At 73.7% G+C, this 56,320-nt stretch carries 49 protein-coding genes, 1 tRNA gene and 1 riboswitch (2 of these 51 only partly in view); of the genes, 29 read left to right on the forward strand and 21 right to left on the reverse strand.

The genetic code is table 11. From position 1 onward, the window contains the following. Positions 1 to 826 carry the 3' portion of a sensor histidine kinase gene (locus ABT160_RS12615; protein ID WP_351646770.1) on the forward strand. It extends 476 nt beyond the left edge of the window, so the window shows 826 of its 1,302 coding nt (coding positions 477–1,302); its start codon lies off the left edge, out of view; it ends in the stop codon at positions 824 to 826. Positions 827 to 860: 34 nt separating this feature from the next. Here the strand turns inward: ABT160_RS12615 and ABT160_RS12620 are convergent, their stop codons facing one another. Together ABT160_RS12620 and ABT160_RS12625 are read right to left on the reverse strand one after the other, a co-directional pair. Beyond that, a complete protein-coding gene (locus ABT160_RS12620) occupies positions 861 to 1,352 on the reverse strand; it encodes an SUKH-3 domain-containing protein (protein WP_351646772.1) in 492 nt (163 codons plus the stop codon). Positions 1,353 to 1,362: 10 nt separating this feature from the next. Beyond that, positions 1,363 to 1,887, reverse strand: coding sequence for a YwqJ-related putative deaminase (locus ABT160_RS12625; RefSeq protein WP_351646773.1), 525 nt, complete (start codon positions 1,885 to 1,887; stop codon positions 1,363 to 1,365). Between the two features lie 273 nt (positions 1,888 to 2,160). On the opposite strand from ABT160_RS12625, the gene ABT160_RS12630 reads away from it, so the two are divergent. The 3 genes from ABT160_RS12630 to ABT160_RS12640 all read left to right on the forward strand — a co-directional run bounded on the left by ABT160_RS12630 (position 2,161) and on the right by ABT160_RS12640 (position 6,371). Continuing rightward, on the forward strand, positions 2,161 to 3,138 hold the full coding sequence (locus tag ABT160_RS12630; protein ID WP_351646775.1) for an SMI1/KNR4 family protein: 978 nt from the start codon (positions 2,161 to 2,163) through the stop codon (positions 3,136 to 3,138). Between the two features lie 7 nt (positions 3,139 to 3,145). Continuing rightward, positions 3,146 to 5,251, forward strand: coding sequence for an SUKH-4 family immunity protein (locus ABT160_RS12635; protein WP_351646777.1), 2,106 nt, complete (start codon positions 3,146 to 3,148; stop codon positions 5,249 to 5,251). 259 nt (positions 5,252 to 5,510) lie between these two features. Further along, positions 5,511 to 6,371, forward strand: coding sequence for a coiled-coil domain-containing protein (locus ABT160_RS12640; protein WP_351646778.1), 861 nt, complete (start codon positions 5,511 to 5,513; stop codon positions 6,369 to 6,371). Between the two features lie 131 nt (positions 6,372 to 6,502). On the opposite strand, the gene ABT160_RS12645 is transcribed toward ABT160_RS12640, so the two are convergent. Beyond that, on the reverse strand, positions 6,503 to 7,969 hold the full coding sequence (locus ABT160_RS12645) for an MFS transporter (protein ID WP_351646780.1): 1,467 nt from the start codon (positions 7,967 to 7,969) through the stop codon (positions 6,503 to 6,505). Between the two features lie 369 nt (positions 7,970 to 8,338). Between ABT160_RS12645 and ABT160_RS12650 the strand changes: the two genes are divergently transcribed. Further along, on the forward strand, positions 8,339 to 9,127 hold the full coding sequence (locus tag ABT160_RS12650) for an ABC transporter ATP-binding protein (RefSeq protein WP_351646782.1): 789 nt from the start codon (positions 8,339 to 8,341) through the stop codon (positions 9,125 to 9,127). Then, positions 9,124 to 11,694, forward strand: coding sequence for an ABC transporter permease (locus tag ABT160_RS12655; protein ID WP_351646784.1), 2,571 nt, complete (start codon positions 9,124 to 9,126; stop codon positions 11,692 to 11,694). The genes ABT160_RS12650 and ABT160_RS12655 overlap by 4 nt, the downstream gene beginning before the upstream one ends. Positions 11,695 to 11,802: 108 nt before the next feature. Here the strand turns inward: ABT160_RS12655 and mfd are convergent, their stop codons facing one another. Together mfd and ABT160_RS12665 are read right to left on the reverse strand one after the other, a co-directional pair. Next, positions 11,803 to 15,333, reverse strand: coding sequence for a transcription-repair coupling factor (gene mfd / locus ABT160_RS12660; RefSeq protein ID WP_351646785.1), 3,531 nt, complete (start codon positions 15,331 to 15,333; stop codon positions 11,803 to 11,805). Between the two features lie 309 nt (positions 15,334 to 15,642). Next, positions 15,643 to 15,828 (reverse strand): antitoxin, encoded by a 186-nt coding sequence (locus ABT160_RS12665; protein ID WP_351646787.1) that lies wholly within the window; start codon positions 15,826 to 15,828, stop codon positions 15,643 to 15,645. A 176-nt stretch (positions 15,829 to 16,004) separates the two neighbouring features. Here ABT160_RS12665 and ABT160_RS12670 point away from each other — a divergent pair, with 176 nt between their 5' ends. After that, positions 16,005 to 16,754 (forward strand): GNAT family N-acetyltransferase, encoded by a 750-nt coding sequence (locus ABT160_RS12670; RefSeq protein ID WP_351646789.1) that lies wholly within the window; start codon positions 16,005 to 16,007, stop codon positions 16,752 to 16,754. Between the two features lie 147 nt (positions 16,755 to 16,901). On the opposite strand, the gene ABT160_RS12675 is transcribed toward ABT160_RS12670, so the two are convergent. Further along, positions 16,902 to 17,708: a DUF4190 domain-containing protein gene (locus tag ABT160_RS12675; RefSeq protein WP_351646791.1), complete on the reverse strand. Its 807-nt coding sequence runs from the start codon at positions 17,706 to 17,708 to the stop codon at positions 16,902 to 16,904. Positions 17,709 to 17,941: 233 nt separating this feature from the next. Here ABT160_RS12675 and ABT160_RS12680 point away from each other — a divergent pair, with 233 nt between their 5' ends. From ABT160_RS12680 to ABT160_RS12690, 3 genes are all read left to right on the forward strand, one after another. Next, on the forward strand, positions 17,942 to 19,996 hold the full coding sequence (locus ABT160_RS12680) for an N-6 DNA methylase (protein WP_351646793.1): 2,055 nt from the start codon (positions 17,942 to 17,944) through the stop codon (positions 19,994 to 19,996). A gap of 115 nt (positions 19,997 to 20,111) precedes the next feature. Beyond that, positions 20,112 to 20,747 carry a hypothetical protein gene (locus ABT160_RS12685; RefSeq protein WP_351646795.1) on the forward strand — a complete coding sequence of 212 codons (636 nt, stop codon included), beginning with the start codon at positions 20,112 to 20,114 and terminating at the stop codon, positions 20,745 to 20,747. After that, the gene (locus ABT160_RS12690; protein ID WP_351646796.1) at positions 20,744 to 22,252 is read left to right on the forward strand and encodes a serine/threonine-protein kinase; all 1,509 of its coding nucleotides are present in this window, start codon (positions 20,744 to 20,746) and stop codon (positions 22,250 to 22,252) included. Before ABT160_RS12685 ends, ABT160_RS12690 begins: the two co-directional genes overlap by 4 nt. Before the next feature lie 12 nt (positions 22,253 to 22,264). On the opposite strand, the gene ABT160_RS12695 is transcribed toward ABT160_RS12690, so the two are convergent. Both ABT160_RS12695 and ABT160_RS12700 read right to left on the reverse strand, forming a co-directional pair. Further along, entirely contained in the window at positions 22,265 to 23,011 is a 747-nt protein-coding gene (locus ABT160_RS12695; RefSeq protein WP_351646798.1) for a class I SAM-dependent methyltransferase, read from the reverse strand. Positions 23,012 to 23,021: 10 nt separating this feature from the next. Next, positions 23,022 to 25,481: a YfhO family protein gene (locus ABT160_RS12700; protein WP_351646799.1), complete on the reverse strand. Its 2,460-nt coding sequence runs from the start codon at positions 25,479 to 25,481 to the stop codon at positions 23,022 to 23,024. 125 nt (positions 25,482 to 25,606) lie between these two features. On the opposite strand from ABT160_RS12700, the gene ABT160_RS12705 reads away from it, so the two are divergent. The 4 genes from ABT160_RS12705 (at position 25,607) to ABT160_RS12720 (ending at position 28,685) form a co-directional block, all read left to right on the forward strand. After that, the gene (locus tag ABT160_RS12705; protein WP_351646801.1) at positions 25,607 to 26,560 is read left to right on the forward strand and encodes a glycosyltransferase family 2 protein; all 954 of its coding nucleotides are present in this window, start codon (positions 25,607 to 25,609) and stop codon (positions 26,558 to 26,560) included. After that, positions 26,557 to 26,973 carry a GtrA family protein gene (locus ABT160_RS12710; RefSeq protein ID WP_351646803.1) on the forward strand — a complete coding sequence of 139 codons (417 nt, stop codon included), beginning with the start codon at positions 26,557 to 26,559 and terminating at the stop codon, positions 26,971 to 26,973. Before ABT160_RS12705 ends, ABT160_RS12710 begins: the two co-directional genes overlap by 4 nt. Before the next feature lie 81 nt (positions 26,974 to 27,054). Further along, the gene (locus ABT160_RS12715; RefSeq protein ID WP_351646805.1) at positions 27,055 to 27,693 is read left to right on the forward strand and encodes a SurA N-terminal domain-containing protein; all 639 of its coding nucleotides are present in this window, start codon (positions 27,055 to 27,057) and stop codon (positions 27,691 to 27,693) included. A 23-nt stretch (positions 27,694 to 27,716) separates the two neighbouring features. Next, positions 27,717 to 28,685, forward strand: coding sequence for a nucleoside triphosphate pyrophosphohydrolase (locus tag ABT160_RS12720; protein ID WP_351646807.1), 969 nt, complete (start codon positions 27,717 to 27,719; stop codon positions 28,683 to 28,685). 9 nt (positions 28,686 to 28,694) lie between these two features. Here ABT160_RS12720 and ABT160_RS12725 read toward each other — a convergent pair whose 3' ends face one another. Next, positions 28,695 to 29,297: a Uma2 family endonuclease gene (locus ABT160_RS12725; RefSeq protein ID WP_351646809.1), complete on the reverse strand. Its 603-nt coding sequence runs from the start codon at positions 29,295 to 29,297 to the stop codon at positions 28,695 to 28,697. Between the two features lie 107 nt (positions 29,298 to 29,404). Between ABT160_RS12725 and ABT160_RS12730 the strand changes: the two genes are divergently transcribed. From ABT160_RS12730 to ABT160_RS12770, 9 genes are all read left to right on the forward strand, one after another. Beyond that, positions 29,405 to 30,700 (forward strand): cytochrome P450 family protein, encoded by a 1,296-nt coding sequence (locus ABT160_RS12730; RefSeq protein ID WP_351646810.1) that lies wholly within the window; start codon positions 29,405 to 29,407, stop codon positions 30,698 to 30,700. A gap of 246 nt (positions 30,701 to 30,946) precedes the next feature. After that, complete coding sequence (locus tag ABT160_RS12735; protein ID WP_351646812.1) at positions 30,947 to 31,852, forward strand: LysM peptidoglycan-binding domain-containing protein; 906 nt, start codon at positions 30,947 to 30,949, stop codon at positions 31,850 to 31,852. Positions 31,853 to 32,123: 271 nt separating this feature from the next. After that, positions 32,124 to 32,288, forward strand: a riboswitch (cyclic di-AMP (ydaO/yuaA leader). A 3-nt stretch (positions 32,289 to 32,291) separates the two neighbouring features. Further along, entirely contained in the window at positions 32,292 to 32,978 is a 687-nt protein-coding gene (locus ABT160_RS12740; RefSeq protein ID WP_351646814.1) for a transglycosylase family protein, read from the forward strand. A 420-nt stretch (positions 32,979 to 33,398) separates the two neighbouring features. Then, entirely contained in the window at positions 33,399 to 34,679 is a 1,281-nt protein-coding gene (gene eno, locus ABT160_RS12745) for a phosphopyruvate hydratase (protein WP_351646816.1), read from the forward strand. Positions 34,680 to 34,763: 84 nt separating this feature from the next. Then, the gene (locus ABT160_RS12750) at positions 34,764 to 35,240 is read left to right on the forward strand and encodes an FtsB family cell division protein (RefSeq protein WP_351646818.1); all 477 of its coding nucleotides are present in this window, start codon (positions 34,764 to 34,766) and stop codon (positions 35,238 to 35,240) included. A gap of 29 nt (positions 35,241 to 35,269) precedes the next feature. Beyond that, positions 35,270 to 35,806 (forward strand): DUF501 domain-containing protein, encoded by a 537-nt coding sequence (locus ABT160_RS12755; RefSeq protein ID WP_351646819.1) that lies wholly within the window; start codon positions 35,270 to 35,272, stop codon positions 35,804 to 35,806. Next, positions 35,803 to 36,720 (forward strand): Ppx/GppA phosphatase family protein, encoded by a 918-nt coding sequence (locus ABT160_RS12760; protein WP_351646821.1) that lies wholly within the window; start codon positions 35,803 to 35,805, stop codon positions 36,718 to 36,720. The genes ABT160_RS12755 and ABT160_RS12760 overlap by 4 nt, the downstream gene beginning before the upstream one ends. Before the next feature lie 369 nt (positions 36,721 to 37,089). Beyond that, positions 37,090 to 38,481, forward strand: coding sequence for an NAD(P)/FAD-dependent oxidoreductase (locus ABT160_RS12765; protein WP_351646823.1), 1,392 nt, complete (start codon positions 37,090 to 37,092; stop codon positions 38,479 to 38,481). Between the two features lie 226 nt (positions 38,482 to 38,707). After that, entirely contained in the window at positions 38,708 to 40,012 is a 1,305-nt protein-coding gene (locus tag ABT160_RS12770) for a class I SAM-dependent methyltransferase (RefSeq protein WP_351646825.1), read from the forward strand. Positions 40,013 to 40,070: 58 nt separating this feature from the next. Here ABT160_RS12770 and ABT160_RS12775 read toward each other — a convergent pair whose 3' ends face one another. Together ABT160_RS12775 and ABT160_RS12780 are read right to left on the reverse strand one after the other, a co-directional pair. Next, positions 40,071 to 42,596, reverse strand: a complete 2,526-nt coding sequence (locus tag ABT160_RS12775; RefSeq protein WP_351646827.1) for an ABC transporter permease — start codon at positions 42,594 to 42,596, stop codon at positions 40,071 to 40,073. A 63-nt stretch (positions 42,597 to 42,659) separates the two neighbouring features. After that, positions 42,660 to 43,430: an ABC transporter ATP-binding protein gene (locus ABT160_RS12780; RefSeq protein WP_351646829.1), complete on the reverse strand. Its 771-nt coding sequence runs from the start codon at positions 43,428 to 43,430 to the stop codon at positions 42,660 to 42,662. Positions 43,431 to 43,847: 417 nt separating this feature from the next. Here ABT160_RS12780 and ABT160_RS12785 point away from each other — a divergent pair. Both ABT160_RS12785 and ABT160_RS12790 read left to right on the forward strand, forming a co-directional pair. Beyond that, positions 43,848 to 43,930 (forward strand) — tRNA-Leu (locus tag ABT160_RS12785). Positions 43,931 to 44,052: 122 nt separating this feature from the next. Beyond that, positions 44,053 to 44,937 (forward strand): Bax inhibitor-1/YccA family protein, encoded by an 885-nt coding sequence (locus ABT160_RS12790; RefSeq protein ID WP_351646831.1) that lies wholly within the window; start codon positions 44,053 to 44,055, stop codon positions 44,935 to 44,937. Between the two features lie 167 nt (positions 44,938 to 45,104). On the opposite strand, the gene ABT160_RS12795 is transcribed toward ABT160_RS12790, so the two are convergent. Next, positions 45,105 to 45,335, reverse strand: coding sequence for a DUF4287 domain-containing protein (locus ABT160_RS12795; protein WP_351646833.1), 231 nt, complete (start codon positions 45,333 to 45,335; stop codon positions 45,105 to 45,107). A 97-nt stretch (positions 45,336 to 45,432) separates the two neighbouring features. On the opposite strand from ABT160_RS12795, the gene ABT160_RS12800 reads away from it, so the two are divergent. Continuing rightward, the gene (locus ABT160_RS12800) at positions 45,433 to 45,753 is read left to right on the forward strand and encodes a hypothetical protein (protein WP_351646835.1); all 321 of its coding nucleotides are present in this window, start codon (positions 45,433 to 45,435) and stop codon (positions 45,751 to 45,753) included. On the opposite strand, the gene ABT160_RS12805 is transcribed toward ABT160_RS12800, so the two are convergent. From ABT160_RS12805 to ABT160_RS12815, 3 genes are all read right to left on the reverse strand, one after another. Next, positions 45,737 to 46,552, reverse strand: a complete 816-nt coding sequence (locus ABT160_RS12805; protein ID WP_502984216.1) for a hypothetical protein — start codon at positions 46,550 to 46,552, stop codon at positions 45,737 to 45,739. The genes ABT160_RS12800 and ABT160_RS12805 overlap by 17 nt on opposite strands. Positions 46,553 to 46,784: 232 nt before the next feature. Continuing rightward, on the reverse strand, positions 46,785 to 48,005 hold the full coding sequence (locus tag ABT160_RS12810; RefSeq protein WP_351646838.1) for an acetyl-CoA C-acetyltransferase: 1,221 nt from the start codon (positions 48,003 to 48,005) through the stop codon (positions 46,785 to 46,787). Between the two features lie 192 nt (positions 48,006 to 48,197). Continuing rightward, a complete protein-coding gene (locus tag ABT160_RS12815) occupies positions 48,198 to 49,196 on the reverse strand; it encodes an SGNH/GDSL hydrolase family protein (RefSeq protein ID WP_351646840.1) in 999 nt (332 codons plus the stop codon). A 104-nt stretch (positions 49,197 to 49,300) separates the two neighbouring features. Here ABT160_RS12815 and ABT160_RS12820 point away from each other — a divergent pair, with 104 nt between their 5' ends. Continuing rightward, a complete protein-coding gene (locus tag ABT160_RS12820; RefSeq protein ID WP_351646841.1) occupies positions 49,301 to 50,689 on the forward strand; it encodes a cystathionine beta-synthase in 1,389 nt (462 codons plus the stop codon). 245 nt (positions 50,690 to 50,934) lie between these two features. On the opposite strand, the gene ABT160_RS12825 is transcribed toward ABT160_RS12820, so the two are convergent. Beyond that, entirely contained in the window at positions 50,935 to 51,357 is a 423-nt protein-coding gene (locus tag ABT160_RS12825; RefSeq protein WP_351646843.1) for a hypothetical protein, read from the reverse strand. 147 nt (positions 51,358 to 51,504) lie between these two features. Between ABT160_RS12825 and ABT160_RS12830 the strand changes: the two genes are divergently transcribed. After that, complete coding sequence (locus ABT160_RS12830; protein ID WP_351646845.1) at positions 51,505 to 52,344, forward strand: MurR/RpiR family transcriptional regulator; 840 nt, start codon at positions 51,505 to 51,507, stop codon at positions 52,342 to 52,344. 183 nt (positions 52,345 to 52,527) lie between these two features. On the opposite strand, the gene ABT160_RS12835 is transcribed toward ABT160_RS12830, so the two are convergent. From ABT160_RS12835 to ABT160_RS12855, 5 genes are all read right to left on the reverse strand, one after another. After that, entirely contained in the window at positions 52,528 to 52,902 is a 375-nt protein-coding gene (locus ABT160_RS12835; protein ID WP_351646847.1) for a hypothetical protein, read from the reverse strand. Positions 52,903 to 53,030: 128 nt separating this feature from the next. Further along, complete coding sequence (locus tag ABT160_RS12840) at positions 53,031 to 53,423, reverse strand: roadblock/LC7 domain-containing protein (RefSeq protein WP_351646849.1); 393 nt, start codon at positions 53,421 to 53,423, stop codon at positions 53,031 to 53,033. 50 nt (positions 53,424 to 53,473) lie between these two features. Continuing rightward, the gene (locus ABT160_RS12845) at positions 53,474 to 54,190 is read right to left on the reverse strand and encodes a transcriptional regulator (protein WP_351646851.1); all 717 of its coding nucleotides are present in this window, start codon (positions 54,188 to 54,190) and stop codon (positions 53,474 to 53,476) included. Then, complete coding sequence (locus ABT160_RS12850; RefSeq protein WP_351646852.1) at positions 54,187 to 54,594, reverse strand: roadblock/LC7 domain-containing protein; 408 nt, start codon at positions 54,592 to 54,594, stop codon at positions 54,187 to 54,189. Before ABT160_RS12850 ends, ABT160_RS12845 begins: the two co-directional genes overlap by 4 nt. Positions 54,595 to 54,875: 281 nt before the next feature. After that, positions 54,876 to 56,216, reverse strand: a complete 1,341-nt coding sequence (locus tag ABT160_RS12855) for a type III PLP-dependent enzyme domain-containing protein (protein ID WP_351646854.1) — start codon at positions 56,214 to 56,216, stop codon at positions 54,876 to 54,878. 103 nt (positions 56,217 to 56,319) lie between these two features. Between ABT160_RS12855 and hutU the strand changes: the two genes are divergently transcribed. Next, a protein-coding gene (gene hutU / locus ABT160_RS12860; RefSeq protein ID WP_351646856.1) for a urocanate hydratase crosses the window boundary here: on the forward strand, position 56,320 shows a 1-nt sliver of it. 1,673 nt of this gene lie beyond the right edge of the window; just 1 of its 1,674 coding nucleotides falls inside the window; only part of the start codon is in view: it crosses the right edge, with 1 base visible at position 56,320; its stop codon lies off the right edge, out of view.

Below are 56,320 nucleotides of genomic sequence, written 5' to 3' on the forward strand. Positions count from 1 at the left end.
GCTGAACGCCCCGCCGGTGCTGTTCGGCCTGTACATAGGGGCGCGGCGGCGGCTGATGGAGAGCTTGCGGGAGCGTGCGGACAGCCTGGAGCAGGAGTTGTCGCTGCTGGCCGACCGTGCGGAGCAGCAGGCGCAGATGGCGCGTACGGAGGAGCGGACGCGGATCGCGCGGGAGATGCACGACGTGGTGGCGCACCGGGTGAGCCTGATGGTGGTGCACGCGGCGGCGTTGCAGGCGGTGGCGCCGAAGGATCCGCAGAAGGCGGTGCGGAACGCGGCGCTGGTGGGGGACATGGGCCGGCAGGCGTTGACGGAGTTGCGGGAGATGCTGGGGGTGCTGCGGGCGGAGGAGTCGGCTCCGGTGGCGGCGGTGCCGTTGGCCGCGGTGGGTGCGGCGGTGTCGGCGGCGTCGGCCGCGGAGGACGGGCCGTGCCTGGGGGAGCTGGGCCAGCTGGTGGAGCAGTCGCGGCAGGCGGGGATGGTGGTGGAGCTGTCGGTGAGCGGTGAGGTGCGTGCGTACGCGCCGGAGGTCGAGCAGACGGCGTTCCGGGTGGTGCAGGAGGCGTTGACGAACGTCCACAAGCACGCGGCGGGGGCGAAGGTGCTGGTGCGGCTGGCGCACCGGGGGGACGAGGTGGCGATGCAGGTGGAGAACGGTCCTTCGGACGCGGCGGTGGCGGACGCGGGGCTGCCGAGCGGGGGGAACGGTCTGGTGGGGATGCGGGAGCGGGTGTCGGCGCTGGGCGGGGTGTTCGTGTCGGGTCCGACGGAGGCCGGGGGCTTCCGGGTGTCGGCGATCCTTCCGGCGGAGCCGGCGGCGGTCTGAGTCTCCGCCGCCGGGGTCCTGCCGGGGCCCTGGTTCAGGGGGTGGCGAGGCGGACCGGCTGGGTGCCGGTGACGAGGGTGGCGAGGGCGGCGTCGATGTGGGGGCCGAGGTACCAGTCGCCGGTGTGGTCGACGCTGTAGACGCGGCCTTCGAGGTCGATGGCGAGGACGGCCCGCTGGTCGCCCTCCTCGCCGAGGGGGGCGACTTCGGTGCCGAGGGCGCGGCCGAGGTCGGCGAGGGTGCGGGCGAGGTGAAGGCCGGCGAGCGGGTCGAGGCGCACGGGGGCCGGGGCTATCTGGCGGCCGGGTCCGGGTGCGGTGACGGTGAGGCCGCCGAATTCGGCCCAGGCTTCGACGGCGGCCGGGAAGACGGTGTGGCGGTGCCCGGCGGGGGAGGCGTGGCCGCGCAGGGTGTCGGCCCAGTGCTCGGCCTGCTTGATGTCCCAGCGTCCGGGCTGCCAGCCGGCGTCGCGCAGGGCGGCGTCGACGGCGACCGGGAAGCGGGTGGTGCTGTGGGGGTCGGGCATGGGTGGTCGGTCAGCCGTTCTGGGTGGGGTCTACGGGGCGTACGCCGAAGTGGGCGAGCATCGCGGCGCAGGAGCGGCACGGGGCGGCGTAGGCGCCGTGCAGGGGGTCGCCGTCCTCGCGGATGTGCCGTGCGGTGAGGCGCGCGTGCTTGAGGGCGCGCCGGGCTTCGGAGGCGGTGAGCGGTCTGCGGCGGGCGCGTTTGGAGCGGGTCTCGTCGGCCGCGGTCAGGTGGCGCGACAGGAGGATGGCTTCGGGGCAGCGTCCGGTGAAGCGTTCGCGCTGGCCGCTGGTAAGGGTGTCGAGGAAGTCCTGGACGAGCGGGTGCAGGGCGGGCGGCTGTTCGGCCCGGCCCGCGGTGCAGGTGAGGGTGTCGAAGCCGCGTACGGAGAGGGCGGCGGCGACGGCGGGCAGGATGCCGTCGCGGCGCTGTCGCAGTAAGGGGGCGTGGTGCGGGCCGGTGCTGCTCCAGTTCAGGCGTGGGTCGCCGGTGGTGGTGGTGCCCGCCGTGGTGCTTGCGGTGTGCGCCGTGTGCATGCGTGTTGTCGTCCCCTCGCTCGCACTCCCCCGAGTGCGTCCGCCGCACTCCCCCGAGTGCGGGCAACAGCCTGCCAAACGGGGCGGTCCCGGCGGAAGCTGGGGCCTGTGATCTCGGCGTGGCGTCGGCGGTGGGTGACGCGGGGGTGACGGTGGGTCATGGCTCCGGGGGTCGCGGGGGCGGGTGGAGCGGGCCTGCTGGGGGTGTTGCCCCACGGCATAGGCTGTGGGGCACATCTAGCCGGTCGCAGGACGCAGCAGGGGGCATCCGCCATGACGACACAAGCCGCGCCGCCCAACGCGGCCTATGCCGGGCAGGTCGTCCACTTCCCGGACCCGGTCCGGGCGGCCCGTCATCCTCGCGGGGTGCGGGTGGACGACGAGGGCTATCCGGACTTCTCGCCGTACGCGCGGGCGGCGGCGGAGATCGCTGAGCCGCCGGAGGGCTTCGGCGTCGACGAGTTGAGGCTGACGGACTACGTGTCGGCGAACGCGGCGCTGCACGCGGAGGGCCACGAGCTGTGGGACACGGTGCCGTCGGTGGCGACGCCGCACGGCTGGACGTGGCACCACGTGGCGCGTTCGCGCCGTCTGGAGCTGGTCCCGGTGGAGGTGAAGGCGTTGTTGCGCCATCACGGCGGGGTGGCGACGGCGGCGGTGGACCACGCGAAGCGGGGGACGCGGCCGTTGCAGGAGACGCGTCCGGCGCACTTCGGGCTGCCGAAGTCGGGCACGGCGGTGTCGGAGCAGCAACTGCTGGGCGTGGAGGAGGACCTGGGCTACCGGCTGCCGGGGGCGTACCGCTCGTTCCTGAAGGCGGGCGGCGGGTGCGCTCCGGTGGGGGCGGCGCTGGACGCGGAGCTGGGCCTGCTGGTGGACCAGCCGTTCTTCACGGTGCGGGACGAGGCGGCGGTGAACGACCTGGTGTACGTGAACAAGTGCCTGCGGGACCACCTGACGAAGGACTACCTGGGCGTGGCGTTCGTGCAGGGCGGCCTGCTGGCGGTGAAGGTGCGGGGCGCGGGGGCGGGTTCGGTGTGGTTCTGCGCCTACGACGACGCGCGGGACCCGGGGGACGCGGCGGGCTGGTCGCCGCAGGAGCGGGTGGAGCGGCTGTTGTTGCCGTGCGGTGCGGACTTCGACGACTTCCTGCTGCGTCTCGCGGGTGGTCCGCCGGAGCTGGAGACCGTGGCGAACCTGATGGTGGACGGCGGCTTCGCGCGCGCGGTGCCGGTCATGGACGAGGGGTGAGCGCGCGATGGTGACGTTCGCGCAGGCGCAGGAGCGCGCCGAGGAATGGGTCAACGGCGATGTGCCGCAGTACCAGCACCGCGAGGTGCGGGTGCGGGAGTTCGAGCTGGGGTTCGTGGTGTGGGCGGAGGACCGTGAGGACGGTCCGACGTCGGACGGCGGGCGGCAGCGGCTGGTGATCGCCCGGGACAGCGGGGAGGCCACGTTGTGGCCGGCGCTGCCGGTGGGCGAGGTGATCCGGCGGTACGAGGAGGAGTACGGGATGCCCGACGAGGCTCCGGAGCCGGCGGCGGCGCCGCGGCGGATCGATCTGAACCAGACGTCGTTCCTGTTGAGTCCGCCGGAGTGGCTGCAGGACGCGGCGGACCGGATGGGGATCCCGGACGGTCCGGCGGGCGGGTCCGGGGGCCGCGACGACGCCCCGGGTGCCGGTGCCGGTGCGCCGTCGGCTCCGGTGCCGTCGGGTGCGACGAGCGGCGGCGGTACGGGTTCGCACGTGGGCGGGCAGGCGTGGCCGGGCGCCGCGGCTGCCGCCGCCCCGGAGCCGCCGGCCGGCCCGGGCTCCGGCTCCGCGTCGTGGCCGAGTGCGCAGGGCGCGCAGGCCGCGCAGCCCGCCTGGAACGACACGTCGGCCGGTGCCGGTGACGAGGGCTCGGTGGGCCTGCCCGCGACCGTGTTCGCGCCGCCGCTGTCGGGGGCCGACGATGACGACGAGCCGGAGCCCGCGGTGGGGGCGGACGCGCCGACCGCGCTGATGTCGGGCGGCAGCCAGCTGCCGAAGACCGCGCTGGCCCCGGCGCTGCGGCCGGAGGAGCCGGAGCCGTCCGGTCCCGCCGCGCCCGCCTCGCCGCCGCCGGGCGCCCCGGGCGCGGCGGGTGGTTACGTGCCGACGCAGCTGGTGTCGCAGCTGGGCCCGGACGGCCCGCAGGTGCCGGGCGCCCCGAGTGCTCCCGGTGCTCCTGGTGCTCCCGCTGGTCCGGGGACGCCCGCGGGCGGTGTGCACCACGCGGCGACGATGCTGGCGCAGCCCGGTCCGGCCGGGCCGGGGGCCGTGCAGCCCCCGGTGGCGCCGGGTCCGGTGCCGATGGCGCCCGCCGGGGCCCCGCCCGCGTACGGCTATCCGCAGCAGCCCCCCGCCGGGGTGCCGACCGTGGGGCCCGGCTACCAGGCGGTGCTGCGCTACCGGGCGCCGGACGGGTCCGAGGCGCAGATCATCCGGCGCTCGGCGCCGGGCACCCCGCACCCGGAGTGGCAGATCCTGCACGAGCTGCGGGCGATGAACGTGCCGCCGCAGCAGGTGCTTGAGCTGCACACCGAGCTGGAGTCGTGCGAGCTGCCGGGCGGCTACTGCGCCCGGATGATCCGGGAGACCTGGCCGCAGGCACGGATCACCAGCATCGCCCCGTACGGGCGCGACCACGCGAGCCGCCAGCAGGGCATGGCGCAGCTGGTGGCGCATCACGGCGAGCTGCACCAGGTGGCGGACGGCCCGGCGCGGCCGGCGCCGGTGCGCGCGCCGCTGCCGCAGGTGCAGCCGGTGCCCCCGGTGCCGCCGGAGGCGATCGCGCAGGAGCTCGCGGACACGTTCGGGCCCGGCGTGATGCGCTTCGACCAGCGCGCGGTGTCGCGCCAGGGCGTGCCGGAGGTGGTGGCGCGGACCCTGGTGTGGGCGGGGCTGCCCGCGGACTTCGGCCCGTTCTTCTGGGCGCAGCCGCCGCACCCGGTGGTGCCGACGCTGGCGGAGCTGGCGGCGCAGCGGCAGGTGCAGCCGTCGTCGGACGCGGGCGCGTACCTGGTGGTCGGTTCGGACTTCGGCCGGGCGATCTGCGTGCAGTACGGCACGGCGCACATCGTGGCGGTGCCGGTGGAGGGCGGCCCGGGCGGGCAGCCGGTGGCGCCGCAGTTCGTGAACAGCGGGCTGCCGGAGTTCACCCGGTGCCTGGCGATGCTGGGCCGGATGTGGCGGCTGCGGTTCGGTCTCAACCCGGAGCAGGCGGGCCGCTGGACGGTGGACTTCCAGGCGCAGCTGGCGATGCTGGACCCGGCGGCGCTGGCGTCCCCGGAGAGCTGGTGGTCGGTGCTGCTGGAGCAGATGTGGGACGGGCTGCTGTAGCGGTCCGCCGGTGCGTACGGGCGGGGTGCCCGGTCCCGTCAGGGGCCGGGCACCCCGCTTTCGCGTGGGTGCGGGGACGTTCGAGGGGTCCCGGGGGGTTCTGCGGGGGGTCTTCGGGGGAGGGGTTCTCCGGGGTGGGTACGACGCGCGGGGGCACGGGGGACACTCTCATTCCGACTTCTGTCGCCAAATGACGCATTCTTGACCGGAGTGGGTGTTCGGTGTGATCAAACAGGACGCACCGGAAAGGGGTGCCGGCATGGGGTTCGAGGTCGTACGCGGCCGTGGGTACCGGATCGAAGCGGTCGACCGCTTCCTGACCGGGCTGTCCGCGGAGCGTGACGCGGCGTGGGAGCGGGCGGCGCGGCTGACCGTGCTCGCCAAGGAGATGGAGGCGGAGGCCGAGCGGCTGCGCGCCGTCGTCGAGGCGCTGCCGCCGCAGCGGTACGAGGAGCTGGGCGGGCGCGCCCCGCGGCTGCTCGCGCTGGTGGAGGAGGAGGCCGACGCGGTGCACGCCACCGGGACGGCCGAGGCACAGGGCATCGCCGAGGCCGCCCAGGCGCTGTCCCGGCGGCTCGCGCGCGAGGCCCGCGAGGCCTCCGACGAACTGCTGGGGGACGCGGAGGCCTTCTCGCGCCAGCGCCTGCAGACGGCGCAGGCCACGGCGGAGGACGAGCGGCTCGCCGCCCGGCGCGACGCGGAGGACCTGCGGGGCGAGGCGCAGACCTCGCTGGAGGACGTGCGCCAGCGCACCGCGGCCGTGCTGTCCCAGCAGGAGAAGGACCAGGCGGCGCGCTGGGAGGCGGTGGGCCGCGAACTGGCCGAGCGGGAGGCGGACCTGGACGCCCGCCACGCGGAGCTGCTGGCCTACGCCGAGCACGCGCTCGGGGAGGCCGAGCGGGACCTGGCGCGGGCCGACGAGGCCGCCCGGCACGGCCAGGAGGACGCGGACGCGCAGGCGGAGGAGCTGGTGGCGCAGGCCCGTCTGGTGGAGGACCGGGTGGGGCGGGAGACGGAGCGGGTGCTGCGGGAGCACGACGAGGCGCGCGAGGAGATGCACGCGCACATGTCCCACATCCGTACCAGCCTGGCGGCGCTGACGGGGCGCGACCAGGGGTGAGTGTGGCCCGCACCGCGTTGTGGGCAATCGTTCCGCAGGGCGGAACGGGTGGGCACAACGCGTGACGAGCCGCCCGGCTCCGGAGGGCCCGAAGGCCCGCACCCGGAGCCGGGGCACGCACCCCCGGCCGGTCAGTCCGCCAGCACCGGGAATCGTCTCGGGGCCACGAACAGCAGCACCAGCAGCGCCAGCACCCCCGCGCACCCCGCCCCCGTGTACACGTACCGCACCGCGTCCGCCACCGCCCTGCGCACCGCTTCGGTGGGCGCCGCGCCCGCCAGGTCGGGCACCGACCCGAGCCGTGAGGTGAGCACCCCGTTGGCCACGGCCCCGAACACCGCCGCGCCCACGCTCTGGCCCACCTGGCGGCAGAAGAGCACCGACGCCGTCGTGGTGCCCCGCTCCGCCCACCCCACCGTGGACTGCACGCCCACGATCAGCGGCAGCTGGAACAGGCCGAGGGCCGCGCCGAGCAGCAGCATCAGCAGCGCGGGCTGCCAGGCGGCGCCGGGGTAGGGCAGCAGCGGGAAGGCCAGCAGGACCAGGGTGGCGGCGCTGATGCCGATGACCGCGGTCCAGCGGAAGCCGATGCGTCCGTACACCCGGTTGGACAGGGCCGCGCTGACCGGCCAGCTCAGGGTCATCACCGAGAGCACGAAGCCGGCCGCGATCGGGCCGAGGCCCAGGACGGACTGCGCGTACGTCGGCAGGAACACCGTCGGGGCGACCATCAGCAGCCCCAGCGCGCCCAGGGCCAGGTTGACCGCGGCGATCGTGCGGCGCTTCCACACCCAGCCGGGGATGACCGGCTCCGCGGCCCGGCGCTCCACGTGGAAGGTGAGGGCGGCGCCCGCCAGAGCGGTGCCGAACAGGGCGAGCGAGGGCGCGGAGGTCCAGGCCCAGGCGACCCCGCCCTGCACCAGGGCGGTCAGCAGGGCGGTGCCGGTGACGAAGACGGCCAGCGCGCCCGGCCAGTCCACCCGGGCCGGCGGGCCCTCCCGCCGTACCGGCTCGGTGAGGTTGCGCCAGACCAGCCACAGCGCGAGCAGGCCCACCGGCAGGTTCACCAGGAAGATCCAGCGCCAGTCGGCGTACCCGGCGAGGACGCCGCCCAGGGCCGGGCCCGCGACCGCGGAGACCGCCCACACCGTGGACAGCTTCGACTGGATCTTCGGGCGCTCCTTGAGCGGGTACAGGTCGGCGGCGATGGTCTGCACGGTGCCCTGCAGCGCGCCGCCGCCCAGGCCCTGCACGACGCGGAACGCGATGAGTGAGGGCATGTTCCAGGCGGCCGCGCACAGCAGCGAGCCGAGCAGGAACAGCAGGATCCCGGCGATCAGGACGGGCTTGCGCCCGAAGGTGTCGGAGAGCTTGCCGTACACCGGCAGGGTCACGGTCACGGCGAGCAGGTAGCCGGAGAACAGCCAGGAGAACACGGCGAGTCCGCCGAGGTCGCCGACGATCTGGGGGACGGCGGTGGACACCACCGTGCCGTCGAGCGCGGCGAGCGCCATGCCGAGCATCAGGGCCGCGACCACCGCGCCGCGCCCGCGCGGGGCGGTCGCCGGTGTCGCGGCCCCGGTTATCGCCTCGGTCACCGGGATCCCTTCATCGTGCACCTAAAAGCGTCGCCACACTGTCTCACCCACGACCCGTGCGACGACAGGGTCCACCCGGGGGTGGACGCCCCCTAGGGGCTTCTCCTTACGTACGTCCGCCCCGCGTTCGTCCCGCCGGAGGACGAGCCGATCACGGTCCCTTCCCTACGTTGGTCCCACGGCACCGGGAGCGGCCGCGCCGGCACGGGGGTGGGGGTAACCACAGGGTCGATGCTGCGCCGGGCACCAGTGCGTGCGCCCGTCGCCTCCCCGCAGACTCGAGGGGCATCCCGGACCGATCCCGCAGACCGGCGCGTCCGCGCCCGGTGCCCGCGTGCGCCACCGCATGACCGACATAGGAGAGATCACGTGACATCGGCTGTGACCATCCCCAGGCACGGGGGTACTGGAGGGCGTACGGCCGTCGCCGCGCGGGCCCGCCAGGTCGTCAAGGCGTACGGCTCCGGGGAGACCCGGGTCGTCGCACTGGACCACGTCGACGTGGACATCGCCCGCGGGGGTTTCACCGCGATCATGGGCCCCTCGGGGTCCGGCAAGTCGACCCTGATGCACTGCCTGGCCGGTCTGGACACGGTGACCAGCGGTCAGATCTTCCTGGACGAGACCGAGATCACCGCGCTGAAGGACAAGAAGCTCACCCGGCTGCGGCGCGACCGGGTCGGGTTCGTCTTCCAGGCGTTCAACCTGCTGCCCACGCTGAGCGCCCTGGAGAACATCACGCTGCCGCTGGACATCGCGGGCCGCCGGGCCGATCCGGCGTGGCTGGAGCGGGTGGTGGAGACGGTCGGCCTGTCCGGGCGCCTCAAGCACCGCCCGAGCGAGCTCTCCGGCGGGCAGCAGCAGCGCGTCGCGGTGGCCCGGGCGCTGGCGTCCCGGCCGGAGATCATCTTCGGTGACGAGCCGACCGGCAACCTGGACTCGCGCTCGGGCGCGGAGGTCCTGGGCTTCCTGCGCGGCTCGGTGGACGAGCTCGGCCAGACCATCGTCATCGTCACCCACGACCCGGTCGCCGCCTCCTACGCGGACCGCGTGGTCTTCCTGGCGGACGGGCGGATCGTCGACGAGATGCGGCGCCCCACCGCCGACGCGGTGCTGGACCGGATGAAGGACTTCGACGCGCGCGGGCGGACGTCATGAGCGTCCTGAAGACCTCCCTGCGCAACTTCTTCGCGCACAAGGGCCGGATGGCGCTCTCGGCCGTCGCGGTGCTCCTCTCGGTGGCGTTCGTCTCGGGCACGCTGGTCTTCACCGACACCATGAACGCCACCTTCGACCGGCTCTTCGCGGCCACCGCCGCCGACGTCTCCGTCAAGCCCAAGGGGGCCACCGACGACGAGAACCCGGGCACCGGGCGCCCCGAGACGCTGCCCGCCGCGCTCCTGGCGCGGGTGGCGAAGGCGCCCGGCGTGAAGTCCGTCGAGGGCTCCGTCGTCTCCTCCGCCGTCACCGTCGTCAACGCGAAGAACGAGAACGTCGGCCCGACCAGCGGGGCGCCCACCATCGCGGGCAACTGGACGCCGGGCGAGCTGCGTTCGATGGAGATCACCTCCGGCCACGCGCCGCGCGGCCCCACCGAGGTGATGGTCGACTCCGACACCGCCGACAAGCACGGACTGGAGCTCGGCGACACCCTGCGCACCATCGCCGTCACCGGCGACCACACCGCGACGATCACCGGCATCGCGTCGTTCAAGGTCACCAACCCGGGCGCGGCCGTCGTCTACTTCGACACTCCCACCGCCCAGCGCCAACTGCTGGGCGCCACCGGCCTGTTCACCTCCGTGTCGGTCACCGCCGCGGACGGGGTCGGCGACGAGCGGCTCAAGCGCGACGTGGCCGCCGCCGTCCCGGGGCCGTACCTGTTCCAGACCCAGGCGGAGGCCGCCGACGCGGGCCGCGCCGACGTCGGCTCCTTCCTCGACGTGCTCAAGTACGCCATGCTCGGCTTCGCCGGGATCGCCGTCCTCGTCGGGATCTTCCTGATCGTCAACACCTTCTCCATGCTGGTCGCCCAGCGCACCCGGGAGATCGGCCTGATGCGGGCCATCGGCTCCAGCCGCCGCCAGGTCAACCGCTCGGTGCTGATCGAGGCGCTGCTGCTCGGCGTGACCGGCTCGGTCCTGGGTGTCGGGGCGGGCGTCGGCCTGGCCGTCGGGCTGATGAAGGCCATGTCCGCGCTCGGCATGCAGCTGTCCACCGACGACCTGACCGTGCGCTGGACGACGCCCGCCGTCGGCCTGCTGCTCGGCGTCGTCGTCACCGTCCTGGCCGCCTACGTCCCGGCCCGGCGCGCCGGGAAGGTCTCCCCGATGGCGGCCCTGCGCGACGCGGGCACCCCCGCCGACGGACGCGCCTCGCTGGTACGGGGCGCGGTGGGCCTGCTCCTGACGCTCGCCGGGGCCGCCGCGCTGCTGACCGCGACCCGGGCCGACTCCGCCGGGTCGGGCTCGGTGTTCCTCGGGGCGGGCGTGGTCCTGACGCTGATCGGCTTCGTGGTCGTCGGACCGCTGCTGGCCGGCGGCGTGGTGCGGGTGCTCGGCGCGCTGGTGCTGCGGGTGTTCGGCCCGGTCGGGCGGATGGCCGAGCGCAACGCGCTGCGCAACCCGCGCCGCACCGGGGCGACCGGCGCGGCCCTGATGATCGGCCTGGCGCTGGTGGCGTGTCTGTCGGTGGTCGGCTCCTCGATGGTGGCCTCGGCCACCGGCGAGCTGGACCGTTCGGTGGGCGCGGACTTCATCGTGCAGTCGGCCAACGGCCAGCCGGTCGTGCCGCAGGCCCAGGCGGCCCTGGAGAAGGCGCCGGGCCTCGCGCACGTCACGCGGTACCGGGCCGTCCCGGCGACGCTCACCGCCCCCGACGGCAGCCGCGCGGCCGACGAGGTGGTGGCCGCCGACCCGACGTACGCGCAGGACCTGCGGCGCACGACGGTGGCGGGCGAGCTGGCGGCCGCGTACGGCGAGGACGCCATGTCGGTCGGCCAGAAGTACGCGGACGAGCACGGCGTGAAGGTCGGCTCCGTCCTGACCGTCGCCTTCAAGGGCGGCGCCACCGCGAAGCTGACCGTGAAGGCGATCACCTCCGACGACGGCAACGTCGACAAGGGCGTGAAGTACACGAGCACCGCGACGGCGTCCCGCTACCTGTCCGCGGACCGGCTGCCCAAGAGCCTGATCGTGTTCGCCACGGCGCGCGAGGGGCAGCAGGAGCAGGCGTACGCGGCGCTGAAGGACGCGCTCGCGCCCTACCCGCAGTACAAGGTGCAGAACCAGGCCGACTTCAAGCAGGACCTGAAGGACCAGGTCGGCCAGCTGCTGAACATCGTCTACGGGCTGCTCGCCCTGGCGATCGTGGTCGCCGTCCTCGGCGTGGTCAACACCCTGGCCCTGTCGGTGGTCGAGCGCACCCGGGAGATCGGGCTGCTGCGCGCCATCGGCCTCTCGCGCCGCCAGCTGCGGCGGATGATCCGGCTGGAGTCGGTGGTGATCGCCCTGTTCGGCGCGCTGCTCGGGCTCGGCCTGGGCATGGGCTGGGGCACGGCGGCGCAGAAGCTGCTCGCGATGGAGGGCCTGGGCATCCTGGAGATCCCCTGGACGACGATCCTCACGGTGTTCGTGGGCTCGGCGTTCGTGGGCCTGGTCGCCGCGCTGGTCCCGGCGTTCCGCGCGGGCCGGATGAACGTGCTCGGGGCGATCGCGACCGAGTGACACGGACGGCTCCCGATAGGATGACGGCTCGGCCCCGGTGGCAACCTCCATGCCCACCGGGGCCGTTCCGCGCGCCGTGCGGCGCCGCGTGCGGGTGCGTGCGTGCCGCTACGACAGGATCGTGGTCAGGAACTCGCCGGTCCACGCGAGCAGTTCGCGGCCCACCACCGGCTTCCCGCCGATCTTCCCGGCCGTCGGGCGCGGCACCAGGATCTGGTGCGCCGCCGGCTTGATCACCGCGCGCGGGTGCAGCCGCTTGAGGCGCAGCTCCTGCGACTCGCGCAACTCCACCGGCGCGAAGCGGATGTTGGGGCCCTGGAGCACGATCTCGCCCACTCCGCAGGCGCGCGCCAGCATCCGCAGCCCCGCCACCAGGAGCAGGTTCTCCACCGGCTCCGGCAGCTTGCCGTAGCGGTCGGTGAGCTCCTCGCGCACCGCCTTGACGTCCTCCTCGGAGGTGGCCGCCGCGATGGCCCGGTAGGCCTGCAGGCGCAGCCGCTCGCCGGGTGCGTAGTCGTGCGGGACGTGTGCGTCGACGGGCAGCTCGATCTTGACCTCCAGCGGCTCCTCGACGACCTCCTCGCCCGACTCCAGGGACTTGCGGTAGTCGGCGACCGCCTCGCCCACCATCCGTACGTACAGGTCGAAGCCGACGCCCGCGATGTGCCCGGACTGCTCGCCGCCCAGCAGGTTGCCCGCGCCGCGGATCTCCAGGTCCTTCATCGCCACGTACATGCCCGCGCCCATCTCGGTGTGCTGGGCGATGGTGGCGAGCCGCTCGTGCGCGGTCTCGGTGAGCGGCTTCTCCGGCGGGTACAGGAAGTAGGCGTAGCCGCGCTCGCGGCCGCGGCCCACCCGGCCGCGCAGCTGGTGCAGCTGGGACAGGCCGAAGTTGTCGCCGCGCTCGACGATCAGGGTGTTGGCGTTGGAGATGTCGATGCCGGACTCCACGATCGTGGTGGAGACGAGCACGTCGAACTTCTTCTCCCAGAAGTCGACGACGACCTGCTCCAGCTGGCTCTCGCCCATCTGCCCGTGCGCGGTGGCGATGCGCGCCTCGGGCACGATCTCGCGCAGCCGGGCGGCGGCGCGGTCGATCGACTCGACCCGGTTGTGGATGTAGAAGACCTGTCCCTCGCGCAGGAGTTCGCGGCGCACGGCCGCGCCGATCTGCTTCTCCTCGTAGGGCCCGACGAAGGTGAGCACCGGGTGGCGCTCCTCGGGCGGGGTGGTGATCGTCGACATCTCGCGGATGCCGGTGACCGCCATCTCCAGGGTGCGTGGGATGGGCGTGGCGGACATGGTCAGCACGTCCACGTTGGCCCGCAGCTTCTTCAGCTGCTCCTTGTGCTCGACGCCGAAGCGCTGCTCCTCGTCGACGATGACCAGGCCCAGGTCCTTGAACTTCGTCTCGGAGGAGAACAGCCGGTGGGTGCCGATGACGACGTCCACCGAGCCGTCCCTGAGGCCCTCCAGGGTCGCCTTGGCCTCGGTGTCCGTCTGGAAGCGGCTGAGCGCGCGCACCACGACGGGGAACTGCGAGTAGCGCTCGGAGAACGTCCCGAAGTGCTGCTGCACCAGCAGGGTCGTGGGCACCAGCACGGCGACCTGCTTGCCGTCCTGCACGGCCTTGAACGCGGCGCGCACCGCGATCTCGGTCTTGCCGTAGCCGACGTCGCCGCAGACCAGGCGGTCCATGGGGACGGTCTTCTCCATGTCCTCCTTGACCTCGGCGATCGTGGACAGCTGGTCGGGCGTCTCGACGTACGGGAAGGCGTCCTCCAGCTCGCGCTGCCAGGGCGTGTCCGTGCCGAAGGCGTGGCCGGGGGCCGCCATCCGCGCCGAGTACAGCTTGATCAGGTCGGCGGCGATCTCCTTGACGGCCTTCTTGGCGCGCGCCTTGGTCTTGGTCCAGTCGGCGCCGCCGAGCCGGTGCAGGGTGGGGGCCTCGCCGCCCACGTACTTGGTGACCTGCTCCAGCTGGTCGGTGGGGATGTACAGCCGGTCGCCGGGCTGGCCGCGCTTGGCGGGCGCGTACTCCACGAGCAGGTACTCGCGGGTGGCGCCCTGCACGGTGCGCTGCACCATCTCGACGTAGCGGCCCACGCCGTGCTGCTCGTGCACGATGTAGTCGCCCGGCTCCAGGGTGAGCGGGTCGATCTGCTTGCGGCGCCGGGTGGGCATCCGGGCGCCGTCCTTGCCGGCGGCCTTCTGCCCGGACAGGTCGGTCTCGGTGAGCACCGCCAGGCGCAGCCCGGGGTCGGTGAAGCCGTAGTCGATGGAGCCGCACGAGACGTGCACCACGGACGGGTCGAGCGTGCCCAGGTCGGCGTCCAGGCGGGCCGCGATGCCCTCGTCGGCGAGCACCTGGGCGGTGCGCGAGGCGGGGCCGTGGCCCTCCGTCACGTACACCACGCGCCAGCCGTCGGAGAGCCAGCCCTTGGTGTCGGCGAGCGCCCGCGCGGTGTCGCCGCGGTAGGCCTCGGGGGCGTGCATGCCGAGCTGGAGGGTGTCCTCGTCGAGCTCGGCGTCGGCGGCGAACGGGGACACCGACCACCACATCATGCCCAGCTCGCGGGCCCGGTCGCGGACGTCGGCGATGCCCCACAGGGACGCGGCGCCCACGTCGATGGGCGCCTCGCCGCCGGTCGCGGTCGCGGCCCAGGACGCCTGCAGGAACTCCTGGCTGGTGGCGACCAGGTCGGTGGCCCGGGTGCGCACCCGCTCGGGGTCGCAGACCACGGCCATGGACCCCTCGGGCAGCACGTCCAGGAGCAGTTCCATGTCGTCCACCAGGACCGGGGCGAGGGACTCCATGCCCTCCACCGCGATGCCCTCGGCGATCTTGCCGAGGAGTTCGCCGAGCTCCGGGTGGGCCTCGGCGAGCGCGGCGGCCCGGGTGCGCACCTCGGCGGTCAGCAGCAGCTCGCGGCACGGCGGCGCCCACAGGCCGTGCTCGGCGACCTCCAGGGAGCGCTGGTCGGCGACCTTGAAGTAGCGGATCTCCTCGATGTCGTCGCCCCAGAACTCCACCCGCAGGGGGTGCTCCTCGGTGGGCGGGAAGACGTCCAGGATGCCGCCGCGCACGGCGAACTCGCCGCGCTTCTCCACCAGTTCCACCCGGGCGTACGCGGCGGCGGCCAGCGCCTCCACGACCTCGCCCAGGTCGGCGCTCCGCCCGGTGCGCAGGGCCACCGGCTCCAGGTCGCCGAGGCCCTTGACCTGTGGCTGGAGCACGGAGCGGACGGGGGCGACGACGACCGAGACGGGGCCGGTGGCGGGGTCGTCGGCGGCCGGGTGGGCCAGCCGCCGCAGCACGGCCAGGCGGCGGCCGACGGTGTCGGAGCGGGGGCTGAGGCGCTCGTGGGGCAGCGTCTCCCAGGAGGGGTACTCCACGACCGTGTCCGGGTCCAGCAGGGAGCGCAGGGCGGCCGCCAGGTCCTCGGCCTCGCGGCCGGTGGCGGTCACCGCGAGGACGGGCCGCTGGGCGTCGCGGGCCAGCGCGGCGAGGGCGAACGGACGGGCCGCGGGCGGGCCGACCAGGTCCACGTGCATGCGGTGGCCGTCGGCGGCGGCCTTCACCGCTTCGGTCAGCGCCGGGTCGCTCACTACGGCGTCGAGAAGACCGTGCAGGCTCATGGGGGCATCCACTCCGGGGTCGGTCTTGGGGCAACGCGAACCGCCCGACACGTCGCACGGGCCGGGGGTCTCCAGCGTACGACGCCGGGGTGACAGGACGCCCACGGAGCCGGGCGGGGCGGGTGGCCCGGAGGGCGGCGGCGTCGTGACGTACGGCGGGGCGGGCGCCGTGCTCACGTGCGAGGCGTCGTGACGTACGGCGGGGCGGCGTGCGGGCGCGGGCGGGCCGTCGGCGGGCGGGCCCGGAACGCGTCGTCCGCGCCGCCCGGTGGGCGGCGCGGACGACGGAGGTCGGGGGAGCGGGGCCGGTCAGGCCGGGGGCTCGGCCTCCGGGCGGTCCTTCACGCCGAGGGCGCCCTCCACCTTCTCCTGGACCTCGTTGACCTTGTCCGCGTACTTGTCGCCGGTCTTCTCGTTGACTTCCTGCTCGACGGCGTCGGAGATGTCCTTCGCCTTGTCCTGGGCCTGGTCCTTGAACCGGTCGAAGATCCCCATCTGTGGCTCCTTTGGGTGGGGAACAAGAGGCCTGATCGACGCTACGCGCCCCGCTCCCATTCCGCGCGCCGAGCCGATCGCCGCGGCTTCGACCAGCGCGAATACGGGTGAAGCAGGGGCCGCCCGGGGCGAAAAACCACTGGGGACCCGCACGGGTGTGCGGCTAGCCTGCGGCCATGGAGCTCAAGATCGCGTCCCTGGCCCGGCGTCCGGACCTGGAGGGCCCGATGTGGAACATGGCGGACAGCTGGCCGGAGTTCATGCGGCACGACCCGATCGGCTGGGCGCACGTGGGCCGCATCGCCGCCCAGTTCCCCGAGTACGTGCTGGTGGCGACGGACGAGCGGGAGCGCGTCGTCGCCAAGGCCTTCAGCGTCCCCTTCCGGCTGGCCGCCGAGGGGCGCGGCGAGCTGCCCGCGACCGGCTGGGACCAGGTCCTGTTGTGGGCGTTCTCCGACCGGCGCGCCGGGCGCATCCCGGACACGGTGAGCGCGATCGAGATCGCCGTCGACCCCGCGCTGCAGGGCCGCGGCCTGTCCGCGCGGATGCTCGCGGCGCTGCGGGACAACGCCCGGGAGCTGGGCTTCCGCGAGGTGGTCGCCCCGCTGCGGCCCAGCGGCAAGCACCACGAACCGCACGCTCCGGTCCACGAGTACGCGTACCGCACGCGCGAGGCGGACGGGCTGCCGCACGACCCGTGGCTGCGGGTGCACGTGCGCGCGGGCGGGGTGGTGGACTCGGTGGCGCCCGCGTCGATGACCATCGCGCACTCGGTGGAGCGCTGGCGCGAGTGGACGGGGCTGCCGTTCGACACGGACGGCCCGGTGGAGGTGCCCGGCGCGCTCACCCCGGTGGAGTGCCACGCCTCGCGCGGTTACGCGGTGTACGTGGAGCCGAACGTCTGGGTGCGCCACAGCCTGGTGTGAGGCGAACGCCCGCGGCGCCGCGGCCCGGTGCGGGGGCGGCGGCACGCACGCGGCACGCGGCACGCACGCGGGCCGGCCGGACCACTCCCCTCGCGGTGGTCCGGCCGGCCCGTCGGGCGCCGTCGGGGCCCGTCGGGGCCCGTCGGGTCAGAGCTTCAGTTCCCACTGGGAGGCGTTGTAGGAGATGCCGGGGCTGATCTCGACGGTGAGGGACTTCGCGGCGGCCGGGGTGTCGAAGGCGTAGCGCACGGTGGCCTTCTTGCCGGGCAGGACCGTGCCGGTGAAGCCCGCGCCCACCTTGTCGTCGAAGACCTGCTCGGCGGTGGTGCCCTCCTTGCCCGCGCGGGCGTCGGCGGTGACCAGGGAGGCGTCGAACTTCTCCTTGCCGCCGTTCTCGATGGTGACGGTCACCTCGTAGGCCTTGTTGCCCTTGGTGTGCCCGGCGGCGTACGCACCGGGCGTGAACGGCTTCGCGGCGGAGACGGTGACCTTGAGGTCGTCGTCGTAGATCGTGGTGTCGCCCGCGGCGAGGCCCTTGGCCTTGTCGTCGACCTGCGGCTTCTCCGCGCCCTTGCCCTTGCCCGGGTCCTTCGGCGCGGTGCTCGCGGTCGCCTTGTCGATCTCGTCCACCACGTCGCTGACGGCCTTGAACGTGATGACCGCGCCGACCACCGACAGGACCATCGCCACCAGGCCGAGGACCGCGCCGGCCGTGGTGGCGCCCTTGTTGGACGCCTGGCCCCGCTTGACCCGGCCGCGGCCCGTCAGGCCCAGGACCAGGGCGATCAGGCCCAGGATCCCCGCCAGCCAGAAGAAGAACGGGATGAACCCGGAGAGGGTGCCGATGATGCCCAGCACCAGGGCGGCGGTGCCCAGGCCGTTGCGGGCCGGGACCGGCGCCGGGGCGAACTGGCCGTAGCCGGGGTCGTGCTGGGGCTGGGTGTACTGCGACATGGGAGTCCCCCTCCTGGGTGTGACGAGCTCACTGGCGGAGCCCCTCGTTTCGCTGGGTCAATAAGAACAGAGCCTGTGAACCGAGTCAACACGGTTCACTGTGGACAGGCTGGCTCACAAGGGAGACGTGCTGTGAAAGGATGTCTCCCTGCGCCGCCCGAGGGTCCAGTGGCCCACGTCGGGACGCCGGACGCAGACGCGGCAGACGCCGCAGGGGAAAGGGGAGTCCGCCGGTGCCCGACAACGCAGCAGAGGTGACCGCCGCGGGAATCGCGCGGCTCGCGGGGGTCGGCCGCGCCGCCGTCAGCAACTGGCGCCGCCGCCACTCCGACTTCCCCAAGCCCGTCGGCGGCACCGAGACCAGCCCCTCCTTCGCCCTCGCCGACGTCGAGCACTGGCTGCGCGCCCAGGGCAAGCTCGCCGAGGTCCCCCTGCGCGAACGCGTCTGGCAGCAGCTCGCCGGCCACCCCGGCGGAGCCGTCACCGCCCTCGTGCACACCGGCTGCGCCCTGCTCCTGATCCACGACCGCCCGGCCGGCTGGCCGCTGCTCGCCGCCGTCTCCGACGCGCACCTGGCCGAGCGGCTGCCGCCCGCGCTGGAAGAGGTCCTCACCCACCGCTTCGGCGTCGAACGGGCCGTGCGCACGCCGGCCGCCGCCGACCTGGCCGGCTCCGTGCCGCTGCTGCGCGGCGCCGCCGACCTCGCCGCCGGGACGGGCGCCCGCGCGGCCTTCGAGTTCCTCCTCGGCCGTCACCTGGACGCCAACCCGCGCCAGTACACCCTCACCCCGCCCGGGCCCGCCGAACTCATGGCCGCCCTCGCCGGGGCCGGCGCCCGCACCGTCCTCGACCCCGCGGGCGGCACCGGCGCCCTGCTGTGCGCCGTCACCCGGCCCGCCGCCCTCTACACCCAGGACGCCGACCCCGACCTGGCCGCCCTGGCCGCCCTCCGGCTCGCCCTGCACACCGGCGCCGAGGTCCACGCGCGCGCCGGCGACAGCCTGCGCGCCGACGCCTTCCCGCAGCTCACCGCCGACGCCGTGGTCTGCCACCCGCCGTTCAACGAGCGCGGCTGGGGCCACGAGGAGCTGGCCTACGACCCCCGCTGGGAGTACGGCTTCCCGGCCCGCACCGAGTCCGAGCTCGCCTGGGTCCAGCACGCCCTGGCCCGGCTGCGCCCCGGCGGCACCGCCGTCCTGCTGATGCCGCCCGCCGCCGCCTCCCGCCGCTCGGGCCGCCGCATCCGCGCCGACCTGCTGCGCCGCGGCGCCCTGCGCGCGGTGGTCGCCCTGCCCGCCGGGGCCGCGCCGCCCTACGGCATCCCGCTGCACCTGTGGGTCCTGCGCAAGCCCGCCCCCGGCAGCCAGCCCTCGCCCGAACTCCTCGTCGTCGACGCCGCGTCCGAGCACGCCGGGGCCGAGCACACCGCCGCCTCCGGCCGCGACCGGCTCGACTTCGCCGCCGTCCACGCCGCCGTCCTCGCCGCCTGGACCCCCTTCGACCAGCACGGCACCACCGCCGAACGCCCCGGCGAGAGCCGCGCCGTGCCCGTCATCGACCTCCTCGACGACGACGTCGACCTGGCCCCGGCCCGCCACCTCCCGCCGCCCGCCGCCACCGGAGCCGCCCAGCTCGCCGCCGTACGCGACGAACTCACCGCGACCCTGCGGCGCACCGCCGAACTCACGCCGCCCGCCGCCGGCACCCCCGGCGCCCCGGCCCGCCGGCCCGCCACCACCGTCGGCGAACTCGCCCGCGCGGGCGCCCTGACCCTGCACACCGGAGGCGTCGGCACCGCCCCCGCGCACGCCCCCGCCCCGGTCCTGACCGAACAGGACGTGCTGGCCGGCCGCGCCCCCACCGGGACGCTGCCCGAGGGCCCCGAGGAGGACCCGGTCCTGGTCCGCCCCGGCGACGTCGTGGTGCCCGTGCTCGGCGCGGGCACCGTCGCCCGCGTCGCCGACCGGGCCGCCGCGGGCGCCGCCCTCGGCCGCAACCTCCAGCTCCTGCGCCCCGACCCGGACGCCCTCGACCCCTGGTTCCTCGCCGGGTTCCTGCGCGCCACCGCCAACCAGCGCCGGGCCAGCAGCTACGCCTCCACCGCCACCCGCCTGGACGTCCGCCGCCTGCGACTGCCCCGGCTGCCGCTCGCCGACCAGCGCCACTACGGGGAGCGCTTCCGCGCGCTGGCCGAGTTCGAGGACGCCCTGCGCCACGCCTCCCGGCTCGGCGAACGCCTCGTGCAGGGCCTGTACGACGGGCTGGCGGACGGCACCGTCGAGGCCTGACCCTGGCGGACCGGGGCCCGATCGCGTACAACCCCGAACAGGGCGTCGCAGTCGGTGTATACGCTCGTAGCACCACGCCCGCGTCCCCGTCCGCCCGCCGTCTCCAGGAGCACAGATGCACGGCCCCGCCGCCCCGCCGCCGAAGCCGCGCGACGCCACCCTGATCGCCCTGCGCGTGGTGTTCGTGGCGATGACGGTGCTCAGCTGCGGCCTGCTCGGCTGGGCGCCCATGCTGCGCCTGGCGTACGTGACCCGCAGGGCCCTGCACTGGGCGCTGTTCGGCCTCGCCGTGGCGCTGAACATCGCCTTCGTCGTCTTCGTCGCGATGGCCCCGGTGGACTCCAAGGGCGAGATCGGCGACCGGGACACGGCGATCACGATGGTCTGGCTCCTGGGCGGAGTGGTCTTCTTCACCGCCTACTACCTGGTGGCCGACCTCCAGCACCAGCACCGCCAGGCCGCCCTGGCCGGCCGGGGATGGCCCGCGCCGCACTACGGCTACCCGCCCCAGGCCCCGACCCTGCCCTCCCGGCCGGGCCCGCCGGTCCCGGGCCACGGCTACGGCTACCCGCCCCAGGCCGCCCCCGCCGCCGCGCACCCGACCCCGGCACCGGCCCCGCCCCAGGCCCCGCCGCCGCAGCCGCCCGCCGGCCCCCCGCACCCGCGCATCGACCAGGTCCGCGCCGAACTCGACGAGCTCAGCGACCTGTTGCGCGGGGACCGGCCCGACCACGGGGACGGCCGCGCGTGAACGGCCGGGTGATCGCCGGGCGTTACGAGCTGTCCACCGTCATAGGCCAGGGCGGCATGGGCCAGGTGTGGACCGGCTACGACGGCCGCCTGGACCGCCGGGTCGCCGTGAAGCTGCTGCACCCCGGCCACCTGGCCGCCGCCACCTCCGCCGAGGAGATGCGCCGCCGCTTCGTGCGCGAGTGCCGCGTCACCGCCCAGGTCGACCACCCCGGCCTGGTCACCGTCCACGACGCGGGGAGCGACGGCGACGACCTGTACCTGGTGATGCAGTACGTCGAGGGCGCCGACCTCGCCGACCACCTCGCCGAGCACGAGCCCTACCCCTGGACCTGGGCCGTCGCCGTGGCCGCCCAGCTGTGCGCCGTCCTCGGCGCCGTCCACGCGGTGCCGATCGTCCACCGCGACCTCAAGCCGCGCAACGTGATGGTCCGCCCCGACGGCACCGTCACCGTCCTCGACCTGGGCGTCGCCTCCGTCCTGGACACCGACACCACCCGCCTGACCCACACCGGCTCGCCCATCGGCAGCCCCGCCTACATGGCCCCCGAGCAGGCGATGGGCGGCGCCGTCGGCCCGTACACCGACCTGTACGCGCTCGGCGTGCTGCTGCACGAACTGCTCAGCGGCAACGTGCCCTTCGCCGGGTCCACCGCCCTCGGCGTGCTCCACCGCCACCTCTACGAGCCACCGCTGCCGGTGCGCCAGACCAGGCCCGAGGTCCCCGAGGCGCTGGAGGCGCTGGTCCTGCGGCTGCTCGCCAAGGACCCCCAGCACCGGCCCTCGGGCGCCCAGGAGGTGTACGAGGCGCTGGCCCCGCTGCTGCCCGCGCGCGGGACGCCCGCCGGACCGCTCGACCCGACCCGCCCGTTCCTGCGCCCGCACGCGCCCTGGCCCGACCGGGCCGGCACGCCGCCGCCGCGCCCCGCCCCGGCCCCGGTGGAGCGGCTCGACGTGGCCGCCGCCGTCGACGAGGTCAAGCGGCTGCTCGGCGAGGGCGGCATCACCCAGGCCGTGGACCTGCTCGGCTCGATCCTGCCCGCCGCCACCGCCGAGCACGGCGAGCACTCCCCGGTCGTGCGCATCCTGCGCAAGCAGTACGCGACCACGCTGATGGACGACGGCCAGTACCGGCGCGCCCTGCCCGAGCTGCGCCGCCTCGCCGAGGACCGGGCCGCCGAGGCCGGGCCCGGCGACCCGCAGGCCCTGGACTTCCGCCACGACGCGGCCCAGTGCCTGGAGCAGCTCGGCGAACCCGCCGCCGCGCTCGCCGAGTACCGGGCGCTGCTGCCGTACTTCGAGCCGGGACCGGGCGGCGACCCGGCCCGCGCCTTCGCCGTGCGCCGCCGCGTCGGCGACCTGCTGCTCGCGCTGGGCGACCACGCGGCCGCCCAGCAGCAGACGCAGGCCCTGCTGTACGACGTGGAGCGCGCCTACGGCCCGTACCACGCGCTGGCCGGGGAGCTGCGCCGCGCCCTGGACCACCGGGGCCGGCTGCGCGCCTGAGGCCGGGGTGGTTCAGGCCTTGAGGTACGTGGAGTCCGCGACCCGGCCCAGCAGGGTCAGGTCCCCGGTGTCCGTGCGGTCGCCGCCCACCACTACGATCGCGCCGGGCGCGGCCAGTTCGAGGACCGGGGCGAGCTCCTGCCCGGCGCCCACCACCAGCACCTGGTAGGCGCGGCCCGCGGCCTCCTCCAGACCGGCCAGGACCTCCCCGCCGCCGCCCAGGGACAGGTCGTCGTGCGCCGAGTCCTCGCCCGGGGCCACCAGGGTCACCCGGGCCCGCGCCCCGGCCCGCAGCAGCATCCGGCGCAGCGCGGCCGCGAACAGCCCGCCCCGGCCGCCCACTTCGAGGACGTCGCCGCCCGCCGGGGCCAGCAGCGGCACGGTCGCCAGGCGGCCGCACACGTCGGAGACCGAGCCGGCGAGCGAGCCCACGCCGAGGGCCTCCACGGCGACCAGGTGCCGGTAGGCGACGGTCACGTCGTGGCGCACCCGGTCGCTCTCGTCACCGGTGACCGCGCGCACCTCCCGCACCAGGGTGTCGACCTGGGTGGCGGTCGGCATCCGGTCGCCGTCGCGCCCGGCCCGGTCGAGGAGCAGGCCGAGCCCGTACTGGCGGCGCCGCAGGTCGGCGATCTCGTGGTGCAGGGCGTCCATGTCGGACTGGAGCGCGTGGGTGGCGCGCTCCAGGCGCTGCTCGACCAGCGTGAAGGCGGGCTTGAGGACCCGCTTCGCCAGCCGGTTGCTCAGGAGAGGAGACATGGGCCGGAAGCTACGCCCCGGGCCCTGCCCTGCGGGCCACGGGACGGTGCCCTGGGGGTGAAGCCTGGGTGTCGGGAGCGTCGTGCGGGGGAGAGGCGGCCGGGGCCGACGGCGGCCGGGACGGCGGGAGTTCGCGCCGCCGCCGGGCGGCCCGCCAGACCGGCGGGACGGCCAGGAGCACGAGCGCCGCCGCGCCCGCGGCGCCGCCCGCGCGCAGGCCCGGGGTGCGGAACGTGCAGGTGAGGGTGGTCCGTCCGGGCCCCACCGGCGCGGCGACCAGGCCCAGGTAGGCGTCCGCGGGGCGGCCGTCGCAGCTCCAGCCGGCGATCCGGGGCGCGGCGAGGACGGCCGTTCCCCGGGCGCCTGGCGGCAGTTCGGCCCGTACGCCGGTGGAGGTGACGGTGATCCTCGCGGTGGAACGGGCCCTCAGTTCCGCCACCGCCGACGTGAGCGCGGCCGGGTCCAGGCAGCCGACGGACGCGCCGGGGCCGGGGCGGCGGCCGGTGCCGTCCAGGACGACCGGGGTGCCCGCGGTGCGCTGGGTGCCCAGCGGGGCGAGCGCGGCGCGGCGCTTGGGCTGCCCGCCCCTGAGCGGGGTGCTCGCCGCGCCCAGCCGGGCGGTGCCGGTGACGTCGGGGGCCCAGACGAAGACCTCGCTGCCGACCGGGCAGACGCCGTCGGCGGGGTTGGCGTACACCCGGGCGCCGAGCAGGGCCTCCTGGTTGCGGAAGGGGGACGGGCCGTAGGCGGGGGCCGGTCCCGGCGGGCGCAGCGTCACCAGCGGCAGGACGTCGGCGCGCCGCACCAGGACGCCGTCGCGCAGCCGGGCGCCGACCGCGAACAGGGCGTCGGTGACCGGGTTGTCCAGGCTCTGCGGGCTGCGGCCGTTGGAGGTCCAGCCGCCGCCGAGCGCGGCCAGGGTGCGGGTGAGCACGGCGGGCGTGTGGCTGCTGTAGTAGGCGCCGCCCTGCCCGCCGAGCAGCAGCGGGTCGTTGCCGGTCAGCGCGGGGCGGCCGGGGTCGGTGCGGGAGGCGGGCCAGTCGTCGGCGGCGGCGAGGGCGGCGGCGCGGGCGGTGTGCTCGGCGCCCCAGGGCGGGTAGTCGTCGAGGCGGCCGGGCCGGGCGCGGTCGGCGAAGGCGGTGGTGGCGGCGGCCTGCCCGGCGAGCGCCCCGGCGAGGAGCAGCGCGGCCAGCGGGACCAGCCGGGCGCGCCCGGCCAGCAGGGCGCCCGCGGCGGCGGCCGCCAGACCGGCGCCGAACAGCGGGAACGTCCAGCCGGTGACCAGGTCGCTGGCGCTCGCCCCGAGCGCGGCCACCCCGAGCACGGCCGCCCCGCCGAGCAGCGCCCGCGGGGCGGGCCACCCCGCGCCGAGCGCCGCCCAGGCGGCCAGCACCAGGAAGGCGGCCAGGACGAACGTCTGGCGGTAGGGGCTGCCGTTGGGGGTGGCGAAGAGGTGCCACAGCAGGTGGGTGGGCTGCCACTGGAAGGACAGCGCCACGCCCGCGGCGAGCCCGGCCCACACCCACCGCTCGCGCCGCGCGACCCCGCGGGCGAACGGCAGCGCGCAGGCCAGCAGCAGGGTGCCGGTGCCCACGAAGAGCGCGGGGGTGAAGAAGCTGTACGTGGCCGGGAGCGCGCGGGCCAGCACGTCGGGCAGGCCGGCCGGGGCGAAGGCGCGCGTCCAGCCCGGGTAGGCGTGGCGGGTGCCGAGCAGGACGGGCACCAGGACGGGCGCGGCGAGCCCGATGCCCAGCGCGGCGGCGCGCACGGCGCGGCCGAGCGGGCGCCAGGGCCGGGCCCCGGTCGCGTACAGCCGGGCGAGCAGGAACAGGGCGGCGCCCAGGGTGGCCATGTACGCGGTATAGAAGTTCGCGGTCCAGGCGAGCGCGACGACGACGGGGCCGAGCAGCGGGCGCCTGCCCGCCCTGGCCCACTCGCCGGCCAGGCACAGCAGCGGCAGGGCGATCAGGCCGTCCAGCCACATCGGGTTGTAGGAGGCCTCCAGCAGCGACCAGCCGCACAGGGCGTAGGAGGCGGCGAGCACCCCGGCCGCCCACCAGGGCCCGGTGCGGCGCACGGCGAGCAGCAGGGCGGCCATGGCGGCGGCCGCGGCGGCGGTCTTGGCCAGGGTGATCACGTACACCGCGAGGTCGACGCGGTCGCGCGGGAAGACGCCGACGAGCAGGGCGAACGGGCTGCTGAGGTAGGTGCCGAGGTCGGGCAGGAAGCTGGTGCCGTACCCGGCGTTCCAGTCGAGCAGCGGCCCGCCGTCGGCCCGGCCGTGCAGCAGGTCCCACAGGTGCGCGTGGAAGGGGACGAACTGGTTGCCGAGGTCGTTGACCGAGCGGGTGCGCGGGCCGAACGGGAAGACCCGGGCGACCGCGTCGCCGGTGCACACGGCGGCGACGGCCAGCAGCCCGGCGAACGCGGGGGCGTCGCGGCGCGGCGAGCGTTTCCACAAGAGGCGCATGATGGTTTCGAATATGCCAGCGTTCTTCGGCAAAGCACCCTGGATCCGGGCCAGTTCACGCAATGTCCGTCTCGCGGTCATCCCGCGAATCCGCCCGCGACACGCGGTTCGTATTGCTTGCTGCTGTGCTGATCTCGATTGTTGTCCCCTGTTTCAACGAAGAGGAGATCATCGGCCGCTTCCACGAGCGCGTGACCAGCGAACTCGACCTCCTGGGAGAGGAATTCGAGCTGGTCTACGTGGACGACGGAAGCCGTGACCGTACGCTCCCGGTCCTCCAGGAGATCGCGGACCGCGACCCCCGGACCCGCTACGTGTCCTTCAGCCGCAACTTCGGCAAGGAGGCCGCCATGCTGGCGGGCCTGGCGCACGCCGGAGGGGACGCGGTGGTCCTGATGGACGCCGACCTCCAGCACCCGCCGGAGCTGGTGCGCCGCATGCTGCGACTGCACCGCGAGGGCCACGACCAGGTGGTCGCCCGGCGCACCCGCACCGGCGACCGGGTGACCCGCACGCTGGCCGCCCGCGCCTACTACCGGATGATCAACCGGCTGGTGGAGGTGGAACTGGTCGACGGCGTCGGCGACTTCCGGCTGCTTTCGCGGCGGGCGGTCGACGCGGTGCTGTCCCTGACCGAGTACAACCGGTTCTCCAAGGGCCTGTTCGCCTGGGTGGGATTCCCGACGACGACGTTCGAGTACGAGAATGCGGCGCGTGAGCAGGGCCGTTCCAAGTGGAGTTTCGGAAAGCTCCTCAACTACGGCCTCGACGGTCTGATCTCGTTCAACGACAAACCCCTGCGCGCGGCCCTCTACCTGGGTTTCCTGCTGCTTTCCGTGGCGGCGGCGTACGCGGCCTGGATCGTCGGCGTCGCCCTGGTGAACGGGGTGGACACGCCCGGCTACGTCACCCTGCTCGTGACGGTCACCGCGCTCGCCGGGGTGCAGATGGTGATGCTGGGGGTGGTGGGCGAGTACGTGGGCCGTATCTACTACGAGGTGAAGCGGCGCCCGCACTTCCTGGTGAAGGCGACCAACGCCAAGGTGCCGCGACAGCGGGGGGAGCTCGTACGACGATGACGGTCCGGGGTCAGCTGGTGCGCTTCGCGCTGGTCGGAGCGGTGAACACCGGCACGTACTACGGCCTCTACCTGCTCTTCTCCCGCTGGCTGCCGTACGTGGCGGCGCACGTGGCGGCGTTCCTGCTGTCGATGGTGGGCTCCTTCTTCCTCACCTCGCGCTTCACCTACCGCACCCGCCCCACCTGGCGGAAGTTCCTGCTGTTCCCGCTGACCAACGCGGCGAACTTCGTGGTGACCACGGCCGGGGTGTACCTGCTGGTCTCGGTCGCGGGCCTGGACAGCCACTGGGCCCCGCTCCCGGCGGCGGCGCTCGCGGTCCCGGTGACGTTCCTGCTGTCACGGACGATCATGCTGGGGCCGGAGAACCGGGGCGGGCGTGACTCGTTGCAAGAACCAGTAGGGGCGAAGTAGTGGCCCGGGCCACTGACACTGCCTACCATCGATCACCGCAAGGTCGTTCCGCTGCCGCACGACCCCCGCCTGGAGGCCCTCTTGCACCGCCGCACCGCGCTCTCCGTGTCCGCCGCCCTCGTCGCCGCGGCCCCCCTCCTCTCCGCCTGCGGCGGTCAGGCCCATCCCGGTGCGGCGGCCGTCGTCGGGGGCGACCGCATCGACGTGGCCGTCCTGCAGGAGCGGGTCAAGGAGGTGCGCGGCGCGCAGCAGTCCTCGCCGCAGTCCGCGCAGCTGATCAAGGCCACCGGGGACCTCACCACCAAGACCCTCGGGACCATGATCTTCGACCAGGTCGTGGAGCGGGCCGCCGAGGACGCCGGGGTGACGGTGTCCCGCAAGGAGGTCCAGCAGGCCCGGGCCCAGGCCGTGGCGCAGAACCAGGGCGAGGAGCAGTTCGAGGCGTCCGCCCTCCAGCAGGGCGTGGCCCCGGACCGCATCGACGCGGCGATCCGGCGCAGCCTGCTGTGGACGAAGACCGCCCAGGCGATCGGCGCGGACAACAGCCCGGCCGGCCAGAAGAAGCTCCAGGACACCTACGTGAAGGCCTCCCGCGCCCTCAAGGTCGACGTCAACCCGCGCTACGGCACCTGGAACGACCAGCAGGTCCAGCTGGCCGCCGCCCGCACCCCGTGGCTGGTGCAGCAGAAGCAGGCGGCGGCTCCCGAGATCACCGGGTAGCCCGCGCGGGGTAGCGTCTTCGGGTGACCCAAGACTCGCCCGGCCGCATCGTCCTCCTCACCGCCAGCCACCGCGTCGCCCCCGGACTGCTGTCCTGGCCCGCCTGGCAGGCCCTGCACGCCGCCGACCGGGTGCTGTGCGCCGATCCGGGCCACCCCCAGCTGCCGTACCTGCGGGAGGCCGGGGTCGTGGTCGAGGAGTGGGCGCCGGGCGCCGACGAGCTGGTGGAGGCCTGCGCGGGCGGGCGCACCGTCGTGGTGGTGCCCTCCGGCGAGGGCGACCGGAAGCTGACGGACGGGCTCGCCCGGCTCGGCGGGTCCGGCCGGGTCGCGATGCCCGACCTGGAACTGCTGCCCGGCTCCTACGACCTGCCCGGCGCCCGGCTGCTCGACCTGGTGCAGGTGATGGACCGCATCCGGCGCGCGTGCCCGTGGTCGTCCCTGCGCACGCACGAGGACCTGGCGAAGTACGGCCTTGAGGAGTCGTACGAACTCGTCGACGCGATCGAGCGGGGCGACCGGGAGGAGCTGCGCGAGGAGCTCGGCGACGTCCTGCTCCAGGTGGTCTTCCACGCCCGGATCGCCGAGGAGCACCCCGAGGAGCCGTTCTCCGTCGACGACGTGGCCGGCACCATCGTGGACAAGCTGGTCCACCGCCACCCGCACGTCTTCGGCGACGCGCACGCGGAGACCCCGGAGGACGTGAAGGCGCACTGGCTGCGCACCAAGGCGGTGGAGAAGCGGCGGACCTCGGTCACCGAGGGCGTCCCGCTGGGCCAGCCGGCCCTGGCGCTGGCCGCGAAGCTGGCCTCCCGCGTGCGCACCGCGGGCCTGGACGTGCCGCTGCCGACGGGCGGGGGGATCGGCTACGAGCTGCTGGCGATGGCGGCCCGCGCGGAGTCGGAGGGCGTCGACCCGGAGGCGGCGCTGCGCGCGGCGGGCCGGGCGTACCGGGACGCGATCGTTGCGGTGGAGGAGGGGGCGCGGGGGTGAGCCGGGGGCTCAGACGAGCCGGGAGAGGTCGATCTCGGTGGGGAAGGGCTGGTCCAGCGTGAACGCCTTGCGGTGGATGCCGGTGAGGGCGTACGTCCCGCTGCCGGGGTCCAGTTCATAGGCGTACAGGACCGCCTGCTCCTCGTCGTCCAGTTCCACCCGCCAGTGGTGCCGGATGCCCGCCGCCGCGTACCGGCGCGGCTTGAGCTCGCGGTCCCGGTGGACGGACTCCGGGGAGACGATCTCCACGGCCAGGAGCACGTCCTCGGGCGAGAACCAGGTCTGGGCCAGTCCGCTGAGGGCGCTCTTCGCAACCACCATGAGGTCCGGCTCGGGGCGGTCCCGCGGACCCAGCTTCACCGAGATCTCACGCGCGACGTAGTGGGTGTCGGGCACGTGCTGCACCAGGGCGGTGTCCAGCAGGCGGAGTGCGGCCATGTGGAAGATGGTCTGCGGGCTCACGAAGAACAGTCCCCCGTCGATCAGCTCGGTGTGCTGGGGGAGACCCGGAATCCGGTCGAGATCGTCGGCCGTCCACCCGCCCACGGGCGGCACGGGGAACACGTACGGCTCCTCCGGTGCGTCCTGCTGGTCCTCGGCTGCGGCACTCATCAGCGCTCCCATGCGACGGAGTCTGGCCTGTCCCTTGAGCGTACCCAGGGCCTTCGCCCGGCCTTCACCCAGCGGAGTGATCCCCCCGATCCGGATACCGTCGTCCCATGCACGACCAGCCCGCCACCCCCGCCGCCCCCGCCTGCCCTCACGCCGGGGGCGCCCCCCTGCCTCCGCCCATGCCCGAGCTCTTCACCTGGGAGTTCGCCAGTGATCCGTATCCGGCGTACGCCTGGATGCGGGAGCACGAGCCGGTGCGGTGGACGGAGCTGCCCAGTGGGGTCGGGGCGTGGCTGGTGACGCGGTACGGGGACGCCCGGGAGGCGCTCGCCGACCAGCGGCTCAGCAAGAACCCGGTGCACCACGACGAGCCGGAGCACGCGCGGGGCAGGACCGGGATCCCGGGGGAGCGCAGTGCGGGGCTGATGACGCACCTGCTCAACATCGACCCGCCGGACCACACCCGGCTGCGGCGGCTGGTGTCGAAGGCGTTCACGCCGCGCCGGGTGGCCGAGTTCGAGCCGCGGGTGCGGGAGCTGACGGACCGGCTGATCGACGGGTTCGCGGCGAAGGGCGAGGCGGACCTCATCCACGACTTCGCCTTCCCGCTGCCCATCTACGCGATCTGCGACCTGCTCGGGGTGCCGCCCGAGGACCAGGACGACCTCAGGGACTGGGCCGGGATGATGATCCGGCACGGTAAGGGGCCGCGCGGCGGGGTGGCCCGGTCGGTGAAGAAGATCCGGGGGTACCTCGCCGAGCTGATCCACCGCAAGCGGCTCGACGACGGGGACGACCTGATCTCCGGGCTGATCCGCGCCTCCGACCACGGTGAGCACCTCACCGAGGAGGAGGTCGTGGCGATGTGCTTCGTCCTCCTGTTCGCCGGTTTCGAGACCACCATCAACCTGATCGGGAACGGGACGTTCCAGTTGCTGACCCACCCCGGGGAGCGGCAGCGGCTGCAGGACTCCCTCGCCGCGGGGGAGACCGGCCTGCTCGCCACCGGGGTGGAGGAGCTGCTGCGCTACGACGGGCCGGTCGAGCTGGCGACCTGGCGGTACGCCACCGAGCCGCTGGTCCTGGGCGGGCAGCGGGTCGCGGCCGGGGACCCGGTGCTCGTGGTGCTGGCCGCCGCCGACCGCGACCCGGAGCGCTTCGGCGCGCCGGACGTGCTGGACCTGTCCCGGCGTGACAACCAGCATCTGGGGTACGGGCACGGCATCCACTACTGCGTGGGCGCCCCGCTCGCGCGACTGGAGGGGCAGACCGCGCTGGCACGGCTCCTGACGCGCCTTCCGGACCTCCGGCTGGCTGCGGATCCGTCCGAACTGCGCTGGCGCGGGGGCCTGATCATGCGCGGATTGCGCACGCTCCCGGTGGAGTTCACGCCCGAGGGGTGAGTGCCGTACGGAGGAGCGGATGTGACGGGCCGTCAGGATTGTGACTTTGGCGTGATCTCCGCTGCATCGACTTGTGACTGACGTTCGAATGCCGCTACGTTCACCGACACCTCAGCAACAACACGCGTACGCCCGTACGCGAGAACGGCAGAAACCGCAGTCACGCGAAAGGCCATCCGCATGCGTTCCGGGAACGGACGACACCGTCGACCCCGACAAGCCCCCGCACTCGTCGTCGCGGCAGGGGTGACCGGATCCGCACTGGCCCTGCCGCTGTTCGCGGCGGGCGGCGCCTCCGCGGCCGAAGCCGGCACCTGGAAGGCGGTCGCCGACTGCGAGACCGGCGGGCTGTGGAGCGCCAACTACGGCGACGGCCGCTACGGCGGACTCCGGCTGACCCAGACGGCCTGGGAGGCGTACGGCGGCACCGCCCACGCCCCGCGCGCCGACCTGGCGACCCGGGCCCAGCAGATCGCCGTGGCCGACAAGATCCTGGCCGACCAGGGCACCCGCCCCTGGCTGACCTGCGCCCCGATCGCCGGCCTGACCGCCCCCGAGGGCAGCGGCGTGGAGAACCCCGGCGTCCCCGCCACCCCGACGCCCAGCCCCTCCACCAGCGCCCCCGAGACGGACCCGGAGGACTCCGCGACGCCCGCGCCGGGCGGCACGCCCTCCGGCTCGACCGCGCCCGGCGCCACCCCCTCGCCCGCCAAGCCCTCCTCCGGCACGTCCGCGTCGCCGAGACCGGACGCCGACGGGCAGGACGCGCCGGCCAAGGGCAAGCACCGGGGCTCCCCGGCGCCCGAGGGGGACGCGAGCACGTCCCCCGGCCCCGGCAGTACGGACGAGCAGCGCGACGGCGGGGGCCACGCCTCGCGCGGTGAGCTCCCGGCCCGTGACGGGATCCCGTCGGGCACGGGCGGCGCGGGGCCCTCGGCCGAGCCGTCCACCGACCCGGCCGAGCACGCCGGGGGCGCCGAGGACGGTACGTACACCGTCCGCCCCGGGGACAACCTCTGGGCGATCGCCGACGCGCACGAGGTGCGCGGCGGCTGGCCGGCGCTGTACGAGGCGAACAAGGGCGTCGTGGGCGGCGATCCGGACCTCATCCTGCCCGGCCAGAGCCTCGACCTGGACGGCGCTGAGGGCTGATGCGCGGGGCGGTTCGGGGCTGAATGTCCGGTTCTGTGCAAGTGAGACATGGGTCTCTCTTGCCCAACTGGCGTGTCCCGTCCGCCCGGTCCGCCCCTGTCGCCCCTCACCTGCGCAAACGTCCGTTCCGTCAGGGCAAGTAGGGGCGATATTTCCCTGATGGGCCTCTTTGAACTCGGGGGAGGTCTGTGTTTACGGTCGTCACCGCTCGCCACCGCGGGCCCCGCCGACCGGTACGCCGAATCCTGCCGCCGGACGTCGGGAACAGTCGTCGCGTCATGCGCCGAAGGCAGGAGCGGGGGACCCAAGGTAAGTGCCCCTCCCGTCCGTTGAGGACGAGAGCGGCTTGGGGTGAAGCCGCGCGCTAGGTCGCGCGGCCGGGCAACTCACAGCCCGAACCCGACAGCTCACCTCGTAGGCGTCGGTGAGGAGAAGTTCCATGCTGCTTTCCAGCAAGGGCAAGCACCGCCGCCCGTCCAAGGCCGTCCGCATCGCCACGCTCGCCGGTGTCACCGGTGCGGCCGTGGCCGTCCCGCTGATGGGGGCCGGCACCGCCTCGGCCGCCAGCTCCGGCGAGTGGGACCGCGTCGCGCAGTGCGAGTCCGGCGGCAACTGGTCGATCAACACGGGCAACGGCTACTACGGCGGCCTGCAGTTCTCGTCCTCCACCTGGGCGGCCTACGGCGGCAACAACTACGCCTCCAGCGCCGACCAGGCCTCCAAGTCCCAGCAGATCCAGGTCGCCGAGAAGGTCCTCGCCTCTCAGGGCAAGGGCGCCTGGCCGAGCTGCGGCGTCGGCCTGTCCGGTGCCTCGTACAACGGCGGCGGCTCGGACGACGGCGGCTCGCAGCAGCAGGCCCAGCCGCAGCAGCAGCGCCAGCAGAAGTCGCAGCGCTCCGAGCGCCAGGAGCAGCCGCAGCAGCAGGAGCGCAGCTCCCGCAGCGAGCGCCCGGCCACCATCAAGAAGGGCGACGGCGAGTACACCGTCAAGGCCGGCGACACCCTGGGCACCATCGCGACCGCCCACGGCGTCAAGGGCGGCTGGCAGAAGCTGTACGACCTGAACAAGGACATCGTCCCCGACGCGGACCTGATCTACGTGGGCCAGCAGCTCGACCTGAGCTGAGTGCCCCCGGGGTCCGCCCCTCGGCGGACGGACGGGCCCCACGGTTCCGCGGTGACAGGCCACCCCGGCCCGGCGCGCATATCCCCCCCCCATGCGCCCCGGGCCGGGGTTCCCGCGTATCGGGCGCTCCCTGTTCGGCTACCGGACCGCGGGAACAGCAGACCGCGGGATCACCGGCCCGCAGGATCACCGGCCCGCGGGATTCCCGCCCGCGGGCACTCGTTTGCGCGGGGCCCGGCACATCCTGATTACCGGCAGGTAATTTTGCTGTCTTTCGCCCCGTAATACAGGCCCTTGTGCCCTTTTTCGTCCCAGCGGGCGGGCGCTCGGCTGGCCGACGCCCCAGAGCCGGTTAGGCTCTTGTCGCAAGGCCATCAGACCTCGCACCTCTTATGCGTCACATCCCAGAAGGAGATGCTCGTGCCGTCCATCGACGTCGTCGTAGCCCGGGAAATCCTGGACTCCCGAGGCAACCCCACGGTCGAGGTCGAGGTCGGCCTCGACGACGGCAGCACGGGTCGTGCCGCCGTTCCGTCCGGTGCCTCCACCGGTGCCTTCGAGGCCATCGAGCTCCGCGACGGTGACCCGAACCGCTACCAGGGCAAGGGTGTCGAGAAGGCCGTCCTCGCCGTCATCGAGCAGATCGGCCCGGAGCTCGTCGGCTACGACGCCACCGAGCAGCGCCTGATCGACCAGGCCATGTTCGACCTGGACGCCACGGACAACAAGGGCTCGCTCGGCGCCAACGCCATCCTCGGCGTCTCCCTCGCCGTCGCCCACGCCGCGTCCGAGGCCAGCGACCTGCCGCTGTTCCGCTACCTGGGCGGCCCGAACGCGCACCTGCTGCCCGTCCCGATGATGAACATCCTCAACGGTGGGTCGCACGCCGACTCCAACGTGGACATCCAGGAGTTCATGATCGCCCCGATCGGCGCGGAGTCCTTCTCCGAGGCGCTGCGCTGGGGCACCGAGGTCTACCACACCCTCAAGAAGGTCCTGAAGAGCAAGGGCCTGTCCACCGGCCTGGGCGACGAGGGCGGCTTCGCGCCGAACCTGGAGTCCAACCGCGCCGCCCTGGACCTCATCCTCGAGGCCATCAAGCAGGCCGGCTACGTGCCGGGCGAGCAGATCGCGCTCGCGCTCGACGTCGCCGCGTCCGAGTTCTACAAGGACGGCAAGTACGAGTTCGAGGGCAAGTCCCGCTCGGCCGCCGAGATGACCGAGTACTACGAGGAGCTCGTCTCCGCGTACCCGCTGGTCTCCATCGAGGACCCGCTGTTCGAGGACGACTGGGCCGGCTGGAACGTCATCACCGCCAAGCTCGGCGAGAAGGTGCAGCTGGTCGGCGACGACCTGTTCGTCACCAACCCGGAGCGCCTGGCCCGCGGCATCGAGGAGAAGTCGGCCAACGCCCTCCTGGTCAAGGTGAACCAGATCGGCTCGCTGACCGAGACCCTGGACGCCGTCGAGCTGGCCCAGCGCAACGGCTTCAAGTGCATGATGTCCCACCGCTCCGGCGAGACCGAGGACGTCACCATCGCCGACCTGGCCGTCGCCACCAACTGCGGCCAGATCAAGACCGGCGCCCCGGCCCGCTCCGAGCGCGTCGCCAAGTACAACCAGCTGCTGCGCATCGAGGAGATCCTCGACGACGCCGCGGTCTACGCCGGCCGCAGCGCCTTCCCGCGCTTCAAGGGCTGACCCCGCACCGCCGCAGTTCCGTACGTCCCCGCACTCGGTCCCGTACCGTGTGCGGGGACGTACGCACGTAACAGGGGAGGCGCAGTGGCCGTGAAGCAGCGGGACCGGTTCTCCACGGCCACCAGGATCCGGCTGCTCGGCGAGCAGACCGCCGCCCGCGTCTACCGCTCGCAGACCCGCCGCCAGGCCCACCGCTCCCGGCTCACCGGCCGCGCCGCGTTCCTGGCCCTGGTGCTCTGCTCACTGGTCGTCGCCCTCGCGTACCCCATGCGGCAGTACGTCTCCCAACAGGGCGAGATCTCCGAGCAGCAGCGGCAGGCGGCCGACGCCGCGGCCCGGGTGGAGAAGCTGCGCGACGAGAAGGCGCGGCTCCAGGACCCCGCCTACGTCGAGCGCCTCGCCCGCGAGCACCTGCACTACGTGCGGCCCGGCGAGACCGGCTACACCGTGGTCGACCCGGACGCCGCCCGGCAGCGCCGCCCCGACCAGGGCGCCGCCGACCGGCCCTGGTACTCCAACCTCTGGGACGGCGTGGACAGCGCCGACCGCACCGACAAGTAACCGCGCACGCACCAAGCAGTAGGCAGGCCATGAAAACGCCCCCTCCCCAGACCGAACGCACCGAGCCCACCGAGGCGGACGTCGCGGCCTTCCAGGACCAGCTCGGCCGCCCGCCGCGCGGCCTGCGCGCCATCGCGCACCGCTGCCCGTGCGGCAACCCGGACGTGGTGGAGACCGCGCCCCGGCTGCCCGACGGCACGCCCTTCCCGACCACGTACTACCTGACCTGCCCGCGCGCGGCCTCGGCCATCGGCACGCTGGAGGCCAACGGGGTCATGAAGGAGATGCAGGGCCGGCTCGCGACCGACCCCGAGCTGGCCGCCGCCTACCGGGCCGCGCACGAGGACTACATCGCCCGCCGCGACGCCATCGAGGTCCTGGAGGGCTTCCCCAGCGCCGGCGGCATGCCGGACCGGGTGAAGTGCCTGCACGTCCTGGTGGGCCACTCGCTGGCCGCCGGGCCCGGCGTGAACCCGCTGGGCGACGAGGCGCTGGCGATGCTGCCCGAGTGGTGGGCCAAGGGCCCCTGCGTGAGCCCGTGCGGGGCGAAGGAGGAGTCCGAGTGACCCGGGTCGCCGCCATCGACTGCGGTACGAACTCCATCCGCCTGCTGGTCGCCGACGCCGATCCGGCCACCGGTGAGCTGGTCGACCTGGACCGCCGGATGACCATCGTCCGGCTCGGCCAGGACGTGGACCGCACCGGCCGGCTCGCCCCCGAGGCGCTGGAGCGCACCTTCGCCGCCTGCCGGGCCTACGCCGAGGTGATCAGGGAGCACGGCGCCGAGCGGGTCCGCTTCGTGGCCACCTCCGCCTCCCGCGACGCCGAGAACCGGGACGACTTCGTGCGCGGGGTGGTGGAGATCCTGGGCGTGGAGCCCGAGGTCATCTCCGGCGACCAGGAGGCCGCGTTCTCCTTCACGGGGGCGACCAAGGAGCTGGGTGCGGGCCAGGGCGAGTACCTGGTCGTGGACATCGGCGGCGGGTCCACCGAGTTCGTGGTGGGCGGCGCCGAGGTGCGCGCCGCGCGCTCCGTGGACGTCGGCTGCGTGCGGCTGACCGAGCGGCACGTGCGGCACGACCCGCCGTCGGCCGACGAGGTCGCCGCGATCCGCGCCGACGTGCGGGCCGCGCTGGACCTGGCCGAGGAGGCCGTGCCGCTGCGTGAGGCGGACACGCTGGTGGGCCTGGCTGGCTCGGTGACCACGGTGGCGGCCATCGCGCTGGGCCTGGAGGAGTACGACTCCGCGCGCATCCACCACTGCCGGATCCCCTACGAGCAGGTCCGCGACATCAGCGAGAAGCTGCTCGGCGCCACCCACGACGAGCGCGCCGCGCACGGTGCGATGCACCCGGGGCGGGTGGACGTGATCGCGGCCGGGGCGCTGGTCCTGCGCGAGGTCATGGAGCGCGCCGGGGCGTCCGAGGTGGTCGTCAGCGAGCACGACATCCTCGACGGAATCGCCTGGTCGGTCGCCTGACGGGGGCCGCGGAGGACCCCGACGACACGCCGTCGGGAAAACTTCGTGAAGTTCTTCACAAGGAAAAGGGCTCCGATGGACCCCCGTGAGGTCGATTTCGGCCCCGGGAAGGGCCATCGGGGCCTTTTCGCATGTGCACAAGGTCCCCACGCCTGTGTTTCACAGGTGTGAACAGGGGTGGTGGTTCAGGGTTGCCGACCGCTCACCGGGCCAGCTCACAGGCGGTGAACAACGTTCCCCGGAGCACCGTGGTTCCCCTGGCGCACCATGACCTCGATCACGCGGGCCGCGCAGTGTAGCAGAGGGTGTCCAGGACCTTGTGAAGGGGCGCACGAGCGGGGGTCCCCAGGGGGGTGGATACTCGATGGCATGAGCACCACGGAGCGTCCCAGGATCCTCGTAGTAGGCGGTGGGTACGTAGGCCTGTACGCAGCTCGTCGCATTCTGAAGAAGATGCGCTACGGCGAGGCGACCGTCACGGTCGTCGACCCGCGCTCGTACATGACGTACCAGCCCTTCCTCCCCGAGACCGCGGCCGGCAGCATCTCGCCGCGCAACGTCGTCGTCCCGCTGCGACGCGCTGTGCCCGGTGCAGAGATCCTCACCGGCCGTGTCACGACCATCGACCAGGACCGCAAGGTCGCCACGGTCGCCCCGCTCGTCGGCGAGGCGTACGAGGTTCCCTTCGACTACCTGGTGATCGCGCTCGGCGCGGTCTCCCGCACCTTCCCGACCCCCGGCCTGGCCGAGGTGGGCATCGGGATGAAGGGCGTCGAGGAGGCCATCGGGCTGCGCAACCACGTCCTCGAGCAGCTGGACAAGGCCGAGTCGACCAACGACGAGGAGATCCGCCGCAAGGCGCTCACCTTCGTCTTCGTCGGCGGTGGCTTCGCCGGTGCCGAGACCATCGGCGAGGTGGAGGACCTGGCCCGCGACGCGGCCAAGTTCTACAAGAACGTGAAGCGCGAGGACATGCGCTTCGTGCTCGTCGACGCGGCCGACAAGGTCCTGCCCGAGGTGGGCCCCGAGCTCGGCCTGTACGGCAAGAAGCACCTGGAGTCCCGCGGCATCGAGGTCTTCCTCTCGACGACCATGCCGTCCTGCGTCGACGGCCACGTCGTGCTCAGCAACGGCCTCGAGGTCGACTCCAACACCATCGTGTGGACCGCGGGCGTCAAGCCCAACCCGGCGCTCGCCCGCTTCGGCCTCCCGCTCGGCCCGCGCGGCCACGTGGACACCAGCGAGAAGCTCCAGGTCCAGGGCACCGACTACATCTGGGCCGCGGGCGACAACGCCCAGGTCCCGGACGTGGCGAGCCGCAAGAAGGGCGTCGAGAACGCCTGGTGCCCGCCGAACGCCCAGCACGCGCTGCGCCAGGCCAAGGTCCTCGGCGACAACGTGGTGTCCGGCATGCGGGGCTTCCCGCAGAAGGACTACGCGCACTCCAACAAGGGTGCCGTCGCGGGCCTCGGCCTGCACAAGGGCGTGGCGATGATCGTCATGGGCAAGATGAAGATCAAGCTCAAGGGCCGCCTCGCCTGGTACATGCACCGCGGCTACCACGGTCTGGCCATGCCGACCTACAACCGCAAGATCCGTGTGATCGCCGAGTGGACGATCAACATGTTCCAGAAGCGCGACATCACGGCGCTGGGCGCCCTGGAGACGCCGCGCGAGGAGTTCTACGAGGCCGCCAAGCCGGCCCCGAAGCCCGTCGACGCCAAGGTGAAGCCCGAGGCGGAGAAGGCCAAGGCCTCCTAAGCAGTAGCAGGACCCCGTACGTCCCGAAGGGGCCGTCCGCCATCCGTGGTGCGGGCGGCCCCTTCGGCGTGTCCCGGGGTCCGCGCCGCGGCGGCCGGAAGTGCGTGGCCCGTGCAGCTTCTTTGCCGGGAGATTGCCGCGCACCGGGACTGCGCGCACGCCCCACCGGTGTTCCCATGGTGTTCGAGCATGTCTGGGGAGGACCACCACCACGGAGGTGTGCGCCATGGCAGACGCCGCGTCGCGGCTGACCGCTCTCGCCGAGGAACTGCTGGCGGCCCCGGCCCCGGTCCGGGTGCGGGCCTGGGACGGCAGCGAGTCCGGACCGCCGGACGCCCCCGTCCTCGTCGTCCGCCGCCGCAGGGCGCTGCGCAGGCTGCTGTGGAAGCCCGGCGAGCTGGGCCTTGCGCGCGCCTGGGTGGCCGGTGACCTGGACGTCGACGGCGACCTGTACGCGGCCCTGGAGCGGCTCGCGGGCTTCATCTGGGAGCGCGAGGGGGAGGCCCGCGGCGCCCTGGAGGCGGCGCGCGACCCGCGGCTGCGGGCGGCCGCGGCGGCCCTGCTGAAGCTGGCCGGGCCCGGGCTGCCCCCGCCGCCGCCCCCCGAGGAGGTGCGCCGCAGGAACGGCACGCTGCACACCCGGCGCCGCGACAGACGGGCCATCAGCCACCACTACGACGTGGGCAACGCCTTCTACGAGCTGGTGCTCGGGCCCTCGATGGTCTACTCGTGCGCCTACTGGAGCGACGGCGGCACCCTGGAGGAGGCCCAGCGCGACAAGCTGGACCTGGTCTGCCGCAAGCTCGGCCTGGCCGAGGGCGACCGGCTGCTCGACGTGGGCTGCGGCTGGGGCTCCATGGCGATCCACGCGGCCCGCGAGTACGGCGCGCGGGTCGTCGGCGTCACCCTCTCCACCGAGCAGGCCGCGTACGCCCGCAAGCGCATCGCCGAGGAGGGCCTGACCGACCGGATCGAGATCCGGGTGCAGGACTACCGGGACGTGTCCGACGGCCCGTTCGACGCGATCAGCTCCATCGGCATGGCCGAGCACGTGGGTGCCGTGCGCTACCGCGAGTACGCCGACCGGCTGTTCGCGCTGCTGCGGCCCGGCGGGCGGCTGCTCAACCACCAGATCGCGCGCCGCCCGGAGCGCGACGAGTCGGCCTACCACGTGGACGCCTTCATCGACGCGTACGTCTTCCCCGACGGCGAACTCGCGCCCGTGGGCCGGACCGTGGGCACCCTGGAGGACGCCGGCTTCGAGGTGCGCGACGTGGAGGCGCTGCGCGAGCACTACGCGCTGACGCTGCGCCAGTGGGTGCGCAACCTGGAGGAGCGCTGGCCCGAGGCGGTCCGGCTGACCTCGCCCGGGCGGGCCCGGGTCTGGCGGCTCTACATGGCCGCGTCCGCGCTGGCCTTCGAGCGCAACCGGATCGGCGTCAACCAGGTGCTCGCGGTGAAGCCGGGCGCCGGGGGCGCCTCCGGGTCGGCGCTGCGCGCCCGGGTCTGGACGGACGCCCCGGGCCGGTGAACGGGGCAGGGCCGGGACCCCCGACGGGGTCCCGGCCCTGCGTGCGTCCGCGCGGCGGCTACTCCGCCTTGATCGCGTTCAGCATGTTCAGCTTCGCGGCGCTGCGGGCCGGCCACATCGCGGCCAGCACGCCCACCAGCGCGGCGAGCAGCAGGAAGACGCCGATGCGGTCCCAGGGGATCACCATCGCGTAGTGCGGGATGGAGTCCTTCACGGTCTGGCCGATCGCCCAGCCCAGGAAGGTGCCCATCGCCACGCCGACCAGGGCGCCGAAGACCGAGATGACCACGGCCTCCAGGCGGATCATGCGCTTCACGCGGGGCCGGTCGAGGCCGATCGCCCGCAGCATCCCGATCTCCTGCTGGCGCTCGAAGACCGACATGGCCAGGGTGTTCACGACGCCCAGGACCGCGATGACCAGGGCCATCGCCAGCAGGCCGTACATGATGTTCAGGAGCATGTTGATCATGCCGCCGAAGGTGTCGCGGATGTCCTGCTTGTCCATCACGCTGATGGCCGGGTTCTTGCCCAGCGCGTCCACCAGGGCCTGCTCGTTGGCGGCCGTCTCGCCGCCCTTCATCTTCACCAGGATCTGCGGCACGTACGGGTCGCTGTCGTGCGCCTTGACCACCGAGAGCGGGGCCGCGACCGAGGACAGCATGTCGTTGCCCTCGTAGACCGCGCCGATGGTCAGCTCGCCGGTCTTGTCGTCGGCGAACTTCACCGGGACCGCCTGGCCGACCTTCCAGCCCTGCTTGCCGGCCGTCTCCCGGTCCACCGCGATGCGGCCCTGGGCCAGCGAGTCCAGCGAGCCCTCGACCGTGGTGACGTTCAGGACCTTGTCCAGGTCGCCCGGGACGACCGCGGTGACCGTCTGGCCGCTGCCGCCGACCTCCGCGTAGGTGTTCTGCTGCGGCATGGCCGCCTCGACGCCCGGGGCCTTGCGCACGGCCGTCAGCGCGGACGGGTCCAGGTTCATGCCCCCAGCCGCCATCTGGATCATGTAGTCGGCCCGGATGTTGTCCGTGGTCGTCTTCTCGATCGCCTGGCCCACCGAGATGCCCAGCACCGACAGGCCGGTGACCAGGGTCAGGCCGATGGCCAGGGCGGAGGCGGTGGCGCCGGTGCGGCGCGGGTTGCGCACCGCGTTCTGCGCGGCCAGCTTGCCGGAGACCCCGAAGCCCTTCACGAGCAGCGGGCGGATCAGCGCGATGACCGGGCGGGACAGCAGCGGGATCAGCACGATCAGGCCGATCAGCGCGAAGAACGCGCCCGCCCCGATGACGTACTTGCCCTCCTTGCCGATGGCGGCGCCGCCCACGATGCCCGCCGCGCCGATCAGGGTGATCACGGCGCCGATGCTGTTGCGCAGCACCAGGGACTTGGTGGTGGCGATCGCGTGGACGCTGCTCATCGCGGCGACCGGCGGGATCCTGGCGGCGCGGCGGCCGGGCAGCCAGGCGGCGATCACGGTGACCAGGACGCCGACGACCAGGCCGGAGACGATCGCGGCGGGGGAGACCACCAGCGGGCCCGCGGGGACCTTCATGCCGAAGGCCGCCATGCCCGAGCGCAGCCCGGCCGCCAGGCCGAGGCCGAGCGCGATGCCGACGACGGACGCCAGGACGCCCACCACCAGGGCCTCCAGGAGGACCGAGCGGGTGATCTGCTTGCGCGAGGCGCCCACGGCGCGCATCAGCGCGAGCTCCTTGGTGCGCTGGGCGACCAGCATGGTGAAGGTGTTGGAGATCAGGAAGACGCCGACGAAGAGCGCGATCCCGGCGAAGGCGAGCAGCATCTGCTTGAGGCCGCTCATGCCCTCGTCGATGGACTTGGCCTCCTCGTCCGCGAGGGCCTTGCCGGTCTTGGCCTCGGCGTCCTTGGGGAGCATCGGCTTGATCTCGGACAGCAGGGTGTCGGCGGAGGCGCCGGGCTTGGCCGTGACCTGGACGTTCGCGAAGTAGCCGGGCTTGAGGTAGAGCTTCTGGGCCACCTCGGTGTCGAAGAGGACCAGGCTGCCGCCCGCGCTCACGCCGCCGTCGTCGGTCGTGTAGACGCCGGCCAGGGTGTACTCCTTCACCGGGCCGTTGGTCGCCACCCGGACCCGGTCGCCGACCTTGTAGTCGCCCTTGGACGCGGTCTCCCGGTCCAGGGCGACCTCGTCCGCCGAGGCGGGGCCGTGGCCCTGGACGAAGGAGTAGCGCTCGTCCTCGCCGTCCGCGCCCGGGGCGAAGTTGGCGCCCTTGTTGGCCCAGCCGGAGCCGATCAGCTTGCCCTTGCCGTCGTCGACACCGGCGAAGCCGTCGACCCGGCCCGCGGCGTGCGCGACGCCGTCAAGGCGGTTGATCTTGTCGACGGTCGCGGCGGGGACGCCGGGTTCCTTCTGGTCCCGCGAGGAGTACGTGGTGACGCCGACGGCGATCTTGTCGTAGCCCTTGGCGGTCTGGCCGCGGAAGGCGTTGGAGAGGGTGTCGGAGAAGACCAGGGTGCCCGAGACGAAGGCGACGCCGAGCATGACGGCGAGGAGGGTCATCAGGAGCCTGGCCTTGTGCGCGAGGACGTTGCGCAAGGCGGTACGGAACATGGGTGTCTTCTCAGTCCTGGGTACGGGGGCCGGGGCGGGCGCGGACGTGGGGAGGCCGAGGCCTCAGCTGGTGCGGCCCTTGGCGTCGAAGGCCTTCATGCGGTCGAGGACGCCGTCCGCCGTCGGGCTGAGCATCTCGTCGACGATCCGGCCGTCGGCGAGGAAGACCACGCGGTCCGCGTAGGAGGCGGCCACCGGGTCGTGGGTGACCATCACGACGGTCTGGCCGAGCTCGCGCACCGAGTTGCGCAGGAAGCCGAGCACCTCGGCGCCGGAGCGCGAGTCCAGGTTGCCGGTCGGCTCGTCGCCGAAGATGATCTCGGGCCGGGAGGCCAGGGCGCGGGCCACGGCGACGCGCTGCTGCTGGCCGCCGGAGAGCTGGGCGGGGCGGTGCGAGAGGCGGCCGGAGAGGCCGATCATGTCGATGACCTGCTGGACCCACTGCTTGTCCGGCTTGCGGCCCGCGATGTCCATGGGCAGCGTGATGTTCTCGTACGCCGTGAGGGTGGGCAGCAGGTTGAAGGCCTGGAAGATGAAGCCGATCTTGTCCCGGCGCAGCTGGGTGAGCTGCTTGTCCTTGAGCGAGCCGAGCTCGGTCTCGCCGATGCGCACCGAGCCGGAGCTGAAGCTGTCCAGGCCGGCCACGCAGTGCATCAGGGTCGACTTGCCGGAGCCCGAGGGCCCCATGATCGCGGTGAACTCGCCCTGGCGGAAGTCGACGGTGACGCGGTCCAGGGCGACCACCTGGGTCTCGCCCTGGCCGTACACCTTGGACAGCTCCTGGGCACGGGCGGCCACCGCGGTGGTGCGGTAGGCGGCGGAGGTGGTGGTCACGAGGGGGCGCTCCTGTGGGTCGGCTGGCTGTTCTCGGGGACCACTCCATCCTCTGCGCCGCACGGGCCCGGGTCGTCCGTCCCCGTGCCCGTTCCCGGGACAGCCTGGAGTCGGACCGGGAGGGACGGCCCTCCTCCTGAGGTATGACGGCGACCCCGAGGCGGCGGGGTCGCGGCGGGGGCCGCTCGAAACCGGTTGGAGGCCCGGTTTATCCGGGCTTGGGAGGGCGGCGACTTTCCGTCATTCCCGTGTTCGCGACTTTGCGGGCGCGGACCCCTCCCAAAGCACCCGGAACCCTCGCGACCTGGGCTGACACACCCTCAGGCGTCAATAAAATAAGACAACATCGGGCCAGTGTTCCGCTGATCGGGGGATGCGTCCCGGATAGGCTCATTGCCAACGCGGACCGCGCGCCGAGCCCGGATGGTGGAATGCAGACACGGCGAGCTTAAACCTCGCTGCCCCGCGTGGGCGTGCCGGTTCGAGTCCGGCTCCGGGCACGTCCTCCGCAGGTGCGGAGGGCGGCGGTTCACCGAAGATCCTCCCCAGGCACTAGGGTGTTTCTTTTGCTCTCCCATTACTCTTGAGCCAAGGCCGCAGTGGGCGGCCATGGAGGAGTGAGATGAGGAGCAGTAACCCGGTCTTCTCGCGACGGGGGTTCAGCCGCGACAACGGCGGCTACGCGGGCTTCAACGCGCAGCAGCCGCAGGCCGGGGGCCCCGCCGTCGGAACGAACCCGTACGCGACGAACCCGTACGCGACCAACCCCTACGCGCAGCAGGACGCCCAGCTGGGCGCCCCGGGACAGGCCCCGGCCCGCTCCGGCGCGATGACCATCGACGACGTGGTGAGCCGTACGGCGATCACGCTCGGCACGGTCTTCGTGACCGCGGTCCTGGCCTGGCTGCTGCTGCCGGTCGACCCGGCCAACCTGAACAAGTCGTACGGCATCGGCATCGGCGCGGCCCTGGTCGCCTTCGTGCTGGCCATGGTCCAGTCGTTCAAGCGCAAGCCGGTCCCCGCGCTGATCCTGGGCTACGCGGCCTTCGAGGGCGTCTTCCTCGGCGTGATCTCCAGCGCCGTCTCGACGTACGTGACGGCGGGCGCGGTCCCGCAGGCGGTGCTCGGCACCATGGCGGTCTTCGCCGGCGTGCTCGTGGCGTACAAGGCGGGCTGGATCCGCGTCAACCGCCGCTTCTACGGCTTCGTGATGGCGGCGGCGCTCGGCTTCGTGCTGCTGATGGCCGTGAACGCGCTGTTCGCGATCTTCGGCGGCGGTGACGGCCTGGGCTTCCGCAGCGGCGGCCTCGGCATCGTGTTCGGCATCATCGGCATCATCCTCGGTGCCTGCTTCCTCGCCCTGGACTTCAAGCAGGTCGAGGACGGCATCACCTACGGCGCTCCGCGCGAGGAGTCCTGGCTGGCGGCCTTCGGCCTCACCATGACCCTGGTCTGGATCTACCTGGAGTTCCTGCGGCTGATCTCGATCCTGCAGGGCGACGACTAGCGGGTCGTCCCGGCGCGGTAAGGCGCAGTACGCAGTACGTCCCGCGCGAGCGGGGGAAGGGCCCGTCCGGCAGCCGCCGGGCGGGCCCTTCCGCGTGCTCTCGGTGTTCCCGGTCCTTCCAGGTCGTGGCGACGGTCGTCGCCGGGTGAGGGGGAGCCGGAGGGGGCCTACAGCAGCTTGCGGGCGGCCCGCCTCAGGTCGTACTCGTGGACGATCGCCTTCGCGTGTCCGTACGCGAGATCGTGTTCGCCCCGGAGCCAGCTGACCTTCTCCTCGAAGCGCACGAGGGAAGGGCCTTCCTCGACGGTGCGGATCCAGTCGGACACCTCACGACCGGTGCAATGGGGGATGCGGGAGAGCAGGTTGCGATGGGTCTCTTCGGAGAAGACTTGGGACATCGGCGCCTCCGGTTCTCACGGTGCTGGTCCTTCACTGCACCGTGCCTGAGCGTTCGCCCGTTGGCAACAGTCCCCGGACGGCGCATAGGGTCGCGGAGTGCTTGATACGAGTGGACTGACGGCCGCGGTGGAGCGGCTGGCCGACCGGCTGCGGGCCGCCCCGCAGAGCCGTCTGCAGCGCGGTACGGCGGCCGGCGCACTGGCCCTGGCCAGGGAGTTGTCCGCGCGCGCCCAGCGCCTGGAGGCGCCCGGGGAGCCCGTGCGGACCATGCCGGACGCGGGCGTCTTCGCCGTCGGTGACCAACTCGTGGTCGCCGGAAACGATTTGGCGCAGGTCCTGCGAACGGCCCCGGCCGGCTCCGGTGCGGAGCTGGACGAGGCCGTGCGACTGGTGGCGGACGCTACAGCGAGGCTATGACGCGGTCCGCCAGGATGTAGACGTTCTCCTCGGCGGCCCCGCCGCAGGAGAAGGTCAGCGCGTAGGCGCCGGACACCCCGGAGCCGCCCAGCAGGACCGGGGCGTGCCCGGCGCGCAGCGCCTCGGCGAGCTTCTCGGCCGTCTCGCGGTGGCCCGGGGTCATGCACAGGGTGGTGCCGTCGGCGAAGACGTACACGTCGAGGGTGCCCAGCGGGCCCGGCCGGACGTCGGTGAGCGCGGTGCCGGTCTCGGCCAGCTCCTGCAGCCGGGACACGGTGCGCTCGTGGTCGGTCACCACGGGCGTCTGCACCGGCACGAAGTCCGGGTGCGAGGGGTGGCGGCGGCGGGCGGCGGCCAGCTCCGGGGAGTCGCCCTCGTGGCCGTCCACGGCCTCCTCGAGCTCCGCCAGGTCCATGGCGTCCATCGCGTCCAGGCCCAGCGCCTCCAGGCCCGCGAAGTCCGCCTGGCGCGGTACGAAGTAGGGGGCGTCGTCGCCGGTGACCCCGAGCAGGGACGGCGCGTCGGCGGCGTCACGGGCCTCCTGGGCGGCCCAGAAGGCCCTGGCCTCGGCGAGCTCGCGCTCGCGCTCCTCGGCCAGCGCCTCGGCGACGGCGGCGCGGATCTCCGCCGTGTCCGCGGCCTCGGCGCGGGCGTGCGGGACCGCGGCCCGGGCCTCGCGGGCCGCGACGAGCTCCTCGCGCAGGGCCCCGACCTGGCGGCGCAGCCCGTGGGCGGCGTGCAGGGCGGCGGCGCCCACGGCCGTGGCAGCGGCCGTGGTCACGAGGAGGGCAAGAGACATGGCGCTCACTGACGTTCTCCCGGTTCCATAGTTCCCCCGACTTCCTACCTCAGCTTGTCGTGGGACCTCGCCCGCTGTCAGTGCATAACGTCACGAATTGGACAGGTCTTTCGGCCTGGTGTTTAGTCCTGGCAAGGCTACGACCTGCGCAAATGAATCTCCCCCAGGAGATTGGTCACATCCTGGGGGAGATTCGGTCACGGCCTGGACGCGGAGGGCCCGGCCGCGGGGCTCAGCTCAGGCGCTCGATCACCATCGCCATGCCCTGGCCGCCGCCCACGCACATGGTCTCCACGCCGAACTGCTTGTCGTGGAACCGCAGCGAGTTGATCAGCGTGCCGGTGATCCGGGCGCCGGTCATGCCGAAGGGGTGGCCGACGGCGATGGCGCCGCCGTTGACGTTCAGCTTCTCCATCGGGATGCCGAGGTCGCGCTGGGACGGGATCACCTGGGCGGCGAACGCCTCGTTGATCTCGAACAGGTCGATGTCGTCCACGGACAGGTTCGCCCGCTTCAGCGCCTGCTTCGTGGCCTCCACCGGGCCCAGGCCCATGATCTCCGGGGACAGGCCGCTGACGCCGGTCGAGACGATCCGCGCCAGCGGGGTCAGGCCGAGCTCGCGGGCCTTGGTGTCGCTCATGATCACCAGGGCGGCGGCGCCGTCGTTGAGCGGGCAGCAGTTGGCCGCGGTGACCAGGCCGTCGGGGCGGAAGACCGGCTTGAGGCCCGCCACGCCCTCCATGGTGACGCCCGCGCGGGGGCCGTCGTCCTTGGAGACCACGGTGCCGTCGGGGAGCGTCACCGGGGTGATCTCGCGCTCCCAGAAGCCGTTCTTCAGGGCCTCCTCGGCGAGGTTCTGCGACCGTACGCCGAACTCGTCCATGTCCTGGCGCGTCACGCCCTTGAGGCGGGCCAGGTTCTCGGCGGTCTGCCCCATCGCGATGTACGCGTCCGGGACCAGGCCGTCCTCGCGCGGGTCGTGCCAGTCGGTCCCGGTCTGCTCGGCGCGCGCCGCGGTGCGGGCCTCGGCCTCGGCGAACAGCGAGTTGTGGGTGTCGGGCCAGGAGTCGGAGTTGCCCTTGGCGAACCGGGACACCATCTCCACGCCCGCGGAGACGAAGACGTCGCCCTCGCCGGCCTTGATGGCGTGCAGCGCCATCCGGGAGGTCTGGAGCGAGGAGGAGCAGTAGCGGGTGACCGTACAGCCCGGCAGGTGGTCCATGCCCATCTGCACGGCGACGATGCGCCCCAGGTTGTTGCCCTGCTCGCCGCCGGGCAGGCCGCAGCCGAGCATCAGGTCGTCGATGTCGCGCGGGTCCAGCTCGGGGACCTTGGCGAGAGCTGTCTGGATGATCGTGGCCGTCAGGTCGTCGGGGCGCAGGTCCTTGAGCGACCCCTTGAAGGCGCGGCCGATGGGGGAGCGGGCGGTGGAGACGATCACGGCTTCGGGCATGAGGGGCTCCAGACGGGAGGGGCGGCGCGCAGCGCCTCGTTGAGGGGCGGTGGCCGGGAGACGGGTGGGCGGGGGCAGGGCTTTTGTGAAGTTACCTGCACGTAGAGCAGAGGTCACCGCCTGGGACGTGTGACGCGGGCCTCTTTTCTAAGCGAGCGCTCAGTCCTGCCCCCGGTATTCCCGGAGCGGCCCTCAGGCCGGGCTCGCCCCCTCCGCCACCGGGTCCGGGGCCGCCGTCAGCCGCCGGCGCCTGCGGTGCTTGAGCAGGGCCCAGGGGGCCCGGGCCCCCGTGACCTCCGTACCGCCCTGCTTGACGGCCGTGGCCGCCGCCTTGGCGACCGTCAGCATGCCCTCGTCGCGGTCCGCCTCCAGGCGGTCCGCCTCCGGCCACAGCCCGAGCGCCGCGCAGACCGTCGGCAGGACGGCCATCGCGGCGGTCGCGTACCCCTCGGCCGACGGGTGGTAGTTGTCCACCGCGAACATCTCGCGCGGGTTCGCCGCGAACTCCGGGCCCAGCAGGTCGCCCAGCGACACCGTGCGCCCGCCCTGCTCGACCACCACGATCGTCTGGGCCGCCGCCAGCTGCCGGGAGGCCCGGCGGGCCAGCCAGCGCAGTGGCTGCGGCACCTGCTCCACGGTGCCCAGGTCGGGACAGGTGCCCACGACCACCTCGGCGCCCGCGGTGCGCAGCCGCCGCACGGCCCCCGACAGGTGGCGCACCGACTCGGTCGGCGGCATCCGGTGCGTGACGTCGTTGGCGCCGATCATCAGCACGCACACGTCCGGCGGCACCGCGGGGGCCGCGAGCAGCAGCGAGACCTGGCGGTCCAGGTCGTCGGAGCGGGCCCCGGGCAGCGCGACGTTGCGCAGCTCCACCGGGCGCTCGGCGACCGCCGCCAGCCCGGAGGCGAGCAGGGCGCCGGGGGTGTGGCCGGGGCGGCGCACGCCCTGTCCGGCCGCCGTGGAATCGCCCAGAAGAGCGAGCCGCAGAGGGTCCAGACCGCCGTACGCGGTGCCGTACCGACCGTCGGCGCTCGGCGGTACGGGCGCGATCGAACCGCCCACCGAGCGCCTGGCCATCGCCGCCTCGGCGAGCAGGACGCCCACCGCCGCGGCGCCCAGCAGTCCGATGCTCCCGCCGCCGTACGCCGCGCCCGCGGCGATCCGCCGTGCCACCCTCGCCCTTGACATAGGGGCAGCCACCTCCTTCAGGCCGTACACCAGCTAACTGCCCCGTAGTCGAGCCCCACTACGCATACGCTGGCGGCACCATTACGGAGACCCCGGAGAATACGGTGCAATTCCACGACTCGATGATCAGCCTCGTCGGCAACACCCCGCTGGTGAAGCTCAACAACGTCACAACGGGCCTGCGGGCGACCGTCCTGGCCAAGGTCGAGTACTTCAACCCGGGCGGGTCGGTCAAGGACCGCATCGCCCTGCGCATGATCGAGGCGGCCGAGCAGAGCGGCGCCCTGCGGCCCGGCGGCACCATCGTCGAGCCGACCTCCGGAAACACCGGGGTCGGCCTGGCGATCGTGGCCCAGCAGAAGGGCTACAAGTGCATCTTCGTCTGCCCCGACAAGGTGTCCACGGACAAGATCAACGTCCTGCGGGCCTACGGCGCGGAGGTCGTCGTCTGCCCGACGGCCGTCGACCCCGAGCATCCGGACTCGTACTACAACGTCTCCGACCGCCTGGTGCGCGAGACGCCGGGCGCCTGGAAGCCGGACCAGTACTCGAACCCGAACAACCCCCGTTCGCACTACGAGACGACCGGTCCCGAGCTCTGGGAGCAGACCGAGGGGAAGATCACCCACTTCGTCGCGGGCGTCGGCACCGGGGGCACCATCTCCGGCACCGGCCGCTACCTCAAGGAGGTCAGCGAGGGCCGGGTGAAGGTCATCGGCGCGGACCCGGAGGGCTCGGTCTACTCCGGCGGCTCCGGCCGCCCCTACCTGGTCGAGGGCGTCGGCGAGGACTTCTGGCCCACCGCCTACGACCAGGACGTCACGGACCGGATCGTCGCGGTCTCCGACAAGGACTCCTTCCAGATGACCCGGCGCCTGGCCAAGGAGGAGGGCCTGCTGGTCGGCGGCTCCTGCGGGATGGCCGTGGTGGGCGCCCTCGAGGTCGCCAAGGAGCTCGGCCCGGACGACGTGGTGGTCGTGCTGCTGCCCGACAGCGGCCGCGGCTACCTGTCGAAGATCTTCAACGACGAGTGGATGGCCGACTACGGCTTCCTGGAGGACTCCGGCCCGTCCGCCAACGTCGGCGACGTGCTGCGCGACAAGGAGGGCGGGCGGATCCCCAGCCTGGTGCACATGCACCCGGAGGAGACCGTCGGCCAGGCCATCGAGGTGCTGCGCGAGTACGGCGTCTCGCAGATGCCGATCGTCAAGCCGGGCGCCGGGCACCCCGACGTGATGGCCGCCGAGGTCATCGGCTCGGTCGTGGAGCGCGAGCTGCTGGACGCGCTGTTCGCCCAGCGCGCCTCGCTGGAGGACCCGCTGGAGAAGCACATGTGCGAGCCGCTGCCGCAGGTCGGCTCCGGCGAGCCGGTGGCGGACCTGATGGCGGTGCTGGGCCGGGCCGACGCGGCGATCGTGCTGGTCGAGGGCAAGCCGACCGGGGTGGTCAGCCGCCAGGACCTGCTGGCGTTCCTGGCCAAGTCCGGCAGGTGACGGGCGCGGGGGCCGGGTTCGCGCAAACGGTACGGGAGCGACACGTACCGGCAGCACCCGCTTAACACGGCTCCTGCACAGTGGTGGTTGTCGGCGTCACGGACTTCCGGAGCGGCTCCCGGACCTCCCTCGACGCCCAGGACGCGCCTTCGGCCCTGACCCGGACCGCGTCCCTCGCGGGGACCGCCGTCGTCCCGCCCCCCTTCACGGGGGTGCGGCGGTCCCCGCGCAACACTTCCGGGCCCTCAGTCCTCCCAGTCGGGGGCGGGCCCGCGCTCCTTGTGGCGGGCCCACGGCCAGCCGCGGGCGGCGTGCACGGCGTTGACGCCGACGATGCCCAGCCAGCTGACGACCAGGCCCTCCATCCCGGCGTTCACCGCGCCGATCGCCGACAGCGGCACGGCGAGGACCAGCGAGACCGCGGCGAAGCCGAAGCGCTCGCCGAATCCGGAGCCGGGGCGTGCCTCGGGCCGGCCGCCGCGGGCCACGGCCACCTGGCGCTCGGCCAGGTGGCGGCGCACGCGCCGGTCGATGGTGGAGTCCATGCGCTGCTCGACCTTCTCCAGGAAGGACTCGATCAGCGCGGACTCGTACTCCGTGCCCAGCTCGCGCCGGGCGTGCAGGGTGGCGTCGAGCTCCTTGGTGAGCTCCGGGTCGCGGGCGTCCATGGAGGCCACGGTACGGAGCGCGGGGCCCCGGGTCAGTGGGGCTAGCCCCCTTCTTCAGGGTCCTGCGGGCCTCCCCACTTGCCCGCCTGCATACGCTCATGCAGAGTTCTTCCTTACTGAATAACCCAGGGAGGGACGGGCCGACCCATGAGCGAGAGCAGCACCCCCGCCGCACGGCTGCAGGGGCTCTTCGAGGGGCACCGGCTCACCCCGACCCAGCGGCGCATCGCGCACTGCATGGTGCGCAGGGCCGCCGACGTCCCCTTCCTGTCCAGCGTGGAGCTGGCCGAACTGGCCGGGGTCAGCCAGCCCTCCGTGACCCGCTTCGCGGTGGCCCTCGGCTTCGACGGCTACCCGGCGCTGCGCAAGCACCTGCGCGACGTGGCACCGGCCGGGCCCGCCGACGCCGGGGCGCCCAACGAGTACCAGCAGGCCGTCCAGGCCGAGATCGAGAACCTCCGCCACCTCGCCGGACTGCTCGCCGACCCGGCGCCGGTCGAGCGCGCGGGCCGGCTGCTCGCCGCCTCCCGCCCGCTGCCCGTGCTCGGCCTGCGCGCCGCGTCCTCCCAGGCCCGCGGCTTCGGCTACTTCGCGGCCAAGGTCCACCCCGACGTCCGGCTGCTGGACGAGGGCGGCTCCATGCTGGCCGACCGGATCGACGCGGCGGCCCGGGCCGGGGCCACCGCCCTGCTCTGCTTCGCCCTGCCCCGCCACCCGCGCGAGGTCGTCGACGCCCTGGCCCACGCCCGCGCGGTCGGCCTGACCGTGGTCACGGTCGCCGACTCGGCCTTCGCCCCGGTCGCCCGCCACAGCGACCTGCTGATCCCGGCCGCCGTCGGCACGGGCCTGGCCTTCGACACGGCCTGCGCCCCGATGCTCCTGGGCCGGGTCCTGCTGGAGGCCATGTGCGACCACATCCCGGACGCCCAGTCCCGCCTGGAGGACTTCGACGCGGGGGCGGCGGCGCGCGGGCTGTTCGTGGAGTAGCCGCACGGGCGACGCCGCGCCCCCCCGGGGGGCGGGGACCGCCCCGCGGGCCCGCCGCCCCCCCCCGCCCCCCCCGCCGCACAGCGCCCGGGGGGCGCCGCCGCCGGGCCTGTTCTGCGAGCCCCCCCCGGGCCCCCCCCCCGCCCCTCGGGGGCGCGGCGTCGCTGACGGGGGCCGGGTCGGTCAGAGTTCCAGCTCGGCCTCGATCTTCTTGAGCTGGTGCCGGGCCATCGCCAGGTTCGCCCGGTCCTTGTCGAGGGCCAGGTAGAGGAAGAGCCCGTTGTTCCCCCGGCCCTTGAGCAGCCGGATCAGGTGGTACTGGGTGCCCAGCGTGATCAGGATGTCCTCGATCTCGTCCTTCAGGCCGAGGTGCTCCATGGTGCGCACCTTGGCGCGCACCACGTCGGTGTTGCCGGCCGCGGCCACGTTCAGGTCGAGTTCCTTGCCGCCGCCGATGGTGCCCAGGGCCATGCCGCTGGTGTAGTCGACGAGGGCGGCCCCGACCGCGCCGTCGATGATGGTGGTGGCTTCCTTGAGTGCGGTTTCCGCGTTCGCCATGGTGATCGCTCTTCCTTTTCTGCGGTTCTTCCTGGGTGTTCTTCTCGCCTGCGGTCGTCCCGCGTGGGGGTTTCCTGGGTGGGGGTCTTCTGCCTGGGTGTTTCCCGCGTGGGGGGAAGGTGTGCTGGTCAGGCGTGCTCCAGGCGTTCGAGGGCGTGGTCGACGAGCTCGCCGATCCGGGCGCCGGAGCGGCGCGCCTCCAAGTGGAGGCGGCCCACGTTGATGCGCTCCTGGGCGAGCAGGGTCAGCACCGCGCTGTTCCCGGCCGCGTACGTGGCCACGTAGCCCCGCTCGCCGCGGATGAGCAGCTCCCGGAACCCGCCCCGGTCGGTGGCGTCGGCGAGCCTCAGGGCCACGCCGAGCGCGGCGGCGGTGAGGGCGGCGACGCCCTCGGCCTCCACGTCCGCGGTGTCCTGGGCGAGCACGAGGCCGTCGGCGGTGGCGGCCAGCACACCGGTGAGCTGCGGGAGCCGGGCCCTGAGGCGGCGCAGTTCGCCGAGCACCTCGGTCTCTGCCGTCATGAGCTGTCTCCTCTCGGCGCGCAGTTCGGCGCGCAGTCTGAGGGCGCGTTTCACAGGTGGGCCTCCAGGGCGTCGCGGAGTCTGCGGAGCAGGGCGATGTCCGGGTCCTCGGGAGCGGGGAGCCCGGCGATCCAGGCGGGCAGCACGGGCCCGGTGTCCGCGTCGTCCGGGGTGTCGACCAGCCCGGCCGCCGCCATCCGCCGCACCTCCAGGAGCGTGTGGAAGGCGGGGCGCCCCAGCCGCCGGGCGATCCCGGCCGGGTCGAGCAGCCCGTCGGCGCACTCCAGGACGGCCTGCTGGCGGCGGGTGACGCGCTGGCCGGGCGGCAGCTCGCGGGGCAGCACCGGCGCGGTGTCCAGGGCCGGGTAGGGCCAGGTCCGATCGAGCAGCTCGCGGCGCCGGGCGCACTCGCGCTCCACGGCCCCGGCCGACACCGGGTGGGCGCCGTCGCCCCGGCCGCCCACTACTCCGTACCGGAAGCGGGTGGGCGCGCTGCCGGGGGCGAGCGCGAAGTAGGCGGCGTCGAAGAGGGCGCCGAGCCGGCAGACCTCGCGCGCGCCCTGGGTGAGCACCCCGGGGGCGATCCGTCCGGCGGCGGTGAGCAGCAGGTCGAGCGCGGGCGAGAAGGGGCTCTCCGCGTGCACGACCGCCCCGTCGGCCAGCCACAGCGTGCCGGTGGGCCGGGACAGGGTGCCGGTGGCCCGCTCGCCCGCGAGGCGCAGCAGCATCGGGGAGAGGGCGGGTCCCGTGGGGGCGGGCGCGGTCATCCGAGGACCAGCCGTTCGGCCAGTTCCCGCAGGCGTATCCGGGCCAGGGCGAGGTTGCCGGTGTCGCGGTCGAGCCAGACGTGCAGGAAGACGCTGCTGTCGAAGGCGGTCTCGACGAAGCGCAGGACGTGGAAGCCGGTGCGCCCGGTGACGATGAGGTCCTCGACCGGCGGGCCCTTGTGGCCGGGGCCGTCGGTGCTGTCGGGACCGTCGGGCGCGAAGGCGGGGAACTCGGCGGCGACGCGGGCCAGTTCGGCGGTCTCCGCGGCGTTCGCCTCGTGGTCGCCGTCGGGTGCCTCGCCGACGGTGCCCAGGGCGAGGCCGCTGGTCCAGTCGACGAGGGCGGCGCCGCGCGCGCCCGGCAGCCGCATGGCTTCGAGCAGACATTCGTCGATACCGGGCACGCGTACCTCCCCTCCCCAGGGCCGGTGTGCGCGAGACGCTACGCAAGGTGGTGGGGGAGGACGGGAGTTCTGGCATTTTCCATCGGAACATGCCCCGGATCGTTCGAAGCGTGGGGTGAACTGCTCGATCAGGAGCGACGGGGGATCGGAACCGATCGGAACTGGTCGGGTCCACCCGGTGGCCGCCGCCGCGCCCGCTCCCGCGTCAACCCGGCGCCCCGGGACGCCCCCGGAGGGTCACGCCCGCCGCGTCGCACCAGCGCGTGGACGTGACCGCCGCGTCACACCAGCGCGTCGGCGTGCCCGCCGCCCGCCTCCGCCACGATCTCCGCCACCGTCTGCGCCTCCCGCATGGTGGCGAACCGCACGCCGCCCGCCGCCTCCGGGTCCTCCGCGAAGCCGTGCACCCCCGGCCTCGGCAGCGAGTTGTAGGCGTAGTGGGTGGCGAAGTAGTACGCGCCGGTGTCCAGCGCCGCCACCAGGTCGCCCTGCTCCAGGAGCGGCAGCGGGCGGCCCGCCGCGAGCAGGTCGCCGGCGAAGCAGGCGGGCCCGGCCACGTCCTGGACCACCTCTGGCCCCTCCTTGGGCGTCCCGTCCGGGCCGTAGGCGGCGATCCGCAGCGGCCAGGACGCCGGGTCGTAGACGGTACGGGTGGCCAGCTGGGCGCCCGCGTGCGTGACCGCGATCGGCCGCCCGCCCGCGCTCTTCGCGTACTCCACCCGGGACAGCACGGTCCCGTGCTTGGCCAGCAGCGACCGGCCGAACTCGGTGACCAGGCCGTAGCGCCCGTCGCGCAGTCCGGGCACGGCCCCGGCGAGCAGCCGGGCGTAGTCGGCGAAGGCCGGGGTCTCGGCGTCGGAGGCGAAGTTCACCGGCAGCCCGCCGCCGATGTCCAGGGTGTCGACCTGGCGCCGCCCGGCCTTGGCGTTGACCTCCTCGGCCAGCTCGAAGGCGGCGCGCACGCCCTCGGCCATCAGGGCCAGGGGGACGCCCTGGGAGCCGGTGTGGGTGTGCAGCCGGGTCAGCCAGGGGCGGTCGAGGAAGGCCCGCACCACGAAGTCCCTGGCGCCCTCGTCGCGCAGGGCGACGCCGAACTTGGAGGTGGCGGTCGCGGTGGACAGCGCGCCGATGGCGCCCGCGCCCACCTGGGGGTTGACCCGCAGGCCCAGCGGCGAGGAGGTGGGCGCGGAGGCCACCAGGGCGTCCAGGCGGGCCAGCTCCTGGGGGTTGTCGGCGTTGACCGCGATGCCCAGGGCGAGGGCCTCGCGCAGCTCGGCGGGGGTCTTGGCGGGGGAGTCCAGGACGGTGCGGGAGGGCGGCACCCCGGCGGCCCGGGCCAGCGCCAGCTCGCCGGGGCTGGCCACCTCGGCGCCCAGGCCGCAGGCGTGCAGCAGGCGCAGCACGGGCACCAGCGGGCACGCCTTGACCGCGAAGGCGTGCAGCACGGGGGCGGGCGAGAGGTCCGCGAAGGCCGCGCGCAGGGACGCGCAGGAGGCGCGGACCCCGGCGGTGTCGAGGAGGGCGACGACGGGGCGGCCGGGGCCGACCAGGCCCTGGGAGACGGCCGCCCGCACGGCGAGGTCGCGGCGGCGCGCCGCCGGGGAAGCGCTTTCCGTAGCCATGTCCGCAAGCCAATCACCGCGCGCGGCCCGGCGCAGCTGTTGACTACAAGTATTCAGGCATCCAGGATGTGAATGACAAGACGTCACCAAGGGAGGCACCGCCA

The organism is Streptomyces sp. NPDC001941 (assembly GCF_040296945.1).
Lineage (GTDB): Bacteria > Actinomycetota > Actinomycetes > Streptomycetales > Streptomycetaceae > Streptomyces.

What these genes read in the sequence shown, in the direction of transcription:
- ABT160_RS12825 (WP_351646843.1), bottom strand. Translation starts at nt 51,357, where the DNA reads ATGGACGCCCGCGACCCGGAGCTCACCAAGGAGCTCGACGCCACCCTG.
- ABT160_RS12625 (WP_351646773.1), bottom strand. Translation starts at nt 1,887, where the DNA reads ATGCACACGGCGCACACCGCAAGCACCACGGCGGGCACCACCACCACC.
- ABT160_RS12815 (WP_351646840.1), bottom strand. Translation starts at nt 49,196, where the DNA reads ATGTCAAGGGCGAGGGTGGCACGGCGGATCGCCGCGGGCGCGGCGTAC.
- ABT160_RS12835 (WP_351646847.1), bottom strand. Translation starts at nt 52,902, where the DNA reads ATGGCGAACGCGGAAACCGCACTCAAGGAAGCCACCACCATCATCGAC.
- ABT160_RS12740 (WP_351646814.1), top strand. Translation starts at nt 32,292, where the DNA reads ATGCTGCTTTCCAGCAAGGGCAAGCACCGCCGCCCGTCCAAGGCCGTC.
- ABT160_RS12840 (WP_351646849.1), bottom strand. Translation starts at nt 53,423, where the DNA reads ATGACGGCAGAGACCGAGGTGCTCGGCGAACTGCGCCGCCTCAGGGCC.
- ABT160_RS12765 (WP_351646823.1), top strand. Translation starts at nt 37,090, where the DNA reads ATGAGCACCACGGAGCGTCCCAGGATCCTCGTAGTAGGCGGTGGGTAC.
- ABT160_RS12685 (WP_351646795.1), top strand. Translation starts at nt 20,112, where the DNA reads ATGCACGGCCCCGCCGCCCCGCCGCCGAAGCCGCGCGACGCCACCCTG.
- ABT160_RS12700 (WP_351646799.1), bottom strand. Translation starts at nt 25,481, where the DNA reads ATGCGCCTCTTGTGGAAACGCTCGCCGCGCCGCGACGCCCCCGCGTTC.
- ABT160_RS12855 (WP_351646854.1), bottom strand. Translation starts at nt 56,216, where the DNA reads ATGGCTACGGAAAGCGCTTCCCCGGCGGCGCGCCGCCGCGACCTCGCC.
- ABT160_RS12770 (WP_351646825.1), top strand. Translation starts at nt 38,708, where the DNA reads ATGGCAGACGCCGCGTCGCGGCTGACCGCTCTCGCCGAGGAACTGCTG.
- mfd (WP_351646785.1), bottom strand. Translation starts at nt 15,333, where the DNA reads ATGAGCCTGCACGGTCTTCTCGACGCCGTAGTGAGCGACCCGGCGCTG.
- ABT160_RS12845 (WP_351646851.1), bottom strand. Translation starts at nt 54,190, where the DNA reads ATGACCGCGCCCGCCCCCACGGGACCCGCCCTCTCCCCGATGCTGCTG.
- ABT160_RS12695 (WP_351646798.1), bottom strand. Translation starts at nt 23,011, where the DNA reads ATGTCTCCTCTCCTGAGCAACCGGCTGGCGAAGCGGGTCCTCAAGCCC.
- ABT160_RS12665 (WP_351646787.1), bottom strand. Translation starts at nt 15,828, where the DNA reads ATGGGGATCTTCGACCGGTTCAAGGACCAGGCCCAGGACAAGGCGAAG.
- ABT160_RS12790 (WP_351646831.1), top strand. Translation starts at nt 44,053, where the DNA reads ATGAGGAGCAGTAACCCGGTCTTCTCGCGACGGGGGTTCAGCCGCGAC.
- ABT160_RS12710 (WP_351646803.1), top strand. Translation starts at nt 26,557, where the DNA reads ATGACGGTCCGGGGTCAGCTGGTGCGCTTCGCGCTGGTCGGAGCGGTG.
- ABT160_RS12730 (WP_351646810.1), top strand. Translation starts at nt 29,405, where the DNA reads ATGCACGACCAGCCCGCCACCCCCGCCGCCCCCGCCTGCCCTCACGCC.
- ABT160_RS12810 (WP_351646838.1), bottom strand. Translation starts at nt 48,005, where the DNA reads ATGCCCGAAGCCGTGATCGTCTCCACCGCCCGCTCCCCCATCGGCCGC.
- ABT160_RS12635 (WP_351646777.1), top strand. Translation starts at nt 3,146, where the DNA reads ATGGTGACGTTCGCGCAGGCGCAGGAGCGCGCCGAGGAATGGGTCAAC.
- ABT160_RS12670 (WP_351646789.1), top strand. Translation starts at nt 16,005, where the DNA reads ATGGAGCTCAAGATCGCGTCCCTGGCCCGGCGTCCGGACCTGGAGGGC.
- ABT160_RS12830 (WP_351646845.1), top strand. Translation starts at nt 51,505, where the DNA reads ATGAGCGAGAGCAGCACCCCCGCCGCACGGCTGCAGGGGCTCTTCGAG.
- ABT160_RS12655 (WP_351646784.1), top strand. Translation starts at nt 9,124, where the DNA reads ATGAGCGTCCTGAAGACCTCCCTGCGCAACTTCTTCGCGCACAAGGGC.
- ABT160_RS12640 (WP_351646778.1), top strand. Translation starts at nt 5,511, where the DNA reads ATGGGGTTCGAGGTCGTACGCGGCCGTGGGTACCGGATCGAAGCGGTC.
- ABT160_RS12630 (WP_351646775.1), top strand. Translation starts at nt 2,161, where the DNA reads ATGACGACACAAGCCGCGCCGCCCAACGCGGCCTATGCCGGGCAGGTC.
- ABT160_RS12775 (WP_351646827.1), bottom strand. Translation starts at nt 42,596, where the DNA reads ATGTTCCGTACCGCCTTGCGCAACGTCCTCGCGCACAAGGCCAGGCTC.
- ABT160_RS12805 (WP_502984216.1), bottom strand. Translation starts at nt 46,552, where the DNA reads ATGTCTCTTGCCCTCCTCGTGACCACGGCCGCTGCCACGGCCGTGGGC.
- ABT160_RS12725 (WP_351646809.1), bottom strand. Translation starts at nt 29,297, where the DNA reads ATGAGTGCCGCAGCCGAGGACCAGCAGGACGCACCGGAGGAGCCGTAC.
- ABT160_RS12795 (WP_351646833.1), bottom strand. Translation starts at nt 45,335, where the DNA reads ATGTCCCAAGTCTTCTCCGAAGAGACCCATCGCAACCTGCTCTCCCGC.
- ABT160_RS12620 (WP_351646772.1), bottom strand. Translation starts at nt 1,352, where the DNA reads ATGCCCGACCCCCACAGCACCACCCGCTTCCCGGTCGCCGTCGACGCC.
- ABT160_RS12675 (WP_351646791.1), bottom strand. Translation starts at nt 17,708, where the DNA reads ATGTCGCAGTACACCCAGCCCCAGCACGACCCCGGCTACGGCCAGTTC.
- ABT160_RS12755 (WP_351646819.1), top strand. Translation starts at nt 35,270, where the DNA reads ATGAAAACGCCCCCTCCCCAGACCGAACGCACCGAGCCCACCGAGGCG.